The sequence below is a fragment of the Xanthomonas bonasiae genome, assembly GCF_017163705.1.
In the GTDB taxonomy this organism is placed as follows: domain Bacteria; phylum Pseudomonadota; class Gammaproteobacteria; order Xanthomonadales; family Xanthomonadaceae; genus Xanthomonas_A; species Xanthomonas_A bonasiae.
In genome coordinates this window covers 1-57257 of the sequence record NZ_JAFIWB010000032.1, presented here as the reverse complement: position 1 = coordinate 57257, position 57257 = coordinate 1, and the positions used below count along the sequence as shown (strand labels likewise).

At 70.8% G+C, this 57257-nt stretch carries 42 protein-coding genes and 1 riboswitch; of the genes, 35 read left to right on the top strand and 7 right to left on the bottom strand.

The window, feature by feature from the left end:
- Positions 1 to 264: 264 nt before the first annotated feature.
- From JR064_RS20505 to JR064_RS20490, 4 genes are all read right to left on the bottom strand, one after another.
- Positions 265 to 1002: a UTRA domain-containing protein gene (locus JR064_RS20505; protein ID WP_191825455.1), complete on the bottom strand. Its 738-nt coding sequence runs from the start codon at positions 1000 to 1002 to the stop codon at positions 265 to 267.
- Positions 1003 to 1349: 347 nt separating this feature from the next.
- Complete coding sequence (gene pnuC, locus JR064_RS20500; protein ID WP_206230957.1) at positions 1350 to 1931, bottom strand: nicotinamide riboside transporter PnuC; 582 nt, start codon at positions 1929 to 1931, stop codon at positions 1350 to 1352.
- Positions 1932 to 2277: 346 nt separating this feature from the next.
- Complete coding sequence (locus JR064_RS20495) at positions 2278 to 4440, bottom strand: TonB-dependent siderophore receptor (RefSeq protein WP_206230956.1); 2163 nt, start codon at positions 4438 to 4440, stop codon at positions 2278 to 2280.
- A 153-nt stretch (positions 4441 to 4593) separates the two neighbouring features.
- Positions 4594 to 5742, bottom strand: a complete 1149-nt coding sequence (locus JR064_RS20490; RefSeq protein ID WP_206230955.1) for a phosphotransferase enzyme family protein — start codon at positions 5740 to 5742, stop codon at positions 4594 to 4596.
- Between the two features lie 369 nt (positions 5743 to 6111).
- Between JR064_RS20490 and JR064_RS20485 the strand changes: the two genes are divergently transcribed.
- The 23 genes from JR064_RS20485 to JR064_RS20375 all read left to right on the top strand — a co-directional run bounded on the left by JR064_RS20485 (position 6112) and on the right by JR064_RS20375 (position 41947).
- Positions 6112 to 6957 (top strand): glycosyltransferase family 2 protein, encoded by an 846-nt coding sequence (locus JR064_RS20485; RefSeq protein WP_206230954.1) that lies wholly within the window; start codon positions 6112 to 6114, stop codon positions 6955 to 6957.
- 172 nt (positions 6958 to 7129) lie between these two features.
- Positions 7130 to 8098: a hypothetical protein gene (locus JR064_RS20480; protein WP_206230953.1), complete on the top strand. Its 969-nt coding sequence runs from the start codon at positions 7130 to 7132 to the stop codon at positions 8096 to 8098.
- Positions 8099 to 8147: 49 nt separating this feature from the next.
- Complete coding sequence (locus JR064_RS20475) at positions 8148 to 10037, top strand: glycosyltransferase family 2 protein (RefSeq protein WP_318241329.1); 1890 nt, start codon at positions 8148 to 8150, stop codon at positions 10035 to 10037.
- The gene (locus JR064_RS20470; protein WP_206230952.1) at positions 9985 to 11499 is read left to right on the top strand and encodes a hypothetical protein; all 1515 of its coding nucleotides are present in this window, start codon (positions 9985 to 9987) and stop codon (positions 11497 to 11499) included. The genes JR064_RS20475 and JR064_RS20470 overlap by 53 nt, the downstream gene beginning before the upstream one ends.
- Positions 11481 to 12470 carry a glycoside hydrolase family 113 gene (locus tag JR064_RS20465; protein ID WP_206230951.1) on the top strand — a complete coding sequence of 330 codons (990 nt, stop codon included), beginning with the start codon at positions 11481 to 11483 and terminating at the stop codon, positions 12468 to 12470. The genes JR064_RS20470 and JR064_RS20465 overlap by 19 nt, the downstream gene beginning before the upstream one ends.
- A gap of 240 nt (positions 12471 to 12710) precedes the next feature.
- Positions 12711 to 13892 carry a nicotinate phosphoribosyltransferase gene (pncB, locus tag JR064_RS20460; protein ID WP_206230950.1) on the top strand — a complete coding sequence of 394 codons (1182 nt, stop codon included), beginning with the start codon at positions 12711 to 12713 and terminating at the stop codon, positions 13890 to 13892.
- 216 nt (positions 13893 to 14108) lie between these two features.
- On the top strand, positions 14109 to 14567 hold the full coding sequence (bcsD, locus tag JR064_RS20455) for a cellulose biosynthesis protein BcsD (protein WP_179568481.1): 459 nt from the start codon (positions 14109 to 14111) through the stop codon (positions 14565 to 14567).
- 50 nt (positions 14568 to 14617) lie between these two features.
- Entirely contained in the window at positions 14618 to 15040 is a 423-nt protein-coding gene (locus tag JR064_RS20450; protein ID WP_206230949.1) for a hypothetical protein, read from the top strand.
- A gap of 96 nt (positions 15041 to 15136) precedes the next feature.
- Positions 15137 to 17287 (top strand): UDP-forming cellulose synthase catalytic subunit, encoded by a 2151-nt coding sequence (bcsA, locus tag JR064_RS20445; protein WP_179568477.1) that lies wholly within the window; start codon positions 15137 to 15139, stop codon positions 17285 to 17287.
- Positions 17288 to 17334: 47 nt separating this feature from the next.
- Positions 17335 to 19650 carry a cellulose biosynthesis cyclic di-GMP-binding regulatory protein BcsB gene (gene bcsB / locus JR064_RS20440; RefSeq protein ID WP_206230948.1) on the top strand — a complete coding sequence of 772 codons (2316 nt, stop codon included), beginning with the start codon at positions 17335 to 17337 and terminating at the stop codon, positions 19648 to 19650.
- Positions 19647 to 20810 (top strand): cellulose synthase complex periplasmic endoglucanase BcsZ, encoded by a 1164-nt coding sequence (bcsZ, locus tag JR064_RS20435; protein WP_206230947.1) that lies wholly within the window; start codon positions 19647 to 19649, stop codon positions 20808 to 20810. Before bcsB ends, bcsZ begins: the two co-directional genes overlap by 4 nt.
- On the top strand, positions 20798 to 25339 hold the full coding sequence (locus JR064_RS20430) for a cellulose synthase subunit BcsC-related outer membrane protein (protein WP_206230946.1): 4542 nt from the start codon (positions 20798 to 20800) through the stop codon (positions 25337 to 25339). The genes bcsZ and JR064_RS20430 overlap by 13 nt, the downstream gene beginning before the upstream one ends.
- 896 nt (positions 25340 to 26235) lie before the next feature.
- Positions 26236 to 27420 (top strand): non-hydrolyzing UDP-N-acetylglucosamine 2-epimerase, encoded by a 1185-nt coding sequence (gene wecB, locus JR064_RS20425; protein WP_179568469.1) that lies wholly within the window; start codon positions 26236 to 26238, stop codon positions 27418 to 27420.
- Positions 27417 to 29639: a hypothetical protein gene (locus tag JR064_RS20420; protein WP_206230945.1), complete on the top strand. Its 2223-nt coding sequence runs from the start codon at positions 27417 to 27419 to the stop codon at positions 29637 to 29639. The genes wecB and JR064_RS20420 overlap by 4 nt, the downstream gene beginning before the upstream one ends.
- Before the next feature lie 6 nt (positions 29640 to 29645).
- Entirely contained in the window at positions 29646 to 31790 is a 2145-nt protein-coding gene (locus JR064_RS20415) for a glycosyl transferase family protein (protein ID WP_206230944.1), read from the top strand.
- On the top strand, positions 31787 to 34621 hold the full coding sequence (locus JR064_RS20410) for an NfrA family protein (RefSeq protein WP_206230943.1): 2835 nt from the start codon (positions 31787 to 31789) through the stop codon (positions 34619 to 34621). The genes JR064_RS20415 and JR064_RS20410 overlap by 4 nt, the downstream gene beginning before the upstream one ends.
- Before the next feature lie 50 nt (positions 34622 to 34671).
- Positions 34672 to 35664, top strand: coding sequence for an alginate O-acetyltransferase AlgX-related protein (locus tag JR064_RS20405; RefSeq protein WP_206230942.1), 993 nt, complete (start codon positions 34672 to 34674; stop codon positions 35662 to 35664).
- 3 nt (positions 35665 to 35667) lie between these two features.
- Entirely contained in the window at positions 35668 to 36792 is a 1125-nt protein-coding gene (locus JR064_RS20400; RefSeq protein ID WP_241093193.1) for an alginate O-acetyltransferase AlgX-related protein, read from the top strand.
- Between the two features lie 13 nt (positions 36793 to 36805).
- Positions 36806 to 38386, top strand: a complete 1581-nt coding sequence (locus JR064_RS20395; RefSeq protein ID WP_206230941.1) for an MBOAT family O-acyltransferase — start codon at positions 36806 to 36808, stop codon at positions 38384 to 38386.
- 13 nt (positions 38387 to 38399) lie between these two features.
- Positions 38400 to 38630 (top strand): acyl carrier protein, encoded by a 231-nt coding sequence (locus JR064_RS20390; RefSeq protein ID WP_009576418.1) that lies wholly within the window; start codon positions 38400 to 38402, stop codon positions 38628 to 38630.
- A 27-nt stretch (positions 38631 to 38657) separates the two neighbouring features.
- The gene (locus JR064_RS20385) at positions 38658 to 40133 is read left to right on the top strand and encodes an AMP-binding protein (RefSeq protein WP_206230940.1); all 1476 of its coding nucleotides are present in this window, start codon (positions 38658 to 38660) and stop codon (positions 40131 to 40133) included.
- Positions 40130 to 40810 (top strand): alginate O-acetyltransferase AlgF, encoded by a 681-nt coding sequence (locus JR064_RS20380; protein WP_206230939.1) that lies wholly within the window; start codon positions 40130 to 40132, stop codon positions 40808 to 40810. Before JR064_RS20385 ends, JR064_RS20380 begins: the two co-directional genes overlap by 4 nt.
- Before the next feature lie 3 nt (positions 40811 to 40813).
- The gene (locus JR064_RS20375) at positions 40814 to 41947 is read left to right on the top strand and encodes an acyl-CoA dehydrogenase family protein (protein ID WP_206230938.1); all 1134 of its coding nucleotides are present in this window, start codon (positions 40814 to 40816) and stop codon (positions 41945 to 41947) included.
- An 18-nt stretch (positions 41948 to 41965) separates the two neighbouring features.
- Here the strand turns inward: JR064_RS20375 and JR064_RS20370 are convergent, their stop codons facing one another.
- Positions 41966 to 42982 (bottom strand): DUF4434 domain-containing protein, encoded by a 1017-nt coding sequence (locus JR064_RS20370; protein ID WP_206230937.1) that lies wholly within the window; start codon positions 42980 to 42982, stop codon positions 41966 to 41968.
- Positions 42983 to 43367: 385 nt separating this feature from the next.
- Here JR064_RS20370 and def point away from each other — a divergent pair, with 385 nt between their 5' ends.
- Positions 43368 to 43883: a peptide deformylase gene (gene def, locus JR064_RS20365; protein WP_191825476.1), complete on the top strand. Its 516-nt coding sequence runs from the start codon at positions 43368 to 43370 to the stop codon at positions 43881 to 43883.
- 185 nt (positions 43884 to 44068) lie between these two features.
- On the opposite strand, the gene ettA is transcribed toward def, so the two are convergent.
- Complete coding sequence (gene ettA, locus JR064_RS20360; protein WP_179568447.1) at positions 44069 to 45730, bottom strand: energy-dependent translational throttle protein EttA; 1662 nt, start codon at positions 45728 to 45730, stop codon at positions 44069 to 44071.
- A gap of 145 nt (positions 45731 to 45875) precedes the next feature.
- Positions 45876 to 47369, bottom strand: a complete 1494-nt coding sequence (locus JR064_RS20355; RefSeq protein WP_206230936.1) for an MFS transporter — start codon at positions 47367 to 47369, stop codon at positions 45876 to 45878.
- Between the two features lie 134 nt (positions 47370 to 47503).
- On the opposite strand from JR064_RS20355, the gene JR064_RS20350 reads away from it, so the two are divergent.
- The 11 genes from JR064_RS20350 to thiL all read left to right on the top strand — a co-directional run bounded on the left by JR064_RS20350 (position 47504) and on the right by thiL (position 57174).
- The gene (locus JR064_RS20350; RefSeq protein ID WP_206230935.1) at positions 47504 to 48418 is read left to right on the top strand and encodes a helix-turn-helix transcriptional regulator; all 915 of its coding nucleotides are present in this window, start codon (positions 47504 to 47506) and stop codon (positions 48416 to 48418) included.
- Between the two features lie 253 nt (positions 48419 to 48671).
- Positions 48672 to 49127, top strand: a complete 456-nt coding sequence (locus JR064_RS20345; protein ID WP_179568441.1) for an RcnB family protein — start codon at positions 48672 to 48674, stop codon at positions 49125 to 49127.
- Positions 49128 to 49250: 123 nt separating this feature from the next.
- Positions 49251 to 50504, top strand: coding sequence for a serine hydroxymethyltransferase (gene glyA, locus JR064_RS20340; protein WP_191825479.1), 1254 nt, complete (start codon positions 49251 to 49253; stop codon positions 50502 to 50504).
- A gap of 106 nt (positions 50505 to 50610) precedes the next feature.
- A complete protein-coding gene (nrdR, locus tag JR064_RS20335) occupies positions 50611 to 51141 on the top strand; it encodes a transcriptional regulator NrdR (protein ID WP_009576486.1) in 531 nt (176 codons plus the stop codon).
- 7 nt (positions 51142 to 51148) lie between these two features.
- A complete protein-coding gene (locus JR064_RS20330) occupies positions 51149 to 51640 on the top strand; it encodes a GNAT family N-acetyltransferase (RefSeq protein ID WP_206230934.1) in 492 nt (163 codons plus the stop codon).
- Positions 51641 to 51666: 26 nt separating this feature from the next.
- Complete coding sequence (gene ribD / locus JR064_RS20325; RefSeq protein ID WP_206230958.1) at positions 51667 to 52785, top strand: bifunctional diaminohydroxyphosphoribosylaminopyrimidine deaminase/5-amino-6-(5-phosphoribosylamino)uracil reductase RibD; 1119 nt, start codon at positions 51667 to 51669, stop codon at positions 52783 to 52785.
- Between the two features lie 154 nt (positions 52786 to 52939).
- Positions 52940 to 53112: riboswitch (FMN riboswitch) on the top strand.
- 78 nt (positions 53113 to 53190) lie between these two features.
- Positions 53191 to 53790: a riboflavin synthase gene (locus JR064_RS20320; protein WP_206230933.1), complete on the top strand. Its 600-nt coding sequence runs from the start codon at positions 53191 to 53193 to the stop codon at positions 53788 to 53790.
- Between the two features lie 105 nt (positions 53791 to 53895).
- Entirely contained in the window at positions 53896 to 55032 is a 1137-nt protein-coding gene (gene ribB / locus JR064_RS20315; RefSeq protein ID WP_179569399.1) for a 3,4-dihydroxy-2-butanone-4-phosphate synthase, read from the top strand.
- 103 nt (positions 55033 to 55135) lie between these two features.
- Complete coding sequence (ribH, locus tag JR064_RS20310; RefSeq protein WP_206230932.1) at positions 55136 to 55603, top strand: 6,7-dimethyl-8-ribityllumazine synthase; 468 nt, start codon at positions 55136 to 55138, stop codon at positions 55601 to 55603.
- On the top strand, positions 55600 to 56076 hold the full coding sequence (gene nusB, locus JR064_RS20305; protein ID WP_179568429.1) for a transcription antitermination factor NusB: 477 nt from the start codon (positions 55600 to 55602) through the stop codon (positions 56074 to 56076). The genes ribH and nusB overlap by 4 nt, the downstream gene beginning before the upstream one ends.
- 120 nt (positions 56077 to 56196) lie before the next feature.
- Complete coding sequence (gene thiL / locus JR064_RS20300) at positions 56197 to 57174, top strand: thiamine-phosphate kinase (RefSeq protein ID WP_206230931.1); 978 nt, start codon at positions 56197 to 56199, stop codon at positions 57172 to 57174.
- Positions 57175 to 57257: the final 83 nt, after the last annotated feature.

Below are 57257 nucleotides of genomic sequence, written 5' to 3'. Positions count from 1 at the left end.
TGCTGCTCTCAGACTGGGGCGCCGGATGCTGAGAGGCCATCGCGATGATCTGACCGGTTGTTCGAGGTGCCCTTCAGTCGCGACGGGCTCTACCGGTAAAGCCCGTCGCGACTGAAGTCGCTCCCACAAGGTGCAAGAGGTCCGTAATGGTCGTTGGCTTGGGCACACCCGCCGCGCGCGGCTTGATCGGCGCATTCGCGATGCCATTGCCGGAGCGGGCGGACGCGGCCGCAACCGCCCGCCACCGCCGGACGCGCGCCGGCCTCACTCAGGCGGGGCCTGCACGTCCACTGTCACTTCCAGCACGTCGTGGCGCCAGGACTCGATGTCGAATTCCACCGCGCGGCCGTCGGCGGCGTAGCTCACCCGCTGCAGCCGGAAGCACGGCGTGCCGGCGGTGGACTGCAGCAGCGCGGCCTGCTCGGCGACCAGCGTGGCCGGGTACATCGACAGCCGGCTGCGCGCCTGGCGCAACCCGAGCCGTTGTCCCAGCACCGCGCTGAGCGAGCCGGCCAGGTCGTGATCGAGCAGGGTCGGCGCCCATGCGGCGAGAATCGCATTGGTCTCCAGCAGCACCGCGCGGCGGCCGATCCAGCGCCGGCGCTGCAGCACGAATACCTCGGCCCCGGCATCGTCCAGTTCCAGGTGCCGCGCCAGCGTCGCGCCGGCCGGCTGGCGGCGCGCGCCGAGCAGTTCGGTACGCGGCGTGCCGCCTTGCGCGGCGACGTACTGCATGAAGCCGGCGATGCTGGTGGGATCGTGGCGCACGCGCGCTGCGCTGACGAACCAGCCACGCCGGTTCTCGCGGTAGATGTAGCCTTCCGATTCCAGTTGCTGCAGCGCCTCGCGCAAGGTGATGCGGGTGCAGCCGAACAGCGCGGCCAGTTCGCGTTCCACCGGCAGGCGCTGGTCCGCGGCCCATTCGCCGCCGACGATGCGCGCGAGCAGTGCATCGACGATGCGCTGGCCGAAGCCGGCGGCGGGATTCAACGGCGTGGGCATGGGGTCTCCGTGGCGGTGCTGCACTGTTCTTGCCCATGGTCGCAGGCAACGATGCTGGTGGGAGCGGCTGCGGTCTCGACAGGCCTCGCTTGCAAAGCCCGTCGCGGCGGACGACCCGGGCCATCCGCAGCCGCTCCCACAACGCTCCGCTCACTGCAATGCAGAGTCGAGAGGCTCCAGCATAGCGATGCCGCGCGCGCTCGTGGCACTGCGGCGCGACCGGCACGCCGGGCTAAGGCAGGCTGACGTGCATCGTCTGCGCTTCTTGCGCGCCGGTCACGACGATCGTCCCGGCCTGCACGCCGACACCGGCCTGCGTGGATCGCAGCGCATGCGGATGCGCCGGCTCATGGCAACGGCTGCGCGGCGACGGCGCGCCGCAGGTCCGCCCGCCACAGCCGCAGGCCGTAGATCGCCAGCACCACGAAACCGGCGTACAGCGCCGCGGTGGGATACAGCCCCTTGTAGACGAAGACGCCGACGTAGACGCAGTCCAGCACGATCCACAGGGTCCAGTTGGCGATGCGCTTGCGCGCCGCCCAGAAGCTGGCGACCAGGCTGAAGGCGGACAGCGCCGCGTCCAGCCAGGGCAGCGCGGCATCGGTATGGCGATGCATCAGCCAGCCCAGCGACAGCGCGCCGGCGGCGCCCGCCAGCAGCGACAGCGCCGCTTCGCGCCGCGGCAGCGGGCCGACCTGGACCTTGCCGTGCTCCAGCCGGCCCTGGCTCCAGCGCCACCAGCCGTAGCCCTGCAGGAACACGTAGACGCCCTGCAGCAGCATGTCCGAGTACAGCTTCCATTGGTAGAACAGCCACGCGTACAGCAGCACCGCGACGACGTTGACCGGCCAGCACCAGCGCACCCGGCGTGCGGTCAGCCAGACGCCGAGCACGTTGACCAGCACAGCGAGGAGTTCGAGAGGGGACATTGTTGGAAGGCCGGGATTGGGGATTGGAGATTAGGGATTGGAGAGGTTCCGCGAGCGCGAAACAATGCGCTCGTTTGTGGGAGCGCTTCAACCGCGACGGGCTTTCCAGGAAGTCCTGTCGCGGCCAAGGCCGCTCTTAAGACAGTGACGCTCCGTGTCCTGCGCTTGGCTTTTACGAATCCCCAATCCCGATTCCCCACTCCCGGCCCTTGTGGGAGCGGCTTCAGCCGCGACAGGCATTCCAGGGAAGTCGGGTAGCGGCTAGAGCCGCTGCTGCGACAGCGACGATTCGTGTTCTGCTCCCGGCCTTTACGAATCCCCAATCCCGCATCCCCACTCCCGGCCCTCAAAAATCGAACTGCAGCGCCAGCCGCGCCGTGCGCGGCGCGCCCAGGAACAGATAGTCGTCGCCCATGTAGTCGCCGACGTCGCGCCAGTAGCGCTTGTCGGTGAGGTTGTCCACGCTTAGCCGCAGCGTGGTCGGCAGCGTGCCCAGCCGCGTCGCGTAGCGCGCGCCCAGGGTGTAGACGGTGTAGCCGCCGACGGCGACGCGGCCGCTGCGGTCGGCGTACTTGGCGCCGCTGTACTGCGCGCCGCCCAGCAGCGCCAGGCCGCTCGCCCCGGGCACGTCCCAACTGGCCTGGGCGCTGGCGCGCAGCCTGGGCACGTTCAAGGCCTGGTGGCCTTCGTAGGCCGGCGTGCCGGTGTCTTCGGCGCGCGCGCGGATGCCGGCGACGCTGGCCTGCAGGTGCAGCCGCTCGCCGATCGCGCCGTCGGCCGACAGTTCGATGCCGCGGTTGTGCAGGCGGCCCTGCTGCACATACAGGAAGCTGCCGTCGGCCTGCGGCTGCGCATACTGATAGGCCTGGCGGATGTCGAACACGGCCGCACCCAGCGCCAGGCCGTCGCGCTCGTATTTCAGGCCGGCTTCGGTCTGGTAGGCGCTGGTCGGGGCGAGGATCGCATCGGCGTTGCTGGCGAACCACGACGCGGTGCCGCCCGGCGCCAGGCCCTTGGCGAAGCTGGCGTACAGCGACAGCGTGTCCCGCGGCTTGAACAGCAGCGCCGCCTGCGGCAGCAATTCCGAACGGCGGGTGTGGCGGGTCAGCGCGCCGTCGCGATCCCAGGCGCGCTCGTCGTAGCGCACCTGGCGCGCACCCAGCAGCAACTGCCAGGCCTCGCCGATGCCGATGCGGTCGCTGGCCAGCAGCGACTGCTGGGTGCTGTCCAGGCGCCGGCGCTTGGGGCCGAGTTCGGCGTCGGCCTGGGCCAGCAGCGGCGGATCGGCGTCGATAGTGCCGCTGCCGATCCATTCGTTGATCGAGCCGTGCTGGTCGATGGTGCGCTGCAGGTAGTCCACGCCGATGTTGAGCTGGTGCTGCAGCGCGCCGGTGGCGAACGTGCCGGACACGGTCGCCTGCACCTGGTCGTTGCGGCGCGTGTCGTCGGGGCTGCGGTAGTCGTAGAGGTCGTAGTCGCCTTCGCGGCTGAAGTAGTTGGGGATCGCGTCGCTGGCGCAGCTGGCCGCGCCGTAGCAGCCCCAGGCGAAGCTGGAATAGTCGTCGATCACCGCGCGGCTGTGCGCTGCCGCCAACTGCGCGCGCCAGGCGTCGTTGAAGCGGTAGTGATAGCGCAGTTGCGCGTTGAGCGAGTCGATGCCGACCGGCTTGGACCAGGGCTGGTAGGCCAGCAGCCGGTGCACCGACACGTCGCCGGGCACGCGCTCGCCGCCGAGCAGTTGATAGCCGGGCACCGAGCGCTGTTGCCGGTCCTGGTATTCCACGTCCAGCTGCAGCGCCGATTGCGGATCGATGTTCCAGTCCGCGGCCAGCGACAGGAAATTGCGGTGGCCGTCGGCATGCTCGACGTAGCTGCGGATGTCCTCGTGCGCGGCGTTGACGCGCAGCCCGAACTGGCGGTCGCGGCCGAACCAGTCGCCCAGGTCCAGCGCGGCGTAGCGGCCGCCGTCGTCGTCGGTACCGAGCGTCAGCGTGCGCACCTGCTGCGGGCGCTTGGTCGTGTAGTCGATCACCCCGGCCGGCTCGGTGAGGCCGGACTGCAGCCCGGACAGGCCCTTGAGCACCTGCACCTGCTGCTTGTTCTCCAGCGCCACGTTCTGCTCGCCGGTGACGGTCAGGCCGTTGATGCGGTAGCTGTTGGCGGCGTTGAGCGAATAGCCGCGCACCACGAAGTTCTCGTAGTAGCCGATCGGCGCATAGCTGTCGCCGACCGAGGCGTCGGCGCGCAGCACCTCGCTGAGCACGCGCACCTGGCGGTCGTCCAGCTGCGTGCGGTCGATCACCCCGATCGAGGCGGGCGTGTCCAGCAGCGCGGCGTCGCCGTAGCCGCCCAGCGTGGAGCGGTTGCGCGGCTGCTCGCCCTGCACATTGACCGCGTCCAGTTCGACCGGCGTCTGCGTGTCCGCATCGGCGGCGCGCGCCGGTGCGGCGGTCGCGGCCAGCGCCAAGGCCAGGGCGAGCGGCGCGAGTGCGGGGAAGGCATGGGACATGGGAGAACCTCTAAGCGGGAGACGGAACGGAAAGGACGGATGCCGCTGCGCGCGGGCAACGGCGGAAACGTGGGCGGGCGCGCTGCCGGCAGCGCGGCGCGGCATGCGCGCGCACCGGGCGCGCCGGCGCGCGCGGCAGCGAACGCGAAACGCTCATCGCGCGGCGTCCGCGTGCCGCTGCAATTGCCGCAGCAGGCGCTGGCCTTCCTCGCCGCCGAACCAGTCGGCATGGCCGAGCAGGTAGCGGCGATAGGCGATCTCGGCGTTCGCGTCGGAGCCGGTGATGCCGGCGAAATAGTCGATCTCGGCGAGCGCGAAGTCGGCATGCGCGATCGGCAACAGCGCGGCCAGCAGGCGCAGCTGCGCCGCGTCCAGCGGCAGCAGCTGCGCGTAGCCGTGCAGCAGCGCGCCGAGCTGGTCGAGATCGGCGGGCGCGCGGCCGCCGATGTCCAGGTCCAGCCACGGCACCAGGTTGCGTTCGATCGCGGTGGCCAGGTCGAACAGCGCGAAGTTGCGGTCGGCCAGGCCGAAATCGAACACCGCGCTGACCTCGCTCGCCGCGCCGTGGCCGCGCCACAGCAGGTTGGAGGCGTGCCAGTCGCCATGCGTCCACAGCGGCGGCGCTGGCGTTCGCAGCAGCGGCCAGGCGCGCGCGTGCCAGGGCAGCAGATGCCGGCGCAGGTCGCCGCGCCAGTCGCGCCGCTGCAGCCAGGCGGCCAGCGCCGGCCGCGCGCGCAGGTCCTGCTGCAGCGCCTGCAGCGGATCGGCGCCGCCGAACAGGCGCAGGTTGGCGACCAACTGGGTGGTGCTGCGCGGCGGCGCCGTGTAGCCGGCGGCGGCCTGGTGCAGCAGCGCGAGTGCGCGCCCGGCGGCCTGCGCATGGGCGGTGTCGGCGAACGGCCGCCACGACGCCGTGTCGCGGTACAGGTCTTCGCCCGCGGCGGCGCGCTGCACTTCGTAGGTCCAGTCGCCGAGCGCGATCGCGCTGGTGCCGTCGGGCGCGCGCAGCAGTCCCGGCACCGGCATGCCGCGTGCGCGCAGGTGCTCGATGAAACGGTGCTCCTCGTCCAGCGTGCGCGTATCGCGCAGCCTGCGGTGATGGCGCTTGACGAACAGGGTGCCCACGGAAGTCTCGACCTCGGCCGCGGCGGAGAACGGGCGCGGGCTGTGCCAGCGCAAGGCGTGGACCGCGTCGGGCAAGCCCATGTGCCGCAACAGCGCGTCGACCTCGTCGCTGCGCAGGGGCGGCCAGTCCGCCGCGGCCGGGGCCAGGCTCATGCCGTGGATCTGGTGCGCGCTCATCGGGCCTGTCCCGGCGGCGGGAACGCAGGCGTGGCGTCGCAATGGCGCGGCGCTTCGCGCCTTTCGGGCGTTGGTCTAGACCAGTGATGCGGAGGTTTGCGGCTGCGGCCGACGGTGACATCGGTCGAAAAGCGGCGACGCTGCCGGGCCATCGGCATGCACGGCCGCCAGCGAACTGGGCGGCCGATGCATCTCGATCCTGGCGGCAGCGCGCGGTAGTGGGCGCTAGCCGTCATCTACACCGCGCAAGGCATGGAACCGGAGATTCTACCGCGTCGGCGCGGCGCCCACGCCGCCGAATCGCCGCGCGCGAACGCCGGCCAGGTGCGACGCCTTCTGCGCGCGCGGCTTTGCCCGGATAATCGGCGCATGAGCGAACAGCAGATGGCCGTGGTGGTGGTGACCTACGAGAGCGGCAGCACCATCGACGCCTGTCTGCAGCGGCTGCGCGCGGCGGCGGACGTCGCCCAGATCCGCGTGGTCGACAACGCCTCGCGCGACGACACCCTGGCGATCGTGCAGCGCCACGCGCTGGAGGATCGGCGCGTGCGCTTCATCGCCAACCCCGACAATCCCGGGTTCGCCAGCGCCTGCAACCAGGGCGCGGCGGCCAGCGATGCGCCGTGGCTGGCGTTCGTCAATCCGGACCTGATGGTGGAGGCCGACACGCTGGCGCTGCTGCGCGCGCAGGTCGCCGCGCTCGGCGACGCGCTGCTCGGGGTCGAGCAGGTCGACGAACACGGCCGCGCCGACGCCGCGGTGCGCCGCCGCGATCCGGACTTCGCGGCGATGCTGCGGCATCCGCTGGCCGGTTCGCGGTTGGCGCTGGCGGCCGATCCGGCGCAGCCGTTGCAGCGCGTGGACGCGATCTCCGGCGCGCTGATGCTGCTGCCGCGCGCGCTGTTCGACCGCATCGGCGGCTGGGACGCCGGCTACCGCCTGCATGCCGAGGATCTGGACCTGTGCCGCCGCGCGCGCCAGGCCGGGGCCACCGTGGCGGTGTGCAACCGCCTGCGCGTGCTGCACGTGCGCGGCGTTTCCAGCCGCAAGCGGCCCTGGTTCGTGGAATGGCACAAGCACCGCGGGCTGTGGCGCTATTTCCGCAAGTTCGAGGCGCCGGCGCGCACCGCGCCGGTGCGTGCGGCGGTGTGGGCGGTGATCTGGCTGCACGCCTGGGTGACCTTCGCCAGGCTGTGTTGGCGCCGACCTGGCTGAACGCAGCACCAGGCTGGTGCGTGCGCTGCCGCAGGCTGTATGCGTGATGAGCAATTCATTTATCGCGTGATTTGAATCACACAGGAAAGGTGCTACGTTCCTGTCGCGGTTCCGCTACGGAATCGTTTCCTGCTCCCTGTTCCAGGGGCCCCCCCTCCAGGAAACAATTGCGATGAACCAGTCGTACGGCGAGCGCCCGCGCTCGTGGTCGCGCGTATGCGCGACTCCCTCTTCCGTGGCCGGCGATGGCCGCGCCCGGCACCGACCTGACCGGCGCGCACGCAGGCTGTTGACGCTGGCGCTGGGCCTGGCCGCACTGGCGACCGGACCGTGTTTCGCCGGGGCCTGGGTGCAGGACGACGGCGCCGCGCTGGCGATCCTCAAGGCCAGCCATAGCGACGGCGGCGCGGTCTACAACAGCCACGGCCAGGACCAGAATTTCCCCGATGCCGGGCGCAGCCGCCAGGACCAGCTGAATCTCTATGCCGAGTACGGGCTGAGCGCGGACCTGACCCTGGTCGGCAACTTCTATTTCAGCAAGGTCGGCTATCGCAACGACAGCGGCTACGGCAACCAGCACACCACCGGCTGGGCCGACCAGGAAATCGGCCTGCGCTACCGCCTGGATCCGGACGGCCGCGACGGACCGTGGCAGGGCGCGCTGCAGGTGCTGGCGCTGATCCCCGGCTACAGCCGCCAGGGCGCCGACGATCGCGACCATCCGGCGCTGGGGCAGGGCGACTACGGCGCCGAACTGCGCTACAGCGTCGGCCGCGGCTATCGGGCCGGCAACCACGACGGCTACGTGGACCTCGGCGCGGCGGTGCGCCTGCGCGGCGGCGACTCCGCCGACGAGGCGCGCCTGGACATCAGCAGCGGCCTGGCGCTGGCGCCGCGCTGGATGCTGATCGGCGAACTCAACGTGATCCAGGGCCTGGGCAACGGCAACGGCCCCAATCCGGTCTACGCGCCCGGCACCCCGATCCGCGGCAACAACTACGACCTGACCAAGCTGCAGGCCTCGCTGCTGCACACGCTGCCCGGCGGCACCCAGGTGCAGCTCGGCTACCAGCAGCCGGTGGCCGGGCGCAACACCGGCGGCGCGGGTGGCCCGTTCGTCGCCGCCTGGTGGCGGTTCTGACGTGGCCGCGGTGAACCATCCGGCGACGAGCCGCACCGCCGGCGACGCGATCGGCCCGCTCGGCAGCGTGCCCGAGCCGCGCGGCTGGCAGACCCCGATCGGCACCGCGCTGGTCGAAGCCGGGGTCATCGATGCGGCGCAGCTGCAGGACGCGCTGGCGTTGCAGGCGCGTTGGCGTTCGCGCCTGGGTGACGTGGTGCTGGCCCAGCGCGGGGTCACCGCGCTGCGCTTCTACACGGTGCTGTCGGCGCATTTCGGGCTGAACTTCGTCAACCTGCTGCAGCAGCCGATCGACTCCGCCCTGTTCGAGCCGGAGCGCCTGGCCGACTATGCGCAACGCCTGGTGCTGCCGTGGCGGATGGAAGAGGGCCGGCTGGTGCTGGCGGTGGCCGATCCCGGCCCGGAGACCTTCGCCTGGGCGCGCAGCCAGTACGGCGCGGACGTGCGCTTCGTCGGTACCTCCAAGTTCGATGTGGTCTGGGGCCTGCAGCAGCAGGCCGATGCGCAGCTCACCCACGATGCGCTGAACCTGCTCGCCGAACACGCACCGGAGCATTCGGCCAAGCAGGTGGTGACCCGCAAGCAGGTGGTGTCGCTGTGCACGGTGGCGGCGCTGTTGCTGCTGGCGCTGGCGATCTGGCCGGTGCCGAGCCTGATCGCGATCAACAGCGTGGTCGGGATCGCCTTCGTGGCCACGTTCGCGCTGAAGTTCGCGCTGGCCTGGCTGGGCGCGCGGCGCCGCATCGAGATCAAGGTCACCGACGCGGAAGTGGCCGCGCTCAGCGACGAGGACCTGCCGGTGTATACGGTGCTGGTGCCGATGTACAAGGAGCCGGACGTGTTGCCGATCCTGGCCAACGCGCTGCGCCGGCTCGACTACCCGACCTCCAAGCTGGACGTGAAGCTGGTGCTGGAGGCCGACGACACCGAGACCATCGAGGCGGCCAAGGCGCTGGGCCTGGAGGCGTTCTTCGAGATCATCCGGGTGCCGCCGTCGCAGCCCAAGACCAAGCCGAAGGCGTGCAACTACGCGCTGCAGTTCGCGCGCGGGCAGATGCTCACCATCTACGACGCCGAGGACAAGCCGGAGCCGGACCAGCTCAAGCGCGCGGTCGCCGCGTTCCGCAAGTCGCCGGCCGACGTGGCCTGCATCCAGGCGCGGCTGAACTACTACAACGCCGACGAGAACTGGCTCACGCGCATGTTCACGCTGGAATACACGCTGTGGTTCGACTTCTACCTGCCGGCGCTGGAAACCCTGCGCATCCCGATCCCGCTGGGCGGCACCTCCAACCACTTCCGCCTGGACATCCTGCGCAAGGTGCGCGCCTGGGACCCGTACAACGTCACCGAGGACGCCGACCTGGGCGTGCGCCTGACCCAGCAGGGCTACCGGGTCAGCGTGGTCAACTCGACCACGTTCGAGGAAGCCAACGTCAGCATTCCCAACTGGATCCGGCAGCGTTCGCGCTGGCTCAAGGGCTACATGCAGACCTGGCTGGTGCACATGCGCGATCCGGTGCAGCTGTACCGCTCGGTCGGCTTCCGCGGCTTCTGGGGTTTCCAGTTCTTCGTCGGCGGCACCTTCTTCACCGCGCTGATCGCCCCGCCGATGTGGCTGATCTACGGGATCTGGGCGCTGACCGACACGCATGCGTTCAATCCGTTCTTCCCGCCCGCGCTGCTGTACCTGAGCCTGCTCAACCTGCTGCTGGGCAACGGCTTCCTGATCTACATGACCTTGCTGGCGGCGTTCAAGCGCGACTACTTCCGGCTGGCGCCGTACGCGCTGACCGTGCCGCTGTACTGGCTGCTGCAATCGGTCGCCGCCTACAAGGGCCTGTGGCAGCTCATCCACAATCCGTTCTACTGGGAAAAGACCACCCATGGCATCAGCAAGCACATGGCCGAAGAGCGCCGCGCCGCACTCGACGACTGAGACGCCGCGGCGCCCGCGCGGCGTCGCGGTGTTCGTGGTCACCGCCGCGCTGCTGGCGCTGCTGTGCCAGCGCTTGCTGGCGCACGGCTACATGAGCGACGACGCGATGGCGCAGTACGCCAAGCTGCTGCTGTTGCGCGACGCGGCCGGTTTCCGCACCGAATACCTGGGCTTCCTGTACGCGCAGGCCTCGCTGTACCTGGGCCTGGTGATCGGCGGCGTGCCGGGGCTGTCCACGCCGTTGCTGCCGTACCTGGCCGACGTGCTGGCCGGCGCGGCGATGGTGACCCTGCTGTGGCGCGACCTCGCCGCGGGCCTGGGCCGCGCCTGGGCCTGGGGCCTGTGCGCGGCGCTGGTGCTGCAGCCGTTCTTCCTGTGGCCGACGCTGTCGGGCAACAACCAGGGCCTGGGCCTGCTGGTGTTCTACCTGACCTGCCGCGCGCTGCGCCATTTCCGCGACGATCCGGAAGCCTTCGCCTACCTGCGCCTGGCGCTGGGCCTGTGCCTGCTGTTCTTCGTCGACGAACGCGCCTGCTTCCTGGCCGTGGCGATGGCGCCGTGGCTGGGCGTGATCGCGCCGCAGGGCATGCTGCGGCGCGCGCCGCTGTCGTTCTACCTGGTGTGCTACCTGCCGTTCCTGTTCGCGGTCGCGACCTGGATGTACCTCAACTATCTGTTCTTCGGCGATGCGCTGCTGTTCGTGCGCGACCAGCATTCGGCGTTCCGCGGCAGCTACGCGCAGGCCGCGCTGCAGCCGTGGCTGCAGCAGGCCATGGCGCGGCCGTGGTGGCCGCCGCTGTACCTGGCGCTGGCCGGCCTGGTCACCACGCCGCTGCTGTTGCTGGTGCGGCGCACGCGCCTGAGCAACACCTGGCGCTGGGTGCTGGTGGCGACGGTCACCGTGATCGGCGCCGGCACGCTGGCGGCATGGGCGCGCTTCAGCGCGCAGCCGCTGGATTTCCTGGCGCTGATGGTGGTGCCGGCGGCGCTGGTGCTGGGCGACCTGCGCCGCGAGTTGCGCTGGCCGGCGTTGGCGCTGCTGCTGCTGGGCGCCGTCGCCAGCGGCTGGGTCATCGCGCAGACCGCCGCGTCGACCACCCGCGACTGGGCGACGGCCCTGCGCGCGCCGGTGCCGCCGCGGCACCCGGACGAAGCGCGGCTGGGCGCCTGGCTGGCCGAGGCGCGGCTGCCGACCCTGCTCGACGATCGCGCCGGCTACGCGGTGATCGTGGCGCGCGGCGATGCGCAAGGCCTGATCCTGCCGTTCGACCCGCGCTTCAAGCGCGCGCTGGACGACCCGCGGCAGATGCCGGCGCAGGTGGTGGTGGCCGACCCGGCAAGCCAGGCCGGGGTCCTGGACAGCGTCAACCGGCGCCTGCCGCAGCTGTGGCGACAGGGCCTGCCGGGCTACAGTCTGGTCTACCGACAAGGGTCCTACCGGGTATGGCGTCGATCGCCTTGAGGTGGCTGCTGGGCATGTTGTTCGCGATGAGCGTGTGCGGCTGCGGCGCGGCCACGCCCGCGGCCGCGCCGTGGATGGGCGCCAACGTCAAGGTGTCGGCGCAGGCGCCGTGGGGCAGCGACGCGGCGCAGCGCTCGCTGCAGCAGTTGGCCGATGCCGGCGCGCAGCGCGCGCTGCTGGTCGCCTTCGTCTGGCAGGCCACGCCGCAGTCCGACGATCCGGTGCTGGGCAGCGACAGCAGCATGGAACAGGTGCGCGCCGGGCTGCGGCAGATGCGCGCGGCCGGCCTGCAGCCGGTGCTGAAGGTGCATCTGTGGATCCCCGGCCATTGGGCCGGCGACGCCGCGCCGGCCGATCGCGCGGCCTGGTTCGGCGCCTACCGGCGCGCGCTGCTGCAGCTGGCGCAGGTCGCCGCCGACGAGCGGGCCGAGGCCTTGATCGTCGGCACCGAATTGCGCGGCCTGCAGGACGCGCCGCAATGGCCCGAGCTGGTCGCGGCGGTGCGCCAGGTCTACCGCGGTCCGCTCGGCTATGTGGCCGACGGCCTGGAGCAGGCCGAGCGGTTCGGCTACTGGGAGCGCTTCGATTTCGTCGGCACCAGCCTGTATCCGGCGTTGTCGGCGGTGCCGGCGCAGCGCTTGACGCAGATGCGCGCGGCGGCCGCGCGGGTGCAGGCGCTGGGCACGCGCAGCGGACGCCCGGTGTGGGTGGCGGAACTGGGGCTGCGCTCGGCGCGCGGCAGCCTGGCCGCGCCCTGGGAGAGTCCCGAGCAACGCAGCGCCGCGGTGGACACCGCCTTGCAGGCGCAGGTGCTGCAGGACTGGCGCCGGGTGTTGGGCGAGCAACGCATCGCCGGCATCGCGCTGTGGTGCTGGTATACCGATCCGGATGCCGGCGGCGCGCACGACAGCGATTTCACCGTGCAGCACAAGCCGGCGCAGGCGGTGCTGGCGCGCAGCGCTGCGCACTGACGCTTCCTGTAGGAGCGGCTTCAGCCGCGACCGAGACTTGCCGGTAACGCCCGGTCGCGGCTGAAGCCGCTCCTACAGGGGGCTAGCGGCGTGCTGGCTGGGTGCACTGTGGGAGGGGCTTGAGCCCCGACAGTTTCCGAAGCGGGTGGGATTCCCTGCTTCGTTCGTCGCGGCTGAAGCCGCTGCTGCAAGGGAAGGAAAAGGCGGGAGCCGGCAACACGCTGGGCGCATAATCGCGCGATGATCATCGATTCGCTGCTCGACACCGACCTCTACAAGTTCACGATGATGCAGGCGGTGCTGCATCAGCATCCCGGCGCGCAGGTGGAGTACCGCTTCAAGTGCCGTACGCCGGGCATCGACCTGGCGCAGTTCATCGGGCAGATCTCCGACGAGATCGACGCGCTGTGCGCGCTGCGCTTCCGCGCCGAGGAGCTGGACTACCTGCGCGGCCTGCGCTTCATCAAGCCGGACTTCGCCGATTTCCTCGGGCTGTTCCATCTGGACCGCAAGTACCTGCAGCTGCAGGCCTCGGCCACGGTGCCGGGCGAGATCGAGCTCAGCATCCGCGGGCCGTGGCTGCACACCATCCTGTTCGAAGTGCCGCTGCTGGCGATCGTCAACGAGGTCTGGTTCCGCAACACCGGCGGCGACCACCACGACGAGGGCCTGCGCCGGCTGCGGGCCAAGATCGCGCTGTTGCGCGACAGCAGCGGCTACGGCGGCTGCGCGATCGCCGACTACGGCACCCGCCGCCGCTATTCGCGGGCCTGGCACGGCGAGCTGTTGCCGGTGCTGCAGCAGACCCTGGGCGCGCAGTTCGTCGGCACCAGCAACGTGTATTTCGCGCATCGCTACGGGCTGACCCCGCTGGGCACGATGGCCCACGAATACCTGCAGGCGTTCCAGGCGCTGGGTCCGCGGCTGCGCGATTCGCAGGCCGCGGCGCTGGAATCGTGGGCGCGCGAATACCGCGGCGACCTCGGCATCGCCCTGTCCGACGTGGTCGGGCTGGACGCCTTCCTGCGCGATTTCGACGCGTACTTCTGCAAGCTGTTCGACGGCATGCGCCACGATTCCGGCGACCCGTTCGAGTGGGGCGAGCGGGTGCTGGCGCATCTGCAGCGGCACCGGGTGGACCCGCGCGGCAAGGTCCTGGTGTTCAGCGACGGCCTGGACATCGACAAGGTGATGCGGCTGTACGCGCATTTCCACGGTCGCTGCATGCTCGCCTTCGGCGTCGGCACCAACCTCACCAACGACCTGGGGCCGACCCCGCTGCAGATCGTGATCAAGATGGTCCGCTGCAACGGCCAGCCGGTGGCCAAGTTCAGCGACTCGCCGGGCAAGAACCTGTGCGACGACCCGGCGTACCTGGCCTATCTGCGTCAGGTCTTTGACGTGGCCGCCGATCACCCATAGTGGGACGTGTGCCTGCCTGCCTCGGGACGGTTGCGACGAAAATGGCGGGAGATTGGGCTGGGAGGGACTTTGCTGTGGCGCAGCAGTGGGCTACCATTGGCGGTGAAAGTGAGAACTGTGTCGCATTAGTGGCAATGTTCGCCATATTGGCATCGCGCTTGCTGGATACCCTTGCGAGGCACTCGCCGTGCCATTTTTCCATCAGAGGCAGCACCGATGAGCTCTCCCGAGCTGCAGACGCATTTCCGCACCCAGGCCTGTTCGCGGCAGTGGCGCGGTTTCCTGCGCGCGTTGGCCCAGGAGTTCGCGGCGGAGCTGTCGACGGAGGACCTGGCGCTGCTGATGGCGCGGATCGGGCGCCGTTTCGCCGGCGAGCATCCGATCGGGGCCTGCGCGACGCTGGACGAGGTGCAGGCCGGGGTCAACCGGGTCTGGGAGGGGATGGAGTGGGGCTATGCGCGCTTCGAGGAGCAGGCCGACCGGGTCGACCTGGCCCACGTCGGCTCGCCGTTGCAGATCGCCCTGGCCGGGGAGACGGCCGGGGCGGATGGATTCCTGGAAGGGGTGTACCACGCCTGGTTCGAGCAGGCCGGCATGTTGGCGGGTCTGGGGATCCGCGCGGTGCCGGCCGTCGAGGAGGATGTCCGTCGTTTCGTGCTGTGCCGGGTCGCCTGAGCGGGCCATCCGATTCCACCGGCTACAAAAATCATCTTAGGGGGTGATCGATGTCCAACAAGACCGACCATGCGGGCGCCGATGCGGCCGACGACATTTCCAGCCTGTTCGCCAAGCTCGGCAGCCAGGGCGCCAGCGCGTACCAGGATTTTTCCGGGGCGCGGCTGAGCGCGCCGGAGCCTGCCGCCGCCGAACCGCCGGCGGCGGCACCGCTGCCGCCTGCCGCGGCACCGGCGCCGACGCTGTCGGTGGTGCGTGCGCCGGCCGAGCCCAGGCTGGCGGTGGCGCCGCCCGCCGCCCGGACGGTCGCGACCGAGCCGGTGCGCGCGTCGCAGGCCAGGCCCGCGCTGCCCGAGCCGGCACCGGCCAGCACGGCCACGCCGCTGACCCGGTTGTTCCAGCGCCTGCTCGACAGCGACCGCGCGCGCGTGCCGGCGCCCGATAGCCCGCTCAAGCGTTTCCAGAACCGCTGACCCGCGCGCGGCCGTTGCTGCCGCGCATCGTCGTCCTGTCGCCGCGCGGAGGGGAAAAACGCGCGCCGGCTTCGCCCCCTTCGTTAGGAATCGCTGATGAGCGCTGCGTCCGCATCGCGTACCGGTCAACCCATGCACACACTGGCCACCTGGTCGCTGTGGGCGCTGGGCGCCTTGTTGTTGGTGTTCGTGGTCGCCATTCCGATGGACGTGCCGCAGCAGCTGCTGTTCTCGCTGGTGGTGTTCGCCGCGGCGATGCTGCTGCGCCGCAGCGGCAGTCGGCTCGCCGTGCTGATCATGATGGCGCTGTCGCTGGCGGTGTCCTCGCGCTACATCTGGTGGCGCATCACCCAGACCATGGGCGTGAGCAGCGCGGTCGATCTGAGCCTCGGCCTGGGCCTGCTGCTGGCCGAGGTATATGCCTTCACGATCCTGGTGCTGGGCTATTTCCAGGTGCTGTGGCCGCTGAACCGGCGCCCGGTGCCGCTGCCTGCCGACCAGAGCCAGTGGCCGACGGTGGACCTGTTCATTCCCACCTACAACGAGCCGCTGTCGGTGGTGCGCTCCACCATCCTGGCCGCCAGCGTGATGGACTGGCCGGCGGACAAGCTCAACATCTATCTGCTCGACGACGGCCGCCGCGACGAGTTCCGCGAGTTCTGCGTGCAGGCCGGCATCCACTACGTCACCCGCACCAACAACTTCCACGCCAAGGCCGGCAACATCAACGCCGCGCTGAAGAAGTCCAGCGGCGAGTACGTGGCGATCTTCGACTGCGACCACATCCCGACCCGCTCGTTCCTGCAGGTGGCGATGGGCTGGTTCCTGCGCGACCGCATGCTCGCGGTGGTGCAGATGCCGCATTACTTCTTCTCCGCCGATCCGTTCGAGCGCAACCTCGGCAACCACGGCAAGGTGCCCAACGAGGGCGAGCTGTTCTACGGCCTGCTGCAGGACGGCAACGACCAGTGGGACGCGACCTTCTTCTGCGGCTCGTGCGCGGTGATCAAGCGCAAGCCGCTGGAGGAAGTCGGCGGGGTGGCGGTGGAGACGGTCACCGAGGATGCGCACACCGCGCTGAAGCTGCACCGGCGCGGTTACCGCAGCGCCTACATCACCGTGCCGCAGGCCGCCGGCCTGGCCACCGAGAGCCTGTCCGGCCACGTCGCCCAGCGCATCCGCTGGGCGCGCGGCATGGCGCAGATCGCGCGGCTGGACAACCCGCTGCTCGGCAAGGGCCTGCGCCTGTCGCAGCGGCTGTGCTACGCCAACGCGATGCTGCACTTCTTCTACGGGCTGCCGCGCATCATCTACCTGACCGCGCCGCTGGCCTTCCTGTTCTTCGGCGCGCACGTGATCCACGCGTCGGCGCTGATGATCCTGGCCTACGCGTTGCCGCACATCATGCAGGCCAACCTGACCAACCTGCGCACCCAGGGCAAGTTCCGCCATCTGCTGTGGAACGAGGTCTACGAGACCACGCTGGCCTGGTACATCCTGCGCCCGACCCTGGTGGCGCTGTTCAATCCCAAGCTCGGCAAGTTCAACGTCACCCCCAAGGGCGGCCTGGTCACGCGCAGCTATTTCGACCGGCAGATCGCCAAGCCCTACCTGTTCCTGCTGGTGCTGAACCTGGCCGGCCTGGCCGCCGGCGCGATGCGCCTGGTCTACACCGACGCCACCGGCGAAGCGCAGACGATCTGGTTCAACCTGGCCTGGACCGTCTACAACGTGCTGCTGCTCGGCGCCACCATCGCCACCGCCAGCGAAATGCGCCAGGTGCGCCGCTCGCACCGCGTGCCGCTGGACATCCCGGCCACGCTGTACCTGCCCGATGGCCAGGAGCTGGCCTGCCGCACGGTCAACTTCTCCACCGGCGGCATGGCCCTGAACCTGGTCGAGACGGCGCCGGTGGAGCCGGATACGCTGGTCGACGTGGGCCTGTCGCACCGCAATGTCGAACGGCGCCTGCCGGCGATCGTGCGCCACGACCGCGACGGACACATCAGCGTGCAGTTCCGCGCCATGTCGATCGAACAGGAGCGCTGGCTGGTCGCCTGCACCTTCGCCCGCGCCGACATCTGGGTGTCGCAGTGGGGCCGCCACGACCGCGACAATTTCTGGAAATCGATGGGCCAGGTGTTCGCGGCGAGCATGCGCGGCTTCCAGCGCCTGGGCCAGCATGTCGGCGACAGCGTGCGCGGCGGCTTCCGTTCGCGTCCGGCTGGCGAGGAATCCGCGCCGTGAGCCGCGTTCCCCCGTCTTTCCTTTCCTCTTTCTTCCGGTTGCCCTCGATGCGCCTACCTGCCTTGGCCGCGTGCTGTCTCACCATCCTGTCCGGCCTGGCGCTGGCGCAGGAACCGACGCTTCCCGCCACTCCGGCGGCGCCCGCCGCCTCCGCGACGGCCGCGGTGCAAGAACCGGCCGCGCCGGCGCCCGCCGCACCGACCCTGGGCGTGCAGGAGCGCTCGGCGACGCTGAAGCAGCTCGGCATGGACTACGAAATCACCCTGCGCGGCATCCAGGGCAGCGCCGGCGTGGCGTTCAGCGCGCGCACCGACGAAGTGGTCGAGGCGGCGACGCTGCACCTGAGCTACAGCTACTCGCCGGCGCTGCTGCCGGAGCTGTCGCACCTGAAGGTCACCGTCAACGGCGTCACCGTGGCGACCCTGCCGGTGACCCGCGAGAACGCCGGCAAGCTGCAGCAGACCGACGTGCCGATCGATCCGCGCCTGGTCAGCGACTACAACCAGCTCAACCTGCAGCTGATCGGGCACTACACCCGCGAATGCGAGGATCCCGACCACACCAGCCTGTGGGCCAACATCGACCCGGCCACGCGGCTGTCGCTGAGCACCACGCCGCTGGTGCTGGCCAACGACCTGGCGCTGCTGCCGGTGCCGTTCTACGACAAGCGCGACACGCGCCGGCTGGAACTGCCGTTCGTGTTCCCGCAGCGGCCGGACCTGGCCACGCTGCGCAGCGCCGGCATCGTGTCCTCGTGGTTCGGCGCGCAGGCCGGTTACCGCGGCGCGGTGTTCAACGTCTCCATCGGCGACGTGCCGGCGACCGGCAACGCGGTGCTGTTCGCCACACCGAACACGCTGCCGGCCGAACTGGCGACCGCCGAGAACGGCCTGGGCGAGATCGCCGGCCCGACCCTGGCGGTGGTCACCAATCCGCGCGATCCGGCCGGCAAGCTGCTGCTGGTGCTCGGCCGCAACGACAACGACCTGCAGCAGGCGGCCACCGCGCTGGCGCTGGGCACGCCGTTCAACGGCGCCGTGGCCAGGATCGGCGAACTCAAGCAGGCGCAGCCGCGCAAGCCCTACGACGCGCCGAACTGGATTTCCAGCGACGGCCCGGTGCGCTTCGCCGACCTGGTCGCACAGACCTCGCAGCTCAATGTCACTGGCTACCACCCGGACCTGATCCGGGTCGGCCTGCAGCTGCCGCCGGACCTGTTCGTGTGGCAGCGCGACGGCATCCCGGTCAATCTGCGCTACCGCTACACGGTGCCGGACGTGCGCAACAAGTCCGCGCTCAACGTCAGCATCAACGATGCCTTCGTCACCACGCTGCCGCTGAGCGGGCGCCCGTACGCCGAATCGCTGCCGCTGCAGTGGTGGCACGACCTCAAGGCCAAGGGCGCGATGCCGGTGGAGCAGAAACTGCTGCTGCCGACCGGCCCGTTCTCGGCCAACAGCCAGCTGCGCTTCCACTTCTTCTTCGACCGCCCGCAGGCCGGCGAATGCAAGAACACCTTCCCCGACGTGTCCGGCGCGATCGACGCCGATTCGAGCGTGGACCTGAGTTCGTTCCACCACTACATGGCGATGCCGAACCTGGCGGCGTTCGGCAATGCCGGCTATCCGTTCACGCGCCTGGCCGACCTGTCCGAATCCACCATCGTGGTGCCGGACGAAGCCAGCAACCAGGACGTGTCCAACCTGCTGACCCTGCTCGGCAAGCTCGGCGCCTCCACCGGCTATCCGGCGTTGCGCGCCACCCTGATCCATGCCGGCGAAGTGGAGCAGCACGCCGACAGCGACCTGCTGGTGTTCGGCTCCTCGCGCTCGCAGCCGCTGTTCCAGCGCTGGAGCGAGCACCTGCCGATCGGCGACGGCGCCACCGGCCGGCGCTTCTCGATGACCGACTGGGTGATGGACAAGCTGCCCGGCTTCCTGTCCTTCGATGCGCGCCGCACCGACCTGCCGACCACCGCCGAAGTGGCGGTGAAGCCGGCCCCGGGCGACGTGGTGCTGATGGGCTTCGAGTCGCCGCTCAAGCCCGGGCGCAGCGTGGTCGCGCTGCTGGCCGAGGATCCGGCCAGCGTCGGCCAGCTGTTCGACGCCTGGTTCGAGCCGGCCACGCTGAAGGATTTCCAGGGCAGCGTGGTGCTGCTGCAGCAGGGCAAGATCCGCAGCCTGGCCGGCAACCAGTCCTATTACGTCGGCCACCTGCCGCTGCCGACCTGGGCGCGCTGGTACTTTTCGCAGCATCCGCTGCTGCTCGGCCTGGCGGTGGTGCTGCTGAGCCTGCTGCTGGCGCTGGCCGCGCGCGTGGTGCTGCGCCGGCATTCGGCGCAACGGTTGCGGGAAGGGCAATGACCCCGCACGCGCGACAGCGCCGCCGCGTGCTCGGCGGCGCGCTCGCCGCGGGCGCGGCGGCGCTGCTGCCGTCGCTGCCGGCCACCGCCGCCGCGGCCGCCTGCGCGCCGTGGCGCGAGTGGACCGGCTTCGTCGCCAAGCATATCGACGACAGCGGGCGGGTGATCGATTTCAGCAATGCCGATCAGCGCAGCACCTCCGAAGGCCAGTCCTACGCGCTGTTCTTCGCGCTGGTGGCCAACGACCAGGTGCTGTTCGACCGGCTGCTCGGCTGGACCCGGCACAACCTCAGCGGCGGCCGCCCGCAACAGGTGCTGCCGGCCTGGCTGTGGGGCCGCGCCGACGACGGCAGCTGGCGCGTGCTCGACGACAACACCGCCAGCGACGCCGACCTGTGGATCGCCTACGCATTGCTGGAGGCCGGGCGCCTGTGGAAGCGGCCCGGCTACACCCAGGCCGGCATGCAGACGCTGGCGCTGGTGCGACGCCAGGAACTGGCCGACTTGCCCGGGTTCGGCGGCATGCTGCTGCCGGCGGTGAAGGGCTTCGCCAAGCCGCCGCGCTGGACGCTCAATCCCAGCTACCTGCCGATCCAGCTGCTGCGCCGTTTCGCCGCCGCCGATCCGAAAGGACCGTGGGCCGGGCTGGCGCAGCGCAGCGCACGCCTGCTGCGCGACAGCGCGCCGGTCGGCTTCGCCCCGGACTGGATCGGCTGGGACGGCCGCGCGTTCGCGGTCGATCCGGACAAGGGCGCGCTGGGCAGCTACGACGCGGTCCGCGTGTACCTGTGGGCCGGCATGCTCGATGCCGGCGAGCCGCTGCGCAAGGCGCTGCTCGAGGACCTGTCCGGTCCGCTGCAGCAATTGCAGGCGCAGGGCCATTTCAGCGAGAAGGTGGACACGCGGTTGGGCGTCGGCAGCGGCACCGCGCCGCCCGGCTTCGCCGCCGCGCTGCTGCCGTACCTCAGCGCGCTGCGCCAACCGCTGCTGCTGAAGGCGCAGGCGCAACAGATTCCCGCGCCCGGCGACGCCGCCGCGGCGAAACTTCCCTATTACGATCGGGTGCTGGTCCTGTTCGGGCGCGGCTGGCTCGATAACCGCTATCGCTTTTCCGCAGACGGCCTGCTGCAGCCCGCCTGGAGAACCCAATGTTCCGCATGAAACTCAAGCCTCTCTATCTGGCCGGCATGATCGACCTGTGCCTGCTCGCCGGCAACGCGCACGCGCAGGCCGGCAACGCCACCCAGCAACTGGTCAGCCAGGGCAACTACTGGCACGACCAGGGCCGCGACGATCTCGCCGCCGACACCTGGCGCAAGCTGCTGCGGGTCGACCCGAACCAGCCCGATGCGCTGCTCGGCCTGGCCCAGATCGACCTGGCGCAAGGCCGCCAGGGCGAGGCGCGCAAGCGCCTGCAGCAGTTGCAGAAGACCCATCCGCAGGCGCCGCAGACGCAGCGGCTGAGCCAGGCGATCGGCGGCAGCGGCGACAGCGTCAACCTGCGCAACGCGCGCCGCGCCGCCTCGGCCGGCCGCTACGTGGAAGCGGTGCGCGAGTACCAGGCGCTGTTCGACGGCAAGGCGCCGCCGGACCACCTGGCGCTGGAGTACTACCAGGCCCTGGCCGGCACCCCGCAGGGCTGGGACGGCGCCCGCGACGGCCTGCGCCGGCTGGTCGCCGCGCAGCCCAACAACGGCGCCGCGGCGCTGGCGCTGGCGCAGGTGCTGACCTACCGCGAGCCGTCGCGGCGCGAAGGCATCGCCCAGCTCGGCGCGATGAGCAAGCGTCCCGACGTCGGCGGCCCGGCGCGCGCCGCCTGGCGCCAGGCGCTGCTGTGGCTCAATGCCGGCAACGCCGATGCGCCGCTGTACCAGGCGTTCCTGGCGGCCAATCCGAACGATGCCGAGGTCGCCGCCAAGGCCACCAAGCTGGGCGAACAGCGTGCCGCGCAGGCCGGCGATCCGGCCGGCGAACAACTCGGCGAGGCGTTCAAGGCGCTCAACGCCGGCAACCTGGCCGTGGCCGAGCAGCGCTTCACCCAGGTGCTGCGCGCGCGCCCGCGCGATGCCGACGCGCTCGGCGGCCTGGGCTCGGTGCGCCTGCGCCAGCAGCGCTTCGGCGAAGCGCAGGAACTGCTGCGTCCGGCCGCGGCCGGCAACGGCAAGTGGCGTTCGGCGCTGGACAGCGCGCGCTACTGGCTGCAACTGCAGCAGGCGCAGGCCGCGCGCGGCCGCGGCGACAGCGACGAAGCGCTGCGCCTGACCCAGCAGTCGCTCAAATTGCAGCCCAACGAAGCCACCGGCTACGTGTTGCTCGGCGATCTGCAATCGGCCAGCGACGCGGCCGCGGCCGAACGCAGCTATCGCCAGGCGCTGGCGCTGAGCGCCGACAATGCCGGCGCGCTGCAGGGCCTGATCGGCCTGTACAGCCGCCAGGGCCGCGCCGACGAGGCCAGCGCGCTGTTCGCCAGGCTCAGCCCGGCGCAGCGCGAGAAGGCCGGCGGCGAAGCCACGCTGCGCTCCAACGTGCAGCGCGCCCGCGCCAAGCAGGCGCTGGAGGCCGGCGACACGGTCTCGGCGCAGAGCGAACTGGAAGCGGCGATGGTCGAGCGTCCCGGCGATCCGTGGGTGCGGCTGGACCTGGCGCGGCTGTACCAGCAGGCCGGGCGTCCGGACCAGGCGCGCAGCGTGATGGACGGCCTGCTCGCGGTGCACGGCGACATGCCCGAGGCGCTGTACGCCAATGCGCTGCTGGCGCAGGAACGCGGCGACTGGGCCAGTGCCTACGCCAGCCTGGAACGCATCCCCAGCGCGGCGCGGACCGCGGAAATGAGCGCGCTGCGCAACACCGCCTGGGTCGAGCAGCAGGCCGCGCAGGCGCGGCTGCTGCAACAGCAGGGCCGCGCCGGCGAGGCGCAGCTGCTGCTGGCGCGCACCGAGGCCGCGCTCGGCGGCGCGCTGGAACAGCCGGCGCTGCTGGCGTCGATGGCCGGCGCCTATGCCGACATCGGCAGCAACCAGCGCGCGCTGACCCTGGCGCAGCGCCTGGTCGCGCAGAACCCGAGCACCGAGGCGCGGCTGCAGTACGCCAGCGTGCTGCTGCGCGCGCAGCAGGACGCCGAACTGGCGGCCACGCTGCGCCAGTTGCGCGATACCGACATGACCGCCGAGCAACAGCGCCGCTACCAGGCGCTGCGCAGCGGCTACACGCTGCGCCAGGTGGATGCGCTGCGCGAGCTGGGCAACCTGGAAGCGGCCTACGACGCGCTGGCGCCGCTGCTGGCGCAGCAGAACCAGGATCCCAAGGCGGTGGCCGCGCTGGCGCGGCTGTACGCCGCCGCCGGCGACCAGCGCCAGGCGCTGGTGCTGTACCAGCAGCAGCTGCAGCAATCGCCCAACGACCTGGACACGCTGATCGCCGCGGCCAATACCGCCGCCGCGCTGCGCGACCTGGACAGCGCCGAGGACTATCTGCAGCGCGCGCTGGCGCAGGCGCCGGATTCGCCCGCGGTGCTGAGCGCGGCCGGCCGCGTGTACCGCAGCGCCGGCAAGAACCGCAAGGCCGAGAGCTATTTCCGCGCCGCGCTGGCGGCGCAGGCGCGCGAGGCCGGCCAGCACGACAACGGCCTGCCGGCCGCCAACGGTCCGGCCTCCTTCGCCGGCGCCGGGCGCCCGTTGAACCCGTTCGCCGGCATGAGCGGGCGCATGCCGCGCAGCCCGGCGGTGGTCTCCGACAGCCTCGGTGGCGGCTATTCGGCGCCGGCCTATGCCGCGGCCGGCCAGGCCGCGCTCCCGGCGATGCCGGCCGCGGCCGGCGCGGGCCAATACCCGTCAATGCCGGCCGCGGCTGCCGCGGCCTATGCCAGCGGCGGCGACGACCTGCCGCCGCCGGCCAGCGCCGGCGCTGCCGGCGGCGTGCAGCTGGCGGCGCTGCCGGTGCCGGGCCAGCGCGCGCCGGCCGCGGCCAGCCTGGCCCCGTCCTACTATCCCGACGACCGTGTCGCCACCACCGGCAGCGCGCGCCAGGCGCAGGCGCTGGCCACCCCGGCGCGCACCGGCACCGTGCTCGACGAACTGCGCGAAGTGCAGTCGGAAAACAGCGACAGCCTGGCCGCCGGCGCCACCTACCGCGCCCGCGACGGCGAGGCCGGGCTGGGCAAGTTGAACGATCTGGAAGTGCCGCTGCACGGCGAATTCGCGGTCGGCGAAGGCAAGCTCAGCGTCGATGTCACCCCGACCCTGCTCGATGCCGGCACGCTCGACACCGCCTATTCCACCGCCAGCCGGTTCGGCGCCGGCCCGAGCGCGGCGATGGGCGATGCGCTGGCCGCCGACCGCACCCCGATCGACGACCTGGTCGGCAGCGACCTGTACCAGTTGCTGCTCACCGAGGGCGACACCAACGCCACCCGCAACGCGTTGCGCACCTATGCGGTCAACACCGGCCTGTACAACGAGCTGTACAACGACACCGACGCCACCTTGACCAACGCGCAGCGCGAGGCCGCGGCGCTGCAGGCGCTGTATGCCGAGCCGCTGTCGGCGTTCCTGCTCGGCAACATCGCCGCGGACGTGTCGATCAGCACCCTGGCCAGCGCGATCCTCGGCGATGCCTCGCGCAGCGCCGATCTCAGCGCCGCCGACATCGCCCGCTTCCAGGCGCTGGCGGCCAACACCACCGCGGCCAGCCTGACCCCGGCCGGCTTCAGCCAGGCGCTGTACACGATGGCCGCCAACGGCTCGGCCTCGCGGCGCATGGACCAGGACGCCAGCGGCGTCGGCGTGTCGGTGAAGTACAAGCGCGGCGGCTTCGCGGCCGACCTCGGCAGCACGCCGGTGGGCTTCCCCGAGCAGCGCATCGTCGGCGGCGTCGGCTACCGCGGCCAGATCGGCGAAAACCTGACCTATTCGGGCCAGGCGTTCCGGCGCGCGGTCAGCGACAGCCTGCTGTCCTTCGCCGGCGTCGACGACGGCCGCGCCGGGCTGCGCTGGGGCGGCGTGACCAGCAACGGCGTGCGCCTGTCGGCCACGCTCGACAACGGCCTGCTCGGCGGCTACGCCAACCTGACCGCCGATCGCCTGGTCGGCCACAACGTCGCCGACAACGACCACCGCCAGGTGGACCTGGGCGTGTACGTGCACGCGCTGGAGACCGAGAACCAGTCGCTGACCGCCGGCCTCAACCTGACCGCGATGCAGTACGACAAGAACCTGAGCGGCTACACCTACGGCCAGGGCGGCTACTTCAGCCCGCAGGACTATGTCGACCTCGGCTTCCCGGTGCACTGGAGCGGGCGTTCGGCCGGGCGCAAGGTCAACTGGAGCGTGGACGCCAGCGTCGGCGTGCAGCATTTCCGCAGCGACGACAGCAACTACTTCCCGACCAGCGCGCAGATGCAACAGGACGCCTACGACGCCGCATCGCTGGCCGCGCTGCTGGGCCTGGTGGACACCTACACCGCGCCGGTCTACGCCGGGCAGAGCAAGACCGGCGTGTCCTACAACGTCGCCGGCGCCGCCGAGTGGCAGCTGGCTCCGCAGTTGTTCCTGGGCGGGCGGCTGATCTTCAACAACGCCCGCGACTACAACCAGTTCAGCACCAACCTCTACGTGCGCTTCGTGCTCGACCGGCTCGGCGCCGGCCTTGGCCGCCGCCCGCAGGTGCTGGCCTCGCCGTACGTGGGCGAGTAAGCGGGGGCACGTAGGGCGCTCGCGTTTGGCGGGCTGGGCGCACCGCAGGAGGGGCTTCGGCCCCGATGCGGCCCGGCGCCGTCAGGCCCGCGGCGTCGCTCGTCGCGACTGAAGTCGCCGCTCCCACAGGGGGCTTGCGGATGGCGGGCTGGGTGCACTGAGGGAGGGGCGTCGGCCCCTGACCCGGTCCGGCGCCGTCAGGCGCGCGGCGTCGCTCGTCGCGACTGAAGTCGCTCCCACAAAGGGGCTTGTGAATGTCGGCTGGGTGCACTGTGGAGGAGCTTCGGCACCCGCCCCGGTCTGGCGCCGTCAGGTCTGCGGCGTCGCTCGTCGCGACTGAAGTCGCTCCCACAGGGGGGCTTGCGAATGTCGGCTGGGTGCACTTGTGGGAGGGGCTTCAGCCCCGACGCGATCCGGTCCGCGGCTTCGCTCGTCGCGACCGAAGTCGCTTCCCGCGGACTCGCGGATGGCGGGGCCGGGTGCACTGCAGGAGGGGCTTCGACCCCGACACCGTTCGCGTCGCGGCATCGCCTGAGCGCCTCGAAGCGCAACCGCCCGCTTCGACGCGGGGGTCGGCATCGGCCTCGGCCTCGGCGATGCCCGGGACCGACGTCGTTGCAGTGCACCATCCCAGCCGATCTACCGCCAGCGTCTGACCGCGGGCAAGCGCCGCGCCTGGCGGCGCATGTGCCTGTGCGACGCCCGGCCGTGACTGGCCGACCGCCTTGCAAATTCAAGCTTTCAGCCCCTCGGGACGACGGCGCAAAGCCGCGGCGCGCGTGCCGATGCTAGCGGCGACCGCGGGCATCCCCCTGCGATCCGCACGATTTGTACACATCAGTTCGCACATTTTGTGTGACGATGGTCACTGTTGTTTGTGGCCAATGGAGTGGTGGGTGAAGGTTCTTTGCGTTTTTGGTACGCGCCCCGAGGCGATCAAGATGGGGCCGCTGGTCCGCGCGCTGCACGCCGCGCCGGAGATCGACTCCCTGGTCTGCATCACCGGACAGCATCGGGCGATGCTGGATCAGGTGATGGCGTTGTTCGCGATCCAGCCCGATCACGACCTCGATGTGATGGTGGCCGACCAGACCCTCAACGGCCTGTGTTCGCGCTTGTTCGCCAGGCTCGATGCCCTGTATGCGCAGGTGCAGCCGGACCGCGTGTTGGTGCACGGCGATACCAGTACCGCGATGACCGCCGCGCTGGCCGCCTTCCATCGGCGCATTCCGGTCGGCCACGTCGAAGCGGGCCTGCGCACCGGCAATCTGCAGCAGCCGTGGCCGGAAGAAATGAACCGGCGGGTGATCGACGTGGTCGCCGACCATCTGTTCGCGCCCACCGCCAGCGCGCGCGACAACCTGCGGCAGGAAAACCTGTCCGGCCGCATCAGCGTCACCGGCAACACCGTGATCGATGCGCTGCAACTGACCGTCGAGCGGCTCGAGCGCGATGCCGTGCTGCGCACCACGGTGGATGCGCAGTTCCCGTTCCTGGATGCGCAGCGCAAGTTGCTGCTGGTCACCGGGCATCGCCGCGAAAGTTTCGGCGACGGCTTCGCCAACATCTGCCGCGCGCTGGCCGAACTGGCGCAGCGCAAGGACCTGCAGATCGTCTACCCGGTGCATTTGAATCCGAACGTGCAGGGCCCGGTCCGCGCGCAGCTGGGCGGGCTGGACAACGTGCACCTGATCGCGCCGCAGGACTACCTCGCCTTCGTGCGGCTGATGCAGCACGCGCACGTGGTGCTGACCGATTCCGGCGGCGTGCAGGAAGAAGCGCCGGCACTGGGCAAGCCGGTACTGGTGATGCGCGACGTCACCGAACGCCCCGAGGCGGTCCAGGCCGGGGTGGTGACCCTGGTCGGCACCGATCCGGCGCGGATCGTGGCCGCGGTCGCGGCGGCCTGCGAGTTGCCGGCGCGGCCCGCGCGGTTCCTGCCCCACGCCAGCCCCTACGGCGATGGCCGCGCCTCGGCGCGGATCGTGGCCGCGCTGCGCGGCCAGTCCTTCGACAGTTTCGTGCCCGGCCGCGCCGCGCCGGTGTCCCACCTCCCTCTTTTTTCAGAATCGACGCCATGACCCAGACCCGCCGTTCCACCGCCCGTTTCCCCCAGGGTCTGCCGCTGGCCTTGGTCCTGTCGACCGCGCTGACTCCTGCCGCTGCCGCCGATTCCGTCGCCGGCCAGTTCGGCGAGTGGGCCGGCGCCACCACGGTCACCCGCTCGATGACCCTGCGTGAGCTGGGCTTCAAGCAGCCGCTGGTGCTCAGCGGCCAGGAAAGCCAGCGCGACATCTACCTGCCGGTGCCGGCCGGCGTGCCGACCCGCGATGCGCAGTTGCAGGTCGATGCGCGCTACGTGCGTGGGCATACCGGGCGCACCTCCAGCCTGCTGTCGATCGACGGCGACCCGGTGTCGGCGCGTTCGATCACCGATGCCCAGGGCGACGTCAGCCAGCTGATCGGCATCGACGGTTTCGCCCGCCCCAACGGCTTCGTGCGCTTCGGCGTGGGCTGGTGGTCGGTGGTCTCCGAATACCAGTGCGCCGATCAGAGCGCACCGGCCAACGTGCTGCGGCTGTCGCCGGATTCGCGCTTCAGCTACCGCTTCGACGGCCGCGCGATCGACACCGTGGCCAAGGCCTGGGGCGCGTTGCCGGCCACGGTGCGGCTGCTGGTGGAAGGCCGCGCCACCAGCGTGCAAAGCTACGACACCGCGTGGCGCGTGGGCACGGCGCTGGAGAACGGCGGCAAGCGCGTCGACGTGGTCGCGCTGCCGGCGGTGGGCGCGAGCGTGGACCTGCGCGGGCTGGCGATCCCGGCCAGCCTGGCCGGCATCCCCGCCTACGCGGCGTTGGCCGACGGCAGCGCCAGCCACCGCATCGGCAGCCTGGCCGAAGTCGGCGCGCTGCTGTCGCTCGGCGATGGCGGTCCGCTGGCGGTCGACGTGGCGGTGCTGAGCGATCCGTTGCGCGCCGGCGTGCGCGCCGCGCTGGATGCCTTGGGCGCCCAGGTCGCCAGCGCCGCGCCGGACGCGGCTGGCGCGTTCGCCGCGTGGCGCAAGGCCGACATGGCCGGGTTCGAACAGCCGGCCGGCACCGCGTCGGTGCAGGTGGCGCTGGTCGGCGGGCATCCGACCCTGCTGGTCGCCAGCGGCGCCGGCGCCAAGGTCGCCGGCCTGCTGACCCAACAATGGCGCGGCTATGCGCAGGGCCGTGCGCTGCTGGTGAGCACCGCGCTGCTGCCGCCGGCCGACAAGGACGTGGTGCTGCTCGGCCGCCTCGGCGACATGGCCGGGACCCAGGACATCGTCTCGCGCGGCGACCGCACCGCGAACTTCGACCTGGGCGCGCTGTCCAGCGAAGGACGCCTGCCCAGCGAAGTGGTGGTCGACGTCAGCGCGGCGCCGAACCCGGCCGGGCAGGGCGCGGTCGCCTCGATCTTCTTCAACGACTACCTGCTGGGCGCCAAGGTGCTCGATGCCGACGGCAAGCCGCAGCGCCTGGTCGCCAAGGTGCCGAGCTTCGCGCTGGCCGCGCGCAACCAGGTGCGGATCAGCTTCCTGCGCCAGCCGGCGCGTCCGTACTGCCATGATCCGGCCACCGGCTATCCGGTGTCGGTGCTGCCCAGCAGCCACATCCGTCTGGCCGATCGCAGCCTCGCCGCCGATTTCGTCGGCGCGGCCTCGCAGCTGGCCGGCGCGCACGAGGTGTTCGTGCCCAGTAGCTGGCTGCAGGACGCGCCGGCTTCGCTGGCCAAGGTGATCCATCTCGCCGGCGCGACCGGCGCCTCGCCGATGCAGGCGGTGCTGAAGGTCGGCGATGCCGGGACCGCGATCGCGCCGACCGGTGCCTACCTCAGCTTCGTGCTGGCGCCGCAGGGGCTGGCGCAGAGCGGGGCGGTGCGCGACGGCAAGCTGGTGGTGTCCGGCCCGGGCAAGCAGGTGCTGCTGGACCTGGCCGGACTCGATCGCGCCGCGCTGGTCGAAGTGGTCGGCAGCGGCGCCCACACCGGGGTGATCTACCGCGAGCTGGGCACGCAGGGGCCGCAGATCGCCGAACCGTTCCGGCTGATCCGCGGCAATCTGGCGCTGCTGGATGCCGACGGCGTGGTGCAGGACTTCGACGGTCAGGACCCTACCGGCGCGCGCATGGCCGAGCAGAGCAACCCGCAGCCGCTGTGGCAGCAGCACATGGTGTGGCTGGTGGTGCTGGTGGGCGTGATCGTGTTCATGCTGCTGGCCGCGCGGGTGGTGCAGGTGCGTCGCCGCCGCAAGTCCGCGCAGACCAACGGGCACTGATCGCCTGTGGACGGTCTGTACTGGAACATCTACCTGGCCAACTACTACGCCTTCCTGGAGACGGCGGCCGTGGTGGTCGCGGTGGTGATCCTGATCTCCAGCCTCGACGACCTGTTCATCGATGCCTGGTATTGGGCGCGCGAAATCTGGCGCAGCGTGATCCTCAAGCAGCGCAGCGAATACCGGCCGCTGACCCAGCAGGACCTGCTGCAGCGGCCGGAACAGACGCTGGCGATCATGGTGCCGGCCTGGGCCGAGTTCGACGTGATCGGGCAGATGGTCGAGAACATGATCGACGTGCTCGATTACCACGACTACGTGGTCTTCGTCGGCACCTATCCCAACGACGCGCAGACCATCGCCGAAGTGGAACGCATGCGCCGCCGCTACAAGCGCATGCGCCGCATCGAGGTGCCGCACGACGGCCCGACCAGCAAGGCCGACTGCCTGAACTGGCTGGTCCTGGCGATCTTCGAGTACGAGAAGCAGAACGACATTGAGTTCGCCGGCGTGGTCCTGCACGACAGCGAGGACGTGCTGCACCCGATGGAGCTGCGCTTCTTCAACTACCTGCTGCCGCGCAAGGACATGATCCAGTTGCCGGTGACCTCGCTGGACCGCGAGTGGTACGAGCTGGTGGCCGGCGTGTACATGGACGAATTCGCCGAATGGCACGCCAAGGACCTGGTGGTGCGCGAAAGCGTGTCCGGCATGGTGCCGTCGGCCGGCGTCGGCACCTGTTTCTCGCGCAAGGCGCTGCTGGCGCTGAGCGAGGCCAGCGACAACCAGCCGTTCAACACCGACAGCCTGACCGAGGACTACGACGTCGGCGCACGCCTGGCGGCGATGGGCATGCACTCGATCTTCGCGCGCTTCCCGGTGCAGTTCCGCGTGCGCCGCCCGTCGTGGTTCGGCTGGGGCCCGGTGCGCGAGCGCACCCTGCACATGGCGCTGTGCGTGCGCGAATACTTCCCCGACAACTTCCGCGCCTCGTACCGGCAGAAGGCGCGCTGGGTGCTGGGCATCGGCCTGCAGAGCTGGGAAACGCTGGGCTGGCGCGGTTCGCTGGCGACCAAGTACCTGCTCGCGCGCGACCGCAAGGGCATCGTCACCTCGTTCGTCAGCGTGTTCGCCTATCTGATCTTCCTGCAGTTGCTGCTGTTCTGGCTGCTCAAGGTCGCCGGCGCGTGGGAGACCCAGTTCCCGACCATCTTCCAGCGCGGCACCTGGCAGATGAACGTGGCGCTGCTGACCACCGCCGCGCTGGCCACGCGCGTGGCGCAGCGCTTCTACTTCGTCAACCGCCTGTACGGCTGGGAACATGCGCTGATGTCGATCCCGCGCATGGTGGTCGGCAACATGATCAACTTCATGGCCACCGCGCGCGCCTGGCGCCTGTTCCTGCTGTACCTGCTGTTCGGCAAGCGCATGGTGTGGGACAAGACCATGCACGATTTCCCCAGCGCCGCGCAGCTGGTGCATACCCGCAGGCGCCTGGGCGAACTGCTGACAACCTGGGAAGCGGTCGAGCCCGAGCGCCTGGTGCAGGCGCTGCGCCAGCAGGAGGGCGGACGCCAGCAACCGCTGGGACGGATCCTGGTGGCGCAGGGCTGGCTGGACGACGAAACCCTGGCCGAAGCCATCGCCTTCCAGGGCGATCTGCCGCGCGCGGCGATCGACGTGGCGTATCTGCAGGCCGGGCAGTTCCCGTTGTCGGTGCAGGCCTGCGTGCAATGGCGGCTGCTGCCGCTGCCGTCGGACGTGCCCGGCGAAGTGGCGGTCGCGGTCTCCAACGCATTGTCCGAAGAGGAGCAGCAACGGTTGCTGCACGACCTGGACGCGAGCGTGCTGCGACAGGCGATCGCGCGCGAAAGCGAAATCAACGCCGGCCTGCGCCTGATCAGCGGCGAAAGCTACCGCGTCGACGCGGTGCCGCTGCTGGGCGATCTGCTGGTGGAACTGCGCCTGATCGCGCGCGACCAGTTCGAGCGCGTGCTTGACGAATACAGGCCGCAACGCGACGGCCGCATCGGCGACTACCTGGTCAAGCACGGCGTCGCCACCCAGGCGGCGATCGCCGCCGCCGTGCGCGAGCAGCATCGCCGTGCGGCCAACCCCCAGTACAGCAGCGGCGGAGAGCTGAGCGCATGAGAATCAGCCTGCTCTCCAGCGTGATCGCCCTGAGCCTGCTCGGCCTGGGTAGCGCCACCGCGCACGCGCAGCAACTGCCGTTGGCCGGCGCCGCCTATCGCATCGCCGAGGATGCCTACGCGTCCTACGCCCGCGGCGATTACCAGCAGGCCAATCGCCAGGCGGCCGAAGCGGCGCGGCTGCGCCCGGACGTGGTGCGCCTGCGCCTGTTGCAGATCTACGCGCTGCAGAAGCTGGGTCGCGGCGACGAAGCGCGCGCGCAGGCGCGCCGTGCGCTCGCCGACGGGCTGCAGGATCCGGCATTGCCGCACTTGGCGGCCAGCGCGAACGCGGCACCCGCCACCGCGACGGCTGCGCGTGCCGGCGGTGCATCCGCGCCACGCGCCAGCGCGCATCCGAGCCCGGCCGAGCAGGCCTACCGGCGCGCGTTCGCGCTCGCCACCGAGGCTTACGACGCCTACAACAACGATCGCATGGCCGAGGCCGCGGACAAGGCCGAACAGGCCTTCCGCCAGCAGCCGCAGCAGGGCGCCTGGGCGGTGCTGTGGGTGGCCGCGCTGGAGGCCCGGCAGCAGTTCGAACAGGCCGAGGCCGCCGCCGCCGCGGCGATCCAGCTGGGCGCGCCGAATGTCGCCGACCTGCAGGCCAAGCGCGTGGCGCTGGGCCGCCAGCGCGCGGTCAAGCCGGCACAGCAGGGCTACCAGGCGTTGATCGAACAGGACTTCGCCACCGCCGCCGGGTACGCCCGGCAAGCGGTGGCGTATGCGCCGGACGTGGCCTCGCATCGCCTGCTGCTGATGACCGCGCAACTGCTGGACGGGCAGTTGCCCGCCGCCGAGGCCACTGCCGACGCGGCGCTGGACAACGACAGCGAAGACACCGTGGCGCTGGTGATGCGCGCGTATCTGCGCCAGCGCCAGTTGCATACCGACCAGGCCAATGCCGATTTCGACGCGGCCCTGCGCCAGGACTGGCTGGATCCGCAGCAGCAGCGCAACGTGCGCCTGCTGGCGGTGGATGCGGCGATCGCTGCGGGCGATCGTGCACGTGGCGCGCGCCTGCTGCAGCCGTTGCAGGCCGATCCGCTGGCCGGCGCGGACGAGACTGCGCGCAAGCAGTTCGGCCAGGCCATCGCCCAGCGCGAGAAGGCGCTGCGCAGCGCGCGCCCGGCGCCGTCGCTGACCCTGGCGACGTACCCGGCGCCGTTCCAGCAATGCCGCGATACGCCGTACGGCACCCAGTGCGAACTGACGCCGGCCGACCTGCAGGGCACCGGCAGCGCCGCGCAGCGCGCCTACGCCGCCTACGGACGGCGCGATTACCAGGAGGCCATCCGCGAAGCGCAGCGCGCGCTGCAGGAGAACCCGGACAACGCCAGTCTGCAGAACCTGCTCACCACCGCGCTGGCCGCCGGCGACCGTGCGCAACGCGCGCAGGCGCGGCAGCGCCTGGACAGGGCCTTGGGCCAGCGCCCGGCCGATGCCGGGCTGCTGATGCAGCGCGGCTACCTGCAGCAGCGCGACGGGCAACCGGCGCAGGCGCTCGACGATTTCCGCGCGGCCGAGGCCACCGGCAAGGCACCGCCCAGCGTGGTGCTCGACCAGGCCTATGCCAGCGCCGCCAACGGCGACAACGCGCAGGCGGTGGCGCTGCTGCGCAGCGCGATCGACCGCGCCGACCAGGGCGCGTTGCCGCTGGACACGGCGCAGCGCTACAACACGCGCAGTTCGATCGCCAACCTCGGGCGCGAGTGGGGCATCACCGCCTCGGCCGGCTACCGCGGCGCGCGCCAGGCCGCGAGCAACCTGGGCGGCACGGCGATCAGCACCCCCGGCGATTCGGTGTTCAGCACGCTGGAGGCGTTCTGGCGGCCCGCGGCGCTCAACAACCGCCATGGCACGCTCGAAGCGTATGCGCGCGCGGCCAACACGCTGTACGACGAGGGCGGCACGTTCGAATCCGTGCGCGCCGTCGACCCGTGCACCGGCGAAGCCACCGAGGACGCGCGCGCCCGTGCCGAGCGTTTGAGCCGCTCGCGTTCCAGCGCCGGCTGGCCCTCCACCGTCGGATCGTTCGGCGTGCGCTACGCGTTCGGTCGCACCGGCCTGAGCGCCGGCATCGAGCGCCGCCAGTTCCTCGGCAGCGGCACCCGCAGCGGCGGCGTCTATCCGGACGCGGCCGCGATCCAGTGCCGCATCCAGCGCGATTCCAACCAGCCGCAGCAGATCAACACGCTGGCGCGCTATCGCCTGGACGACCATGCCGGCGGCTGGATGTCGTACCTGACCTACGGCTTCTATCACGGCACCGGCGTGCGCACCGACGTCAACCAGTGGTGGACGCTGAGCGGCTATGCGCAGGCCGGCTACAGCTGGGACGACAACCGCGCGCGCTTCAGCGTGGATCGGTTGGACACCACCGGCGCGCCGGTGGAAACCCTGCTCGACTCCGATGGCCGCCTGCACCGCACGCAAGCGTTCGCCGCCGCGGAACTGCGTGCCGGCCGCAGCTACCGGTTCGGCGCCGAGCAGACCCGCTGGGTGCTCAATCCGTATCTGGTGGTGGCCGCGGACTGGCTCGACCAGCGCTCGCGGGTCAGCGGCATCGACTACCCGCTGATCGGCGAGCAGGCGTTCGCCCTGTCCGACACCGATCGCAGCTGGTCCCTGGGCGCCGGCCCCGGCCTCGGCGTGCGCTACTGGTTCCGCGAGGACCGTTACAACGCGGCGCGCTCCTCGCTGGACCTGAGCGTGCAGTACCGCTTCGCATTCGGCGGCGGCGATTCCCAGCGGGCCAAGGGCCTGTTCGCCACCGCCACCTTCAACTACTGACACCTGCCGAAAGAACCGCCATGACCGATGCTGTCGCCCCGATTGTTCCCATGCGTACGCGTGCCCTGTGGCTGGGCCTGCTGTGCGCGTTCGCCGCCGTGCCGGCGCTGGCCCAGGCTCCGGCTCCGGCCGCCGCCGCCGCGCAGGATTCCTCGATCGTGCTGGTCGGCAAGGACGGCTGGTTGTTCCCTGCCTGGGGCAGCCTGACCGAGGTCGATGGCGCGGCGATCGAGCGCAATACCGCGTTGATCGCCGAAGCCCGTACCGCGCTGGCCGCGGCCGGCGTGGAGCTGGACGTGCTGGTGTTGCCGGACAAGGCCCTGTTCTACGAGGACAAGCTGCCCGACGGCAAGCGCATGAGCGATGCGGTGCGCGGGCGCTATGCGCTGATTCACGATGGCCTGGGCAAGGCGCAGGTGCCGGCGGTGGATGCGCTGCAGGTGCTGCGCCAGGTCAAGCAGGGCGGGCAGGAGGTGTTCTACCGCAGCGACCAGCACTGGACCCAGCCGGCGGCCGACGCGGTGGCGGTGGCGGTGGCCGCGCAGGTCCGCCAGCGCGTGCCGCGGCTGCAGGGCCAGGACGGCACCGGCATGGCCCTGGGCAGCGAGATCACCGAGCGCCGCTTCGGCGATCTGGCCGAACTGTTCCTGACCGATGCGCAGCGCAAGGCGATCGGCCGCGACACCTTCAGCGTGCGCCGCCAGTCCGAGCAGCAGGCGCTGCTGGACGATGCGCCGGCGCCGCTGCATGTCACCGGGCACAGCATGGTGCAGCCGTATTTCGGCTTCCCGCAGAAACTGTCCAACCTGCTGGATCGCCCGGTCTCGGTGAACTGGAAGCCCGGCAACGTCGGTCCCTGGGCGATGCTGCTGGAATACCTGGAATCGCCCGAGTTCCAGAAGGCCAGGCCGCAGGTGCTGGTGTGGCAGATGTTCGAGCCGTCCTATGCGCAGGGCCCGGATGCGCGCGGGCAGTGGGACAACGCCTCGATCATGAGCGCGGCGCAGTGGCAGGCGCGCCTGCACAAGGCCGTGGGAAAGTAGCCGATGCCTGCACGTCCCGGCGCGCCCGCGCCCCTGCCGCCGGCCGCGCCGGCGCGTGCGCACTTCGCCACGGCCGCGGTGCTGGTGGTGCTGCTGCTCGCCGGCCTGGCGTGCGGCGGCTGGCTGCTTGGCTGCGCGCCGCTGCCGGCGGCGTCGCTGGCGCCGGCGCGCTGGAGCGATGGCGCGGCCGGCCGTGCGATCGATGCGGCGTTGCAGCTGCCGTTGCAGGCGCGCGCCGATCTGGTCGGCGCGGCGTTGCGCTATCGGCTGCTCGGCGATGCGGGGCCGCAGGTCGCGCTGGGTTGCCCGGGCTGGTTGTTCTACCGCGATGGCCTGCGTCCGCCGGCGGCGGCCGGCGAAGCGGTGTTCGCGCAGCGCGTGCGGCTGATGCGGCATTGGTCGCGGCAGTTGCAGGCGCAGGGTGTGCAGCTGTTGGTGGTGGTGGTGCCGGACAAATCACGGATCGAGCAGGCGCACACCTGCGGCCTGGGCTATTCGGCGCCGATGCGCGCGCGGCTGGGGCAATGGCAACAGGCGCTGGCCGCCGCGGGCGTGGCCTCGACCGACCTGCTGCCGGTGCTGCAGGCCGGCGACGTGCCGGTGTTCTTCCGCACCGACGTGCACATGAACCGGATCGGCGCGCAGCGCGCGGCCGATGCGGTAGCCGCCTCCGCGCTGCCGCTGCTCGGCGGGCGCGGCGGGCAGGCCTTCGCCGTCGCCGCGCCCGGCGCGCCGACGCCGCGGATGGGCGACCTGATCGTGCTGGCCGGCCTGGAGCACGCGCCGCCGGCCTGGCGCCCGGCGCTGGATCGCGAACCGGAGCAGAGCATCGCGCCGCTGCGCGGCGGCGGTCTGCTCGACGACACACCGCCGGTGGAGGTGCTGCTGCTGGGCAGCTCCAACGGGCGTCGCAGCCTGTTCGGCGAGCGCCTGGGCAATGCCCTGAGCCGCGAAGTGTGGAACCAGAGCCTGGACGGCGGCCAGTTCTCCGGCGCGCTGCTGGCGGCCTGGCCGCAGCGCGCGCAATGGCCGCCGAGCCTGAAGCTGGTGATCTGGGAATTCTCCGAAATGGCCCTGTCCTTGCCGCTGACCGATGGCGAGCAGGCGGCATTGGCCGGGATCGACTGAGCGCCGACCGACGATGCTGTTCAACTCCTTCCTGTTCCTGCTGCTGTTCCTGCCGATCGCGCTGGGCGTGCACTACCTGCTCGGTGCGCTGCAGCCGCGCCTGGCCGCGCTGTGGCTGTGCGTGGCCTCGATCGTGTTCTACGGCTGGTGGAATCCGCAGTTCGTGGTGCTGCTGCTCGGCTCGATCGTGTTCAATTACCTGGTCAGCCTGCTCGTGCTGGCGCTGGCCCAGCGGCCACGGCTGCAACTGCTGGTGGTCGCGCTGGGCGTGGTCGCCGACCTGGCGTTGCTGATGCACTACAAGTACGTCGCGGCCATGGTCACCTTCGCGCACGACCTGGGCGTCGACATCGGCCCGATGGATGCGTTGATCCTGCCGCTGGGCATTTCCTTCTTCACCTTCACCCAGATCGGCTACCTGCTCGACTGCCGCGCCGGCCTGGTCAACGACCGCAGCCCGCTCAGCTACGTGCTGTTCGTGACCTTCTTCCCGCACCTGATCGCCGGCCCCATCCTCCACCACAAGGAAATGATGCCGCAGTTCAGCAGGCGCGAGACCTACCGCTTCCACGCCGACAACCTGTCAGTCGGCGGCATGCTGTTCGTGATCGGCCTGGCCAAGAAGGTGTTGCTGGCCGACAGCATCGCGCCGTACGCCGACGCCGGTTTCGCCAGCACCGGCGAGCTGCAGTTGTGGGGCGCATGGGCCACCGCGTTGAGCTACGCGCTGCAGCTGTATTTCGATTTCTCCGGCTACTCGGACATGGCGCTGGGGCTGGCGCGGATGTTCGGCATCCGCTTCCCGCTCAACTTCAATTCGCCGTACAAGGCGACCAGCGTGATCGACTTCTGGTCGCGCTGGCACATGACCCTGACCCGCTACATCACCGCCTACCTGTACTACCCGGTGGCGATGGCGGTGACGCGCTGGCGCAGCCGCCACGGGCGCGCCAGCGGCCCGGCCGCGGTGGCCTCGGCGGGCGGCTTCCTGTCGTTGATCGTGCTGCCCACGGTGTGGGCGATGGGCCTGGCCGGCATCTGGCATGGCGCCGGCCTGCAGTTCCTGATCTTCGGTCTGCTGCATGCCGCCTACCTGGCGATCAACCATGCCTGGCGCATCTTCGTCGTCGGCCGCACGCCGGCGGCGCTGCGCACGTTCAATCCGCTGCAGCATGTCGGTTACCTGTTGCTGACCTTCGCTGCGGTGCTGGTGGCGCAGGCGTTCTTCCGCGCCGATGGCGTGGGCGATGCATGGAAGTTGGTGCAGGGCATGGCCGGCCTGCGCGGCGCGGAAAGCCTGCACGGCCTCGGCCATATCGCCGGCATGGGCCTGGGCGATGCCTGGCGCCTGCTGATCGGCCACCACGTGCAGTTGCTGTACATCGCGCTGCTGCTGGCGCTTGTATGGCTGGCGCCGAACGCGCACCAGATCATGGGCGTGTACTCGCCCGCGTTGAGCAAGCCGAACCCGGCGCCGCGCGCGTGGATGCGCTGGCAGCCCAACCTGCCGTGGTTGCTGGCGATGCTGTCGCTGCTCGTGCTGTGCCTGTCGAGCCTGCACAAGGCATCGCGTTTCCTCTATTTCCAGTTCTGACAAGGTGAACCCCATGGACATGCAGACCCTCCAGACCCAGCTGAGCGACATCGTCGAGAGCGTGATCGGCACCCGCGTGCAGCCCGACGAATACATGGAATCGTTATTCGATTCGATGTCCAAGGTGCAGCTGATGGTCGAGGTCAAGGACCGTCTCGGCGTGACCCTGCCGATCGACGAGATCGACACGCTGGTCGAATCGGTGCAGGTGCTGGCCGAGTACGTGGCCGCGCACCGGCGTTGAGCGCGGACCGCGCCAGGAGCCGCATGCATGCGCTTTGATTTCGAGCGATGCCGTTTCGTCGAGCGCGAACACGCCGCGCAGGCGCCCGCGCTGCGCGATGCAGACGGCGTGCTGGACTGGGCCGGGGTGTACCAGGCCACGCAGGAGTGGGCCGCCCGCGCGCAGCGCGCTGGCGTGCAGCCGGGCCATGCGCTGGTGATCTGGGGCCACAAGCAGTCCGCCTTCGTGGTGGCCATGCTCGGCTGCCTGCAGCTGGGCGTGACCTATGTGCCGGTGGACACCATCAATCCGCCGGCGCGGTTGCAGCGCATCGTCGCGCTGGTGCATGCCGCCGCGGTCTACGACGCCGCCACCGATGCGTTCGGCCCTGGTGCCGACGACGCGCGCGCGCTGGCGGTGCCGGAGCTGGCCTACATCATGTTCACCTCCGGCAGCACCGGCGATCCCAAAGGCGTGCAGATCGGCCGCGACAGCGTGGCCCTGTTCGCCGGCTGGATCCGCGACTGCCTGGCGCTGGGGCCGGCGCCGGCCTTCCTCAACCAGATGCTGTTCAACTTCGATTTCTCGCTGTTCGACCTGTGCGGCGCGCTCGGTCTGGGCGGGTGCTGCGTGCTGTGCCCGCGCGAGGTGATCGCCGATAGCGACCGTTTCGTCGACCATCTGCGCCAGTCCGACGTGGCGGTGTGGGCGTCCACGCCCTCGTTCGTGCGCCAGCAGCTGCTCAATCCGCGCTTCAGCGCCGAGCGCCTGCCCGCGCTGCAGGTGTTCGTGTTCGGCGCCGAGTCGCTGACCCCGCGTGTGGCCGAAGAGGTGTGGGCGCGCTTTCCGCAGGCGCGCATCGTCAACTCCTACGGCCCGACCGAAGCGACCTGTTCCACCACCTGGGTGGAGATCGATGCCGCACTGCGCGCGGCCGCACCCAACCCGTTTCCGATCGGCGTAGCCAAGCCGTATGCCGAGATTTTCCTCGACGCCGGCGAGATCTGCATGGCCGGCGACCACGTGATGCGCGGCTATCTGGACCGCCCCGACCTCGACCAGGGCGTGCTGTTCGAGCACAACGGCAAGCGTGCCTACCGCAGCGGCGACCTGGGCGAGGTCGATGCGCAGGGCCGGCTCTACTTCCGCGGCCGCAGGGACGACCAGATCAAGCTCAACGGCTATCGCATCGAACTGGCCGAAGTGGATGCGGCGCTGTCGACCCTGGACGGCGTGGTCGCCGGTGCTGCCGTGGTGCTGCGCCGGCCCGATGGCAGCCTGGTGCGGATGATCGGCTTCGTCGAACTGTCGGTGCCGGGCGTCGGCGCGGTACAGCCGCTGCCGGATGCGCTGCGGGACTGGAAGCAGCAACTCGCTCGCCGCGTGCCGGCCTACATGATTCCCTCCGAACTGATCGCCGTGGACGCGTTGCCCACCGGCAACAGCGACAAGGTCGATCGCAAACAACTGGAGCAGCGCTATGCCATGGCGCGCACGCTCCGCAGCCAGGAAACGCCACGATGAAATTGATGCTCGCATTGCTTGCCGCCACCGCGCTCGCGCCACTGGCCGCCACCGCCCAACAGGGCGCCGCGGAAGGCCGCCTCGCGCAGCTGTACGCCGCGCGCCCGCCGGCCGGTTCGGCGTTCGTGCGCGTGCTCAACCCGGGCGATGCCGCGCTCGAGGTCGGCATCGGCAATGGCGCCGCACAGCGCATCGGTCCGGCCACCCGCGCCACCCGCTACGCCATCGTCGAAGGCGGCAAGCCGTTCGCGCTGCGCGTGGCCGGCAAGGCGCGCGAGCAGGCCCAGGTCGCCGCGGGCAGCTTCACCACGCTGGTGCTGGACCCGGCCGCGCCGTCGCGGCCGCTGGCGGTGCTGGCCGATGGCGGCGGCAGCAGCGACGCGCTCAAGGCCGAGATCCGCTTCTACAACCTGGCCGGCGGCTGCGGCCAGGCGCGGCTGGCGATCGCCGACAACGGCGCGGTGGTATTCCCGGCCGTCGCCGCGGGCGCCAGCAGCGCGCGCGCGATCAACCCGGTCAAGGCCCGCCTGGTCGCCACGTGCGGCAGCAAGGACAGCGTGCCGCTGGCGCTGCCGTCGCTGCAGCCCGGCGACCACTACAGCCTGTTCCTGAGCGGCAGCGGCAATGCGCTGGTGCTGCAGGGCCAGCTCAGCGGCACCGATCCGTTCGGACGCTGAGCCATGCGCGAGCGCCCCGTGTTCCGCGAAGACCACACGCTGTTCCGTGCGCAGGTGCGGCGTTTCATCGACAGCCAGATCGCCCCGCACTACGCGCAGTGGGAGCGCGACGGCATCACCCCGCGCGCGCTGTGGCGTGCGGCCGGCGCGGCCGGCCTGCTCAACTGCCAGCTGCCCGAACCCTACGGCCTGGGCGGCGACGCCGGGCATGCCGCCTGCGTGATCGAGGAACTGGCGCGGGCGAATTTCCTCGGCATCGGCTTCTCGATCCATTCGGACATGGTCGCGCCGTACCTGATGCAGTACGGCAGCGACGCGGTGCGCGACGCGTGGTTGCCGAAGATGGCGCGCGGCGAGGCGATCGGCGCGATCGCGATGACCGAGCCCGGCGCCGGCAGCGATCTCAAGGCGATCCGCACCCGCGCCGTGCGTCACGGCGAGCACTACCTGCTCAACGGCCAGAAGACCTGGATCACCAACGGCAGCAATGCCGACGTGGCGGTGGTGGTGGCGACCGTGGCGCCGGAACTGGGCGCGCGCGGCTTGAGCCTGTTCTGCGTCGACACCGCACTGCCCGGTGTCGTCCGCGGCGCGCCGATGGCCAAGATCGGCCAGCACGCGCAGGACACCAGCGAGCTGTTCTTCCAGGACGTGGCGGTGCCGGTCTCGCACCTGCTCGGCGCGGAACAGCGCGGCTTCGATTACCTCGGCGAACAACTGGCCGCCGAACGCCTGGCGATCGCGCTGCGCGCCGCGGCCTCGGCCGAAGGCATGCTCGACCAGACCCTGGCCTACGTGCGCCAGCGCAAGGCGTTCGGCCGCCACCTGATCGACCACCAGAACACCCGTTTCGTGCTCGCCGACGCGGCGTCGCGGCTGGCGATGCTGCGCAGTTTCCTCGACCAGTGCCTGGGCGAGCACATGCATGGCCGGCTGCAGGCGACCACCGCGGCGATGGCCAAGCTCAACGCCACCGAGATCCAGGGCCAGGTGCTGGACGCGCTGCTGCAGCTGCACGGCGGGTACGGCTACAGCAGCGAATACGGCATCGGCCGCGCCTGGGCCGATGCGCGCGCGCTGCGCATCTTCGGCGGCACCAGCGAGATCCTGCGCGACATCATCGGCCGCGCCCTGTAGCAGGCGCGCGGCGGGCGGCTATTGGCGTCCGGCGCGCCACTGCCGGCGCAGCGCCTGCGCACGCGGCGAGTCCTGCGACAGCCACGGGTCCAGCGCGAACGCGAAGATGCCGGCGGCGCCGCTGCGCTGCGCCCACGCCAGCTGCTTCTGGATGCGTGCGGCATCGGCGGTCTGCGCCTGGAAGTGGCTGCCGTCGGCCGCCGAGCTGGGCAGTTCCTCGAACAGTTCGACCACCACGTCGAAGGCGACCTGGCGCGCGCGCAGCGACGCCAGCAGCGGATCCACGCCGTCCAGGTTGTCCAGCCCGGCGACGCCGACGCCGTCCTGCACCATCGGCCGCAGCGGCACCTGGTCGAGGATGCGGTTCCACAGCTGCGTCAGCGAACCGCTGGTCTGCAGCCGGCTGAAATACGTGGAGATCGCGGTGACCTTTTCGGTGCCGGCGCTGGCCGCTGCGCACAGCGCGGCCAACCAGCTGCACAGGCGCTGCTGCCGCGCGTCCTGCGCCCAGTGGAACTGTTCCAGTTCGTACGGCAGGTACCAGCCGTCGAAGTTGGCCTGCCTGCGCCACGGCGCGGCCTGCAGATAGGCGCGCGCGTTGTCCAGGGTCAGCGCCAGGAACGCATCCAGCGTGGCCAGGTCCGGCGCCTGCAGCGCCTTCCACCAGCCGCTGTGATACGGCAGGCCGACCCGCACCTGCAGGCCGGCGGCGGCGGCCGTGGAGAAGATCAGCTGCAGCGTGCTGTCCGGCAGGGTCCAGTCCGCATCGCCGCCGCTGCCGTACAGCCCGGCCCACTGCACCACGATCTGTCGGCAGCCCAGGCGCTGGGCGAGCGCCATGTGCTGTTGCCAGTCCTGCGCGCCCAGGTCCAGGTGGCTGCGCCACGGCTGGATGAAGCTGCCGTCGAAACGCGGCGGATTCGAACAGCCCGGCAGCAGGCCCAGTCCGAACGCCGCCGGGGCCAGCACGGCCAGCCGCAGCAGGTCGCGCCGGCTCGGCGAGAAGAAAGAGGATCCAGGGCGATCGTTGTGCATTGCCTGCGCGCGGCGGAGTCCAGGTCGTTGTTCTACAGCATCGCCACGAAAAATCGCGTCGCGCCGCATGCGCGATGCGACGACGGTCGCCGCAAACGCGCCGCTGCGGGTGGATTTCGCAGTGGCGCGCGGTGCCGGCCTCGCGTCCCGCTCGATGAGGCGCCAAGCACGCCGGCTGGGAAAGGCCGCCACACGGCGGCCGACACCACCGGCCACCGCTGCTGCACAGGACTTGCGAAGGGTCGGCCGGGTGCAGTGTGGGAGGGGCCTCGGCCCCGGCCCCATCCGCAGCCGCGAACACCCACGGTCACGCTGACCGGACCAGGCTGCAAGCGCGCGCCAGTCGGCGGATAATCGGCGCAGCACTCGGGCACAGGAGCAGGGCATGATCCGCGACATCATCCGCATGGGCGACCAGCGCCTGCTGCGCATCGCGCAGCCGGTCGATACGTTCGGCAGCGCGCAGTTGCACGCCTTGGTCGCCGACATGTTCGAGACCATGGACGCCGCACGCGGCGTCGGCCTGGCCGCGCCGCAGATCGCAGTGGACCTGCAGTTGATGGTGTTCGGCTTCGACAGCAATGCGCGCTATCCCGATGCGCCGGCGGTACCGCGCACCGCACTGGCCAACGTGCAGATCGAGCCGCTGTCCGACGAACTGGAGGATGGCTGGGAAGGCTGCCTGTCCATTCCCGGGCTGCGCGCGGTGATCCCGCGCTACCGGCAGATCCGCTACCGCGGCCTGGACCCGGACGGCAACGCGGTGGTGTGCGAGGCCGAAGGCTTCCATGCGCGGGTGGTGCAGCACGAGCACGATCATCTGATCGGCCGGCTGTACCCGTCGCGGATCCGCGACTTCGGCAAGTTCGGCTTCGAGGACGTGCTGTCCTACGAGCTGTAGCGCTTTGGTCGGCGTTTCCCCCTGTAGGAGTGGCTTCAGCCGCGACCGGGCGTTACCGGTAATGCCCGGTCGCGGCTGAAGCCGCTCCTACAGGTCCAGGCGGCCGAGAGAACCCGAGTGCCGGAATGCACACGGCCCGCTGTGCGCGGGCCGTGGCAAGGTGCATCTGCGCGTTCCGCGCTCGCTTACTTGAGCGCCTTGAAACGCAGCCGCTTCGGACCGGCGTCGTCGCCCATGCGGCGGCGCTTGTCGATCTCGTACTCGCGGTAGTTGCCCTGGAAGAACTCCACGTGCGAGTCGCCTTCGAACGCCAGGATGTGGGTCGCGATGCGATCCAGGAACCAGCGGTCGTGCGAGATCACGAAGGTGTTGCCGGGGAACTCCAGCAGCGCGTCTTCCAGCGCGCGCAGCGTCTCGATGTCCAGGTCGTTGGACGGTTCGTCGAGCAGCAGCACGTTGCCGCCCTGCAGCAGGGTCTTGGCCATGTGCAGGCGGCCGCGTTCGCCGCCGGACAGGCTGCCGACCAGCTTCTGCTGGTCCTGGCCCTTGAAGTTGAAGCGGCCCAGGTAGGCGCGCGACTGGATCTCCACGCCGTTGATGTTGAGGATGTCCAGGCCGCCGGAGACTTCCTGGAACACGTTGTGGTTGCCTTCCAGCTTGTCGCGGCTCTGGTCCACGTAGGCCAGCTTCACCGTCGGCCCGAGCACGATCTCGCCCGAGTCCGGCTTCTCCTTGCCGATGATCATCTTGAACAGCGTCGACTTGCCGGCGCCGTTGGGGCCGATGATGCCGACGATGGCGCCGGACGGCACCAGGAAGCTGAGGTCGTCGATCAGCAGGCGGTCGCCGAACTTCTTGGTGACGTGCTTGAACTCGAGCACCGCGTTGCCCAGGCGCTCGCCCGGCGGAATGAAGATCTCGTTGGTCTCGTTGCGGCGCTGGTAATCGACCGACTGCAGTTCTTCCAGGCGCGCCAGACGCGCCTTGCCCTTGGTGCGGCCGCCCTTGGCGTTCTGCCGCGACCATTCCAGTTCCTTCTGGATCGCCTTCTGCCGCGACTTCTCCTGGTTGTCTTCCTGCTTCAGGCGCTCTTCCTTCTGCATCAGCCAGTCGGTGTAGTTGCCCTTCCACGGGATGCCGCGGCCGCGGTCCAGTTCCAGGATCCACTCGGCGGCGTTGTCGAGGAAGTAGCGGTCATGGGTCACCGCCACCACGGTGCCGGTGTAGCGCGCCAGGAACTGTTCCAGCCATTCCACCGACTCGGCGTCCAGATGGTTGGTCGGTTCGTCGAGCAGCAGCATGTCCGGCTTCTGCAGCAGCAGCCGGCACAGCGCCACGCGGCGCTTCTCGCCGCCGGACAGCGGGCCGATCACCGCGTCCCACGGCGGCAGGCGCAGCGCGTCGGCGGCCACTTCCAGCTGCTGTTCCAGCAGGTGCGCATCGCCGGCGGCCAGGATCGCCTCCAGCCGCTGCTGTTCGGCGGCGAGCTTGTCGAAGTCGGCGCCTTCCTCGGCATAGGCCTCGTAGATCTTGTCCAGCGCGGCCTGCGCCTGCAGCACCTCGCCCACGCCTTCCTCGACCGCTTCGCGCACGGTCTTGGCCGGGTCCAGCTCCGGCTCCTGCGCCAGGTAGCCGACCTTGATGCCCGGCTGCGGGCGCGCTTCGCCGCTGAAATCGGTGTCCACGCCGGCCATGATCTTCAGCACCGTGGACTTGCCGGCGCCGTTGAGGCCGAGCAGGCCGATCTTGGCGCCCGGGAAGAACGACAGCGAGATGTCCTTGATGATCTGGCGCTTCGGCGGCACCGTCTTGCTGACGCCGTTCATGGTGTAGATGTATTGCGACATGGGGTCTCCGGAAGGCGCAGGACGCCCGCCGGCCGGGGCCGGAAGGCGCGAAATGGATGTCCGCGATTATAGCGGCACCGGCGCAGGCACGTCGGCGGCTGGCGCGCATGCGCCGCGTACCGACGCGGTACCGGCGCGGTCGGGTTCAGGCGGCCGCGGCCTGCACCTGGCGGCGCTGGCGCTGCCGGTAGACCAGCGTGCACGCCACCAGCAGCAGCATCGCCAGCCACTCGCTGCCCAGTGCCGCCTGCATCGCCGCCAGGCTGCCGCCGCCGCGCGCGTGCGCGTAGACCGCGCCCAGCGCCGCCGGGCCCAGGCCCATCGCCGCCTGCAGGACGGTGGAGAGCATGGCGCTGCCCGCACCCGCATGTTCGGTCGGCACCTGCGACAGGCCGATGCGGTAGAAGCAGGCCACGATCCACGCCTGTCCGGCGCCGATCAGCGCGGTCGCCGGCGCCAGCGCGCGCCAGCCGGGATGCGGCCACACCGCGTGCAAGGTCCACGCCAGCGCGAGCAGGCCCAGCATCTGCACCATGCAGCCCAGCAGCAGCGTCGGCAGCAGCCCGAACCGGGCCACTCCGCGCGCGCTGACCAGCGCCGAGCAGAAGTACGCCGCGCCGAGCACGATGAAGGCATTGCCCGACTGCAGCGGCGACAGCCCGGCGCCGGACTGCAAGGTCAGCGCGAGCACGAACATGAAGCCGCTCCAGCAGGCGAAGAACACCCCGCCCAGCAGCAGCGCGAAGCGCACGCTGGGCAGGCGCAGCAGCGCCGGCGGCAGCAGCGGCACGCGGCCACGGCGCTGCTGCCAGGCTTCGGTGCGGGCCAGCGCCGCCAGCAACGGCACGCTCGCGGCCAGCACCGCCAGGCACGGCGCCGACCAATGCAGGGTGGGGCCGAGCGCCAGCGGCAGCAGCAGGCAGGCCAGGAACAGCCCCAGCAACCCGGCGCCGGCCAGGTCGGGCGGCATCCGCCGCGCCGCGCGCGTCTCCGGCACCGCGCGCAGGCCCGCCAGCGCCAGCACGCAGAACGGCAGGTTGATCAGGAAGATGGCGCGCCAGCCGGAACCGGCGATGTCGGCCGTGACCAGGGTGCCGCCCAGCACCTGGCCGATGACGAAGGCGATTCCGCCCAGCGAGCCGTACAGCGCCAGCGCCCGCGCATGCGCCGCGCCGCGCAGGCTGACGTGGATGGTGGCGAGGATCTGCGGCACCGCCAGCGCCGCGCCCAGGCCCTGCAGCACGCGGCCGGCGAGCAGGGCGGGCACGGAGCCGGCCAGTCCGCACAGCAGCGAGGCCACCGCGAACAGCAGCACGCCGGCGGCGAACACCCGGCGCCGGCCCAGGTTGTCGCCCAGCCGCCCGCCCGCGGCCAGGCCCACCGCGAACGCCACGCCGTACACCGCCACGATCAGTTCCAGCGCCGTCGCCGAGGCGTGCAGCGTGTGGGCGATGGAACCCAGGGCGACGTTGATGATGGAAAAGTCGATCAGCGGCAGCATCTGCCCGAGCAGCAGGATCGCCAGGCCCCAGGTGCCCAGCGTCGGCGGCGAGGCGCTGGGGCAGGCGCATGCGGGCGGCTGCCGGTCGAGGCGATCGAGGGAATGGGGCGTGGCGGAGGGGGCGGAGGAGGTGGTCATGGCGCGCAGTATCCGGACCGCTTAAACTGGTACAAGTAGTTATTTATCCTGGTATTGGCGCTTCCTGCCTGGGGCTGGGATCGCTGCGGTGGAGCAGGGAGAACAGCAAGATGTTGAGTGATCGGGTGAATCCCATGACCGACGCGGCGGGCGGTGGCGCCGTTGCCGCGCACGGTACTGCGCTGGCGGCCGAACGCGCGCGCGCGCTCGGCGCCTTCCTGCGGGCGCGCCGCGAGAGCCTGGATCCGGCGCGGCTGGGCCTGCCGCGTGCCGGCAGGCGCCGCACGCCGGGCCTGCGCCGCGAGGAGGTGGCCGCGCTCGCCGACGTCGGCGTCACCTGGTACACCTGGCTCGAACAGGGACGGCCAGTGCGTGCCTCCGCACGCGTGCTGACCGCCATCGCCGGCGCCTTGCAGTGCTCGGAGGTGGAAACCGGCCACGTGCTGGCGCTGGCCGGATTGGGCGATGCGGCGCCCCGGCTGCAGCCCCTGTGCGAGCAGTTGACCGACACCGGGCGCATGCTGCTCGACCAGCTCGGCCCCTGGCCGGCGATGCTGCAGAGTCCGCGTTTCGACATCCTCGGCGCCAATCCGGCCTTCGAGCGGCTGATGGGGGTGACCCTGGCGGATCTGCCGGACGCCGACCGCAACTGCGTCTACCAGGCGTTCACCAACCCGCACTGGCGCGCCCGCCTGGCCGATCGGGACAACGTCCTGCAGCACATGGTGGCGCTGTTGCGCGCCGCCATGGGCGAGCACCTGGGCGAGCCGGCCTGGGAGCGCCTGCTGGCGCGCTACCGCGCCGCCTCGCCCGAGTTCGACGCCTTGTGGCAGCAGCGGCGCGAGGTGCGCGGAGTGGAAAACCAGCTCAAGCGCTTCCACCACCCGCAGGCGGGCGAACTGCACCTGCAGCAGGTCAACTGGTGGTCGGCGCCGCGCAACGGCAATCGGCTGGTGGTGTACCTGCCTGCCGACGAGGCGGCGCGGGTCGCGCTGCTGCAACTGCATGCGCAGTCGGCCGAGGTCGCCGCGCCGGCCCATCGCCACTGAGCGCAGGTGCGCAGTCCGGGACCAGGGGCCTGGGACGGCGCAGGCGGCGCTGCGTGCCGGGTTGCGGCGGACAGGCCCGCGCCGGTGGCGCCGATCACGTCGAAACGCCGCTGTGGACAGGAAAAAGAGGGCCGAAACGTAATGCGCGCTTACCCGTTTCGGGAAAGCTGAATACGTAACCGGTTCCAGCAGGAAGCGGTTCAGACGACAAGCGCATTAATGCAGTCGTGACACCAAAAGTGACGGAGCAGCCATGAACATCAAACGCATTGCCACCCTTGCCCTTTCGTCCCTGCTGGCGCTGGGTTTCATGGCGCCCGCCGCATTCGCCCGCGACGGCTGGGACGACCGCGATCCGCGCGGCTGGCACGACCGCGATCACGACCGGCGCGACTACGACCGGCGCGACCGCGATCGCGACCGCTACTGGCGCGAACGCGAACGCCACGACGACCGCCGCTACTACAGCCAGGGCTATCGCGACGGGTATCGCAGCCGTCCTGACGTCGTCTACTACCGTCCGGGTCCGCCGCCGTGGGCGCGCGGCCAGCGCTACTACGGTCCCAACTACGTGGTCTACGACTACGACCGCTACCAGGTGCGGCGCCCGCCGTACGGCTACCGCTGGGTGCGCGACGACCGCGGCAACCTGCTGATGGTCGCCATCGCCAGCGGCATCATCGCCGACCTGGTGCTCAACGGCCGCTGATCCTGGCCGCACGGCACGCCACGACGGCCTCCTTCGGGAGGCCGTCGTCGTTTTGGTTCGCCGCCGGCCCTGCGCGGGGCTTAAACTAGCGGTCTGCCTTTTGTCCATGCCCCTGGAGACCCGATGTTCCCGCGTGCCGCCCGCATCGAAACCTACGATCCCGAACTGGCCCAGGCCATCGCCGCCGAAGCCGGCCGCCAGGAAGACCATGTCGAGCTGATCGCCAGCGAGAACTACTGCAGCCCGCTGGTGATGGAAGCCCAGGGCAGCCAGCTGACCAACAAGTACGCCGAGGGTTACCCGGGCAAGCGCTACTACGGCGGCTGCGAATTCGTCGACATCGCCGAGCAACTGGCGATCGACCGGGTCAAGCAGCTGTTCGGCGCCGACTACGCGAACGTGCAGCCGCATTCGGGGTCGCAGGCCAACCAGGCGGTGTACCTGGCGCTGCTGCAGCCCGGCGACACCATCCTGGGCATGTCGCTGGCCCACGGCGGCCACCTGACCCACGGCGCCAAGGTCAACGTCTCCGGCAAGCTGTTCAACGCGGTGCAGTACGGCGTGAACGAGCAGGGCCTGATCGACTACGACGAAGTCGAGCGGCTGGCGCTGGAGCACAAGCCGAAGATGGTCGTGGCCGGCTTCTCCGCGTATTCGCAGAAGATCGACTGGGCGCGCTTCCGTGCCATCGCCGACAAGGTCGGCGCGGTGCTGTTCGTGGACATGGCGCACGTGGCCGGCCTGGTCGCCGCCGGCGTGTATCCGAGCCCGCTGGAGCATGCGCACGTGGTCACCTCGACCACCCACAAGACCCTGCGCGGCCCGCGCGGCGGCATCATCCTGGCCAAGGGCGCGAGCGAGGACCTGGTCAAGAAGCTGCAGTCGATCGTGTTCCCGGGCATCCAGGGCGGTCCGCTGATGCACGTGATCGCGGCCAAGGCGGTGGCGTTCAAGGAAGCGCTGGAGCCGGAGTTCAAGGACTACCAGCAGCAGGTGGTGAAGAACGCGCAGGCGATGGCCAACACCCTGATCGCGCGCGGCTACAAGATCGTCTCCGGTGGCACCGAGAACCATCTGATGCTGGTCGACATGATCGGCAAGGACGTGTCCGGCAAGGACGCGGAAGCGGCGCTGGGCAAGGCCCACATCACCGTCAACAAGAACTCGGTGCCCAACGATCCGCGCTCGCCGTTCGTGACCTCGGGCCTGCGCCTGGGCACCCCGGCCATCACCACCCGCGGCTACCTGGAGCAGGACAGCATCGACCTGGCCAACTGGATCGCCGACGTGCTCGACGCCCCGGCCGACGCCGCGGTCATCGCCCGCGTGCGCGACGCGGTGACCGCGCAGTGCAGGAAGTATCCGGTGTATGGCTGAGCGGCGGGGATTCGGGATTGGGGATTCGGGATTGGCCAACGGCCGTTCCCGTGGACCCGCGCGTTCCCGAATCCCCAATCTCCAATCCCCAATCCCGGCACTCTGAATGCACTGCCCCTTCTGCCAGCACACCGACACCCGCGTGATCGATTCGCGGGTGTCCGAGGACGGCGCGACGATCCGTCGCCGCCGCGAGTGCGAGGCGTGCGGCGAACGGTTCAGCACGCTGGAGACGATCGAGCTGAAGCTGCCGACGGTGATCAAGAGCGACGGTGGCCGCGAGGCCTTCGATGCGCGCAAGCTGCGCACCAGCTTCGATCGCGCGCTGCAGAAACGGCCGGTGGCCGAGGAACAGATCGAGGCGGCGGTGCGCGCGGTGGTGCACCAGCTGCGCATGTCCGGCGAGCGCGAATTGCCGTCGATCCGCGTCGGCGAGTACGTGATGGCCGAGCTGCGCAAGCTCGACCACGTCGGCTACGTGCGCTTCGCCTCGGTCTACCGCAGCTTCCAGGACGTGGCCGATTTCCGCGAGGAGATCGAGAAGCTCGAGCGCGAGCTGCCGGTGGGCAGCGAGCAGTTGCCGCTGCTGGAGCTGGTCCGCGCCGACAAGCCGGGCGACAAGTCCGGCAAGCGCTGAGGGCGGCATGCGCATCGTCTGCCTGGCCGAGGCGCCGCAGCATATTTCCGCATTGGCCCGCGAACATCTGCAGGCCTTCGGCGAGATGCTGCCGGAGTGGAACGTGGTCGAGGCCGAGGCCGACCTGCGCAGCCATCGCTGCGACAGCCGCATCCCGACCAGCTGGATCGCGCTCGAGGGCGACGACTGGCTCGGTTCGGTCAGCCTGCTGCAGAACGACGATGCGCGCATCCGCCAGTTCTCGCCGTGGCTGGCGACGCTGTATGTGCGCCCGCAGGCGCGCAGCGGCGGCGTCGGCGCGCGGCTGGTCGCGCATTGCGTGCAGGCCGCAGCGCGGCTGCAGGTGGGGTATCTGTACCTGTATTGCGAACCGCGGCTGGTGCCGTACTACGAAGGCCTGGGCTGGCAGCCGCATGTGCAGCTGCCGCTGGGCCCGCTGCAGGTGACGGTGATGCGCATCGACGCCGGCGCGTTGGCGGCACCGGCGCAGACCGCATGAGCGCGGACGTCATGAGCGCGGACGTCATGAGCGCGGACGTCATGAGCGATTTTTCCGCCGACGATCATCGGCACATGGCGCAGGCGCTGCGCCTGGCCGAGCGCGGCGCCTACACCACGCGTCCCAACCCGATGGTCGGCTGCGTGATCGTGCGCGACGGCGCCGTGGTGGGCGAGGGCTTCCACCAGCGCGCCGGCGGCCCGCATGCGGAGGTGTTCGCGCTGCGCGCCGCCGGCGCGGGCGCGCGCGGCGCCACCGCCTACGTGACCCTGGAACCGTGCGCGCACTACGGGCGCACCCCGCCGTGCGCGCTGGCGCTGATCGAAGCCGGGGTGACGCGGGTGGTGGCGGCGATGGCCGATCCGTTTCCGCAGGTCAACGGCGGCGGTTTCGCGCTGCTGCGCGAGGCCGGCGTCGAGGTTCGCTTCGGGCTGATGGAAGCGCAGGCGCGCGCGCTGAATCGCGGCTTCCTGTCGCGGGTGGAACGCGCCCGGCCGTGGCTGCGGGTCAAGCTCGGCGCCAGCCTGGACGGGCGCACCGCGCTGGCCAGCGGCGAATCGAAATGGATCACCGGCGCGGCTGCGCGGCAGGACGTGCAGCATTGGCGCGCGCGCGCCGGGGCGATCCTCACCGGCGCCGGCACCGTGCTGGCCGACGACCCGTCGCTGAGCGTGCGCCTGGACGACGGCGCCGAGGTCGTGCCGCCGCTGCGCGTGGTGCTGGATGCGCAGCTGCGCACGCTGCAGCAGGCCAAGGTACGCGACTCCGCGGCGCCGACCCTGTACCTGCATGCGCCGGGCGTGGCGCCGCCATCGCTGCCCGGGGTCGAGTTCGCCGCGGTCGCGCTGCAGGCCGGCCGCTTCGATCTGGGCGCGGTGCTGCAGTTGCTCGCCGCGCGCGGCATCAACGAGGTGCAGGTCGAGGCCGGCGCGACCCTGAGCGGCGCGCTGCTGCGCGCCGGCCTGGTCGACGAGCTGCTGCTGTACCTGGCGCCGCTGCTGCTCGGCGACGCCGCGCGCCCGCTGCTGGCCGGGCTGGGCATCGACACGATGGCGCAGCGCGTGCCGCTGCAGTTGCTGGAGACGCGCCAGGTCGGCGACGACCTGCGCCTGCTGCTGCGGCCGGTGGCGACGGGCGCCGGGTAACGGCAACCGGCATCTGCTGCGCCGGCGCGCTGCCGCCATGGCGCAAGGTTGCCGCCTCCGCCGTGACGCTACGTCCCATCGGTGGCCCGTCCCGCCGCAGCGGCTGTCATGCCGCGCCCTGCTAGAATGCGCGAGCCGGTTCGCCGGCAACCACAAACGTCTTCAGGGCGGGGTGCGATTCCCCACCGGCGGTAGGTGCGTTCGCGCACGAGCCCGCGAGCGCTTGGGTCGTCGGACCGGCACGCAGGTGCGGTTCGGGGACGCAAGGTCAGCAGATCCGGTCCGATGCCGGAGCCGACGGTATAGTCCGGATGAAAGAAGACGGCCTTCGCGCAGCCTTGCGGCTGTGCGCGTGCCTGTTTGCCTTGTGGCGTTTTTCGCTCACCATGCTTGCGAGAAACGTTTATGTTCACCGGAATCATCGAAGGCGTCGGCCGCCTGGCCGCGCGCCAGCCGCAGGGCGGCGATATCCGCTTCACCTTTGCCACCGGCAGCCTGCCGTTCGCCGACGTGCAGCTCGGCGAGAGCATCGCGGTCAACGGCGTGTGCCTGACCGTCGTCGCCTTCGACGCGGCGTCGTTCCAGGCCGATGCGTCCACCGAAACCCTGTCCCTGACCACGCTCGGCGCGCTCGCCGAAGGCGCGGCGCTGAACCTGGAGCGGGCGATGCGTCCGACCGACCGGCTCGGCGGGCATCTGGTCAGCGGCCATGTCGATGGCCTCGGCAGCGTGCGGTCGATCCACGAGGACGCGCGTGCGCAACGCTGGCGCTTCGCCGCGCCGCCGGCGCTGCTGCGCTACATCGCCAAGAAAGGCTCGATCTGCGTGGACGGGGTCAGCCTGACCGTCAACGACGTGGACTATGCCGGCTTCGAGGTGGCGCTGATCCCGCACACGGTGGCGCACACCGCGTTCGCGCACACCGCGGTGGGATCGGCGGTGAACCTGGAAATCGACCTGGTCGCGCGCTACGTCGAACGCCTGCTGCACGGCCGCCAGGACTGACCTGCGCCTTCCCGTCGTCTGCCGTGCCGTCGCCGCTGCCCGCGGCGGCGCTTGGCGCCTTCCGTCTTCTGCGAGTCCCTCATGTCGCCATCCACCGCCCCTAGCCTGAACTTCGCCCCCGTCCCCGAGCTGCTGGAGGAAATCCGCGCCGGCCGCATGGTGGTCATCGTCGACGACGAGGACCGCGAGAACGAGGGCGACCTGATCATGGCCGCCGAGCTGGTCAAGCCCTCGGACATCAATTTCATGGTCACCCATGCGCGCGGCCTGGTGTGCCTGTCGCTGACCCGCGAGCGCTGCGCGCAGCTCGGGCTGGCGCCGATGGTCCAGCACAACACCGCGCAGTTCCACACCAACTTCACCGTCAGCATCGAGGCCGCCGAGGGCGTCACCACCGGCATCTCGGCCTACGACCGCGCGCATACCGTGCGCACCGCGGTCAAACCCGACGCCAAGCCGCACGACCTGAGCCAGCCGGGCCACATCTTCCCGTTGATCGCCCAGCCCGGCGGCGTGCTGACCCGCGCCGGCCACACCGAGGCGGCCGGCGACCTGCCGCTGCTGGCGGGGCTGGAACCGGCCGGGGTGCTGGTGGAAGTGCTCAATCCCGACGGCAGCATGGCGCGGCGCCCGCAGTTGGAGGAATTCGCGCGCCTGCACGGGCTGAAGATGGGCTCGATCGCCGACCTGATCGCCTACCGCCTGGCCACCGAGCACACCGTCGAGCGCATCGACGAGCGCCCCATCGAGACCGAGTTCGGCAGCTTCTCCCTGGTCACCTACCGCGACCGCATCGCCCACGACCTGCATTTCGCGCTGGTCCGCGGCACTCCCGACGCCGAAACGCCGACCCTGGTGCGGGTGCAGGTGGAGAACCCGCTGGCCGACCTGCTGCACTGGCGGCGCGACGATTTCGGCGTGGCCGCCAGCGACGCGCTGCGCGCGATCGCCGCGGCCGACAGCGGGGTCATGGTGGTGCTGTCGGCGCCGCGCGACAGCCAGGCGCTGCTGGCGCGGCTGCGCAAGCAGCCCGACGTGGCCGCCAACAGCAAGGACGTGGGGCAGTGGCGGCGCAACGGCGCCGGCAGCCAGATCCTGGCCGACCTGGGCCTGGGCAAGCTGCGCGTGCTGGGCACGCCGCGCCGCCAGGTCGGCCTGGCCGGGTTCGGGCTGGAGGTGGTGGAGCATGTGGAGTTGGAGCCGGGATTGGGGAGTCGGGAGTCGGGAGTCGGGAAAGGCTGATTCCCTGACGCTGCTTCGCTATCGGCGCTGCAAGCGCTTCCGGGGCCCGAGCCCGGAACACGCCGCCTGCTAAACTCTCCCACCCACTGAACCTGCCACCGCCATGACCCACTACGAAGGCGACCTCCGCGCTCCCGAAGCGGCCCGTTTCGCGATCATCGCCAGCCGCTGGAACGCGCGCATCACCGACGTGCTGGTCGCCGGCGCGCGCGCGAGCCTGTCCGGCAACGGCATCGCCGACGACGCGGTGGACGTGATTCGCGTGCCCGGCGCGTGGGAACTGCCGCTGGCCGCCGCGCGCCTGGCCGCCGCCGGCAAGCACGCGGCGATCATCGCGCTGGGCTGCGTGATCCGCGGCGACACCCGCCACTACGAACACGTGGCCGATGGCTGCGCCGAAGGCCTGCTGCGGGTGTCGCTGGACTTCCGCATCCCGGTGCTCAACGGCGTGCTGGCGGTGGAGCAGGTCGAGGACGCCGAGGCGCGCGCCGGCGGCAGCCATGGCAACAAGGGCGAGGAAGCGGCGCTGACCGCGCTGGAAATGGTCAATCTCCTGGAGCTGCTGCCATGAACAAGCCCGCTGGCCACAAGCATGTCCGTCGCGACGGCGTCGATCCGGTGCTGCGTTCGCGCGCGCGCCGGCGTGCGCTGCAGGCGATCTACGCCTGGCAGATCGCGGGCGGCACCGCGCAGCACGTGATCGCGCAGTTCGCGCACGAGCAGGCGCACGAGATCGCCGACCTGGTCTACTTCGAGAACCTGGTCGAAGGCGTGCTCAAGCACCGCGCCGAACTGGATGCGGCGCTGGTCGGCTACCTGGACCGCACCGTCGAGGAAGTGGACGCGATCGAGCGCGCGGTGCTGCGCCTGGCCGCTTACGAACTGCTGCACCGCCACGACGTGCCGTACCGCGTGGTGATCAACGAAGCCATCGAGACCGCCAAGCGTTTCGGCTCCGAACACGGCCACACCTACGTCAACGGCGTGCTCGACCGCGCCGCGCTGGAATGGCGCACGGTGGAGTCGGGTGGCGCGGGCGCCTAACGGCGCGGGATTGGGCATTTGGGATTGGGGATTCGCAGGAGCTGCATTCCCTCCCGAGCCACGGCTGTGGCCTGGCTGTTGCCAATCCCCAATGCCGAATCCCCAATCCCGGCTCCCAAAATGCCTGAATTCGATCTGATCGATCGCCTGCGTGCCCGGATCGGGACGCATGCGGACGTGCCGTTGGGCATCGGCGACGATGCGGCGCTGCTGCAGCCGCCGCCGGGCGAGCAGCTCGCGATCACCACCGACACGCTCAACGCCGGTGTGCACTTTCCGCTTGAGACCGCGCCTGCCGACATCGGCTGGAAGACGCTGGCGGTGAACCTGTCCGACCTCGCCGCGATGGGCGCGCAACCGCGCTGGTGCACGCTGTCGCTGTCGTTGCCGCACGAGGATGCGCGCTGGATCGACGCCTTCGCCGACGGCTTCTTCGCGCTGGCCGATGCGCACGGCATCGTGCTGGCCGGCGGCGACACCACGCGCGGGCCGCTGTCGCTGTCGGTCACCGCGATCGGCAGCGTGGCGCCCGGCGCGGCGCTGCGCCGCGACGGCGCCCAGCCGGGCGACGAGATCTGGGTCAGCGGCCGTCCGGGCGAGGCTGCCGCGGCGTTGGCGCTGTGGCAGGCCGGGCGCCTGGATGTGGCCCGTGCCGCCGCCGATCCCGTCCACGAGCATCTGCGCCAGCGCCTGTTGCGGCCGTCGCCGCGAGTGCAGGCCGGGCGGCGCCTGCGCGGCCTGGCGCACGCCTGCGTGGACATTTCCGACGGCCTGCTGGCCGACCTGGACCACATCTGCGCGCGCAGCGGCGTCGGCGCCGAACTGTGGCTGGCCGCGTTGCCGGTGGTCGCCGCGCCGGCGGAGGCGAGCGCCGCGCAGGTGCACGCCTGGCAACTGGGCGGCGGCGACGACTACGAGCTGTGCTTCACCGCCGCGCCGGCGCAACGCGCGGCGATCGTGCAGGCATTGCAGGCGATCGGCGAGCAGGCGACGCCGATCGGGCGCATCGTCGCCGGCGGCGGCATCGTCGTGCGCGACGCGCACGGTCAGCCGTGGCAGCCGCCGCGGCGCGGCTACGAGCATTTTTTCGCCGGTTAGCGGAAATCCGCGAGTCGCTTCGCGCCGGACCCTCACCCCAACCCCTCTCCCGGTGGGAGAGGGGCTAAAGCACACCGCGCCGT

What these genes read in the sequence shown, in the direction of transcription:
- JR064_RS20505 (WP_191825455.1), bottom strand. Translation starts at nt 1,002, where the DNA reads ATGCCCACGCCGTTGAATCCCGCCGCCGGCTTCGGCCAGCGCATCGTC.
- pnuC (WP_206230957.1), bottom strand. Translation starts at nt 1,931, where the DNA reads ATGTCCCCTCTCGAACTCCTCGCTGTGCTGGTCAACGTGCTCGGCGTC.
- JR064_RS20495 (WP_206230956.1), bottom strand. Translation starts at nt 4,440, where the DNA reads ATGTCCCATGCCTTCCCCGCACTCGCGCCGCTCGCCCTGGCCTTGGCG.
- JR064_RS20490 (WP_206230955.1), bottom strand. Translation starts at nt 5,742, where the DNA reads ATGAGCGCGCACCAGATCCACGGCATGAGCCTGGCCCCGGCCGCGGCG.
- JR064_RS20485 (WP_206230954.1), top strand. Translation starts at nt 6,112, where the DNA reads ATGAGCGAACAGCAGATGGCCGTGGTGGTGGTGACCTACGAGAGCGGC.
- JR064_RS20480 (WP_206230953.1), top strand. Translation starts at nt 7,130, where the DNA reads ATGAACCAGTCGTACGGCGAGCGCCCGCGCTCGTGGTCGCGCGTATGC.
- JR064_RS20470 (WP_206230952.1), top strand. Translation starts at nt 9,985, where the DNA reads ATGGCATCAGCAAGCACATGGCCGAAGAGCGCCGCGCCGCACTCGACG.
- JR064_RS20465 (WP_206230951.1), top strand. Translation starts at nt 11,481, where the DNA reads ATGGCGTCGATCGCCTTGAGGTGGCTGCTGGGCATGTTGTTCGCGATG.
- pncB (WP_206230950.1), top strand. Translation starts at nt 12,711, where the DNA reads ATGATCATCGATTCGCTGCTCGACACCGACCTCTACAAGTTCACGATG.
- bcsD (WP_179568481.1), top strand. Translation starts at nt 14,109, where the DNA reads ATGAGCTCTCCCGAGCTGCAGACGCATTTCCGCACCCAGGCCTGTTCG.
- JR064_RS20450 (WP_206230949.1), top strand. Translation starts at nt 14,618, where the DNA reads ATGTCCAACAAGACCGACCATGCGGGCGCCGATGCGGCCGACGACATT.
- bcsA (WP_179568477.1), top strand. Translation starts at nt 15,137, where the DNA reads ATGAGCGCTGCGTCCGCATCGCGTACCGGTCAACCCATGCACACACTG.
- bcsB (WP_206230948.1), top strand. Translation starts at nt 17,335, where the DNA reads ATGCGCCTACCTGCCTTGGCCGCGTGCTGTCTCACCATCCTGTCCGGC.
- bcsZ (WP_206230947.1), top strand. Translation starts at nt 19,647, where the DNA reads ATGACCCCGCACGCGCGACAGCGCCGCCGCGTGCTCGGCGGCGCGCTC.
- JR064_RS20430 (WP_206230946.1), top strand. Translation starts at nt 20,798, where the DNA reads ATGTTCCGCATGAAACTCAAGCCTCTCTATCTGGCCGGCATGATCGAC.
- JR064_RS20420 (WP_206230945.1), top strand. Translation starts at nt 27,417, where the DNA reads ATGACCCAGACCCGCCGTTCCACCGCCCGTTTCCCCCAGGGTCTGCCG.
- JR064_RS20410 (WP_206230943.1), top strand. Translation starts at nt 31,787, where the DNA reads ATGAGAATCAGCCTGCTCTCCAGCGTGATCGCCCTGAGCCTGCTCGGC.
- JR064_RS20405 (WP_206230942.1), top strand. Translation starts at nt 34,672, where the DNA reads ATGCGTACGCGTGCCCTGTGGCTGGGCCTGCTGTGCGCGTTCGCCGCC.
- JR064_RS20400 (WP_241093193.1), top strand. Translation starts at nt 35,668, where the DNA reads ATGCCTGCACGTCCCGGCGCGCCCGCGCCCCTGCCGCCGGCCGCGCCG.
- JR064_RS20395 (WP_206230941.1), top strand. Translation starts at nt 36,806, where the DNA reads ATGCTGTTCAACTCCTTCCTGTTCCTGCTGCTGTTCCTGCCGATCGCG.
- JR064_RS20390 (WP_009576418.1), top strand. Translation starts at nt 38,400, where the DNA reads ATGGACATGCAGACCCTCCAGACCCAGCTGAGCGACATCGTCGAGAGC.
- JR064_RS20385 (WP_206230940.1), top strand. Translation starts at nt 38,658, where the DNA reads ATGCGCTTTGATTTCGAGCGATGCCGTTTCGTCGAGCGCGAACACGCC.
- JR064_RS20380 (WP_206230939.1), top strand. Translation starts at nt 40,130, where the DNA reads ATGAAATTGATGCTCGCATTGCTTGCCGCCACCGCGCTCGCGCCACTG.
- JR064_RS20375 (WP_206230938.1), top strand. Translation starts at nt 40,814, where the DNA reads ATGCGCGAGCGCCCCGTGTTCCGCGAAGACCACACGCTGTTCCGTGCG.
- JR064_RS20370 (WP_206230937.1), bottom strand. Translation starts at nt 42,982, where the DNA reads ATGCACAACGATCGCCCTGGATCCTCTTTCTTCTCGCCGAGCCGGCGC.
- def (WP_191825476.1), top strand. Translation starts at nt 43,368, where the DNA reads ATGATCCGCGACATCATCCGCATGGGCGACCAGCGCCTGCTGCGCATC.
- ettA (WP_179568447.1), bottom strand. Translation starts at nt 45,730, where the DNA reads ATGTCGCAATACATCTACACCATGAACGGCGTCAGCAAGACGGTGCCG.
- JR064_RS20355 (WP_206230936.1), bottom strand. Translation starts at nt 47,369, where the DNA reads ATGACCACCTCCTCCGCCCCCTCCGCCACGCCCCATTCCCTCGATCGC.
- JR064_RS20350 (WP_206230935.1), top strand. Translation starts at nt 47,504, where the DNA reads ATGACCGACGCGGCGGGCGGTGGCGCCGTTGCCGCGCACGGTACTGCG.
- JR064_RS20345 (WP_179568441.1), top strand. Translation starts at nt 48,672, where the DNA reads ATGAACATCAAACGCATTGCCACCCTTGCCCTTTCGTCCCTGCTGGCG.
- glyA (WP_191825479.1), top strand. Translation starts at nt 49,251, where the DNA reads ATGTTCCCGCGTGCCGCCCGCATCGAAACCTACGATCCCGAACTGGCC.
- nrdR (WP_009576486.1), top strand. Translation starts at nt 50,611, where the DNA reads ATGCACTGCCCCTTCTGCCAGCACACCGACACCCGCGTGATCGATTCG.
- JR064_RS20330 (WP_206230934.1), top strand. Translation starts at nt 51,149, where the DNA reads ATGCGCATCGTCTGCCTGGCCGAGGCGCCGCAGCATATTTCCGCATTG.
- ribD (WP_206230958.1), top strand. Translation starts at nt 51,667, where the DNA reads ATGAGCGCGGACGTCATGAGCGATTTTTCCGCCGACGATCATCGGCAC.
- JR064_RS20320 (WP_206230933.1), top strand. Translation starts at nt 53,191, where the DNA reads ATGTTCACCGGAATCATCGAAGGCGTCGGCCGCCTGGCCGCGCGCCAG.
- ribH (WP_206230932.1), top strand. Translation starts at nt 55,136, where the DNA reads ATGACCCACTACGAAGGCGACCTCCGCGCTCCCGAAGCGGCCCGTTTC.
- nusB (WP_179568429.1), top strand. Translation starts at nt 55,600, where the DNA reads ATGAACAAGCCCGCTGGCCACAAGCATGTCCGTCGCGACGGCGTCGAT.
- thiL (WP_206230931.1), top strand. Translation starts at nt 56,197, where the DNA reads ATGCCTGAATTCGATCTGATCGATCGCCTGCGTGCCCGGATCGGGACG.